Annotated in this window: 39 protein-coding genes, 1 tRNA gene and 2 pseudogenes (1 of these 42 only partly in view); 21 read left to right on the top strand and 21 right to left on the bottom strand. The window is 64.3% G+C overall.

All coding sequences use genetic code 11. The features are described 5' to 3' along the window. Positions 1 to 17: 17 nt before the first annotated feature. Together EH240_RS20290 and EH240_RS20280 are read right to left on the bottom strand one after the other, a co-directional pair. A tRNA-Ile gene (locus tag EH240_RS20290) sits at positions 18 to 83 on the bottom strand. Positions 84 to 374: 291 nt separating this feature from the next. Further along, positions 375 to 923, bottom strand: coding sequence for a histidine phosphatase family protein (locus tag EH240_RS20280; RefSeq protein ID WP_125001872.1), 549 nt, complete (start codon positions 921 to 923; stop codon positions 375 to 377). Positions 924 to 1,097: 174 nt separating this feature from the next. On the opposite strand from EH240_RS20280, the gene EH240_RS20275 reads away from it, so the two are divergent. From EH240_RS20275 to EH240_RS20265, 3 genes are all read left to right on the top strand, one after another. After that, positions 1,098 to 2,048, top strand: a complete 951-nt coding sequence (locus tag EH240_RS20275) for an AEC family transporter (protein WP_125001869.1) — start codon at positions 1,098 to 1,100, stop codon at positions 2,046 to 2,048. Between the two features lie 181 nt (positions 2,049 to 2,229). After that, positions 2,230 to 3,687 (top strand): NAD-dependent succinate-semialdehyde dehydrogenase, encoded by a 1,458-nt coding sequence (locus tag EH240_RS20270; RefSeq protein WP_125001866.1) that lies wholly within the window; start codon positions 2,230 to 2,232, stop codon positions 3,685 to 3,687. 98 nt (positions 3,688 to 3,785) lie between these two features. Further along, entirely contained in the window at positions 3,786 to 4,805 is a 1,020-nt protein-coding gene (locus EH240_RS20265; protein WP_125001863.1) for an aldose epimerase family protein, read from the top strand. A 1-nt stretch (position 4,806) separates the two neighbouring features. Here the strand turns inward: EH240_RS20265 and EH240_RS20260 are convergent, their stop codons facing one another. Beyond that, a complete protein-coding gene (locus tag EH240_RS20260) occupies positions 4,807 to 5,727 on the bottom strand; it encodes a sugar kinase (protein WP_125001860.1) in 921 nt (306 codons plus the stop codon). Positions 5,728 to 5,882: 155 nt separating this feature from the next. Between EH240_RS20260 and EH240_RS20255 the strand changes: the two genes are divergently transcribed. Both EH240_RS20255 and EH240_RS20250 read left to right on the top strand, forming a co-directional pair. After that, entirely contained in the window at positions 5,883 to 6,326 is a 444-nt protein-coding gene (locus tag EH240_RS20255) for a FixH family protein (protein WP_125001857.1), read from the top strand. 7 nt (positions 6,327 to 6,333) lie between these two features. Next, entirely contained in the window at positions 6,334 to 7,542 is a 1,209-nt protein-coding gene (locus tag EH240_RS20250) for a cytochrome-c peroxidase (RefSeq protein ID WP_125001854.1), read from the top strand. Here EH240_RS20250 and EH240_RS20245 read toward each other — a convergent pair whose 3' ends face one another. Continuing rightward, entirely contained in the window at positions 7,543 to 7,995 is a 453-nt protein-coding gene (locus EH240_RS20245; protein ID WP_125001851.1) for an Lrp/AsnC family transcriptional regulator, read from the bottom strand. A gap of 164 nt (positions 7,996 to 8,159) precedes the next feature. Between EH240_RS20245 and putA the strand changes: the two genes are divergently transcribed. After that, entirely contained in the window at positions 8,160 to 11,768 is a 3,609-nt protein-coding gene (gene putA, locus EH240_RS20240) for a bifunctional proline dehydrogenase/L-glutamate gamma-semialdehyde dehydrogenase PutA (protein ID WP_125001849.1), read from the top strand. A gap of 176 nt (positions 11,769 to 11,944) precedes the next feature. On the opposite strand, the gene hmuQ is transcribed toward putA, so the two are convergent. The 4 genes and pseudogenes from hmuQ to EH240_RS20220 all read right to left on the bottom strand — a co-directional run bounded on the left by hmuQ (position 11,945) and on the right by EH240_RS20220 (position 16,077). Next, positions 11,945 to 12,259, bottom strand: a complete 315-nt coding sequence (gene hmuQ / locus EH240_RS20235) for a heme-degrading protein HmuQ (RefSeq protein WP_125001846.1) — start codon at positions 12,257 to 12,259, stop codon at positions 11,945 to 11,947. A 67-nt stretch (positions 12,260 to 12,326) separates the two neighbouring features. Continuing rightward, positions 12,327 to 13,430 (bottom strand): energy transducer TonB family protein, encoded by a 1,104-nt coding sequence (locus tag EH240_RS20230; RefSeq protein ID WP_245436208.1) that lies wholly within the window; start codon positions 13,428 to 13,430, stop codon positions 12,327 to 12,329. Positions 13,431 to 13,436: 6 nt separating this feature from the next. Further along, a pseudogene (locus EH240_RS20225) lies at positions 13,437 to 13,861 on the bottom strand (hypothetical protein). A gap of 5 nt (positions 13,862 to 13,866) precedes the next feature. Next, a complete protein-coding gene (locus EH240_RS20220) occupies positions 13,867 to 16,077 on the bottom strand; it encodes a TonB-dependent hemoglobin/transferrin/lactoferrin family receptor (protein WP_125001844.1) in 2,211 nt (736 codons plus the stop codon). A 199-nt stretch (positions 16,078 to 16,276) separates the two neighbouring features. On the opposite strand from EH240_RS20220, the gene hemP reads away from it, so the two are divergent. The 5 genes from hemP to EH240_RS20195 are packed head-to-tail and all read left to right on the top strand — an operon-like array spanning position 16,277 to position 20,378. Then, a complete protein-coding gene (gene hemP / locus EH240_RS20215) occupies positions 16,277 to 16,483 on the top strand; it encodes a hemin uptake protein HemP (RefSeq protein WP_125001841.1) in 207 nt (68 codons plus the stop codon). Between the two features lie 25 nt (positions 16,484 to 16,508). Beyond that, the gene (locus EH240_RS20210; protein WP_125001838.1) at positions 16,509 to 17,570 is read left to right on the top strand and encodes a hemin-degrading factor; all 1,062 of its coding nucleotides are present in this window, start codon (positions 16,509 to 16,511) and stop codon (positions 17,568 to 17,570) included. Between the two features lie 50 nt (positions 17,571 to 17,620). Next, on the top strand, positions 17,621 to 18,472 hold the full coding sequence (locus EH240_RS20205) for a heme/hemin ABC transporter substrate-binding protein (protein ID WP_425374813.1): 852 nt from the start codon (positions 17,621 to 17,623) through the stop codon (positions 18,470 to 18,472). 6 nt (positions 18,473 to 18,478) lie between these two features. Further along, positions 18,479 to 19,582: a FecCD family ABC transporter permease gene (locus EH240_RS20200; RefSeq protein ID WP_125001833.1), complete on the top strand. Its 1,104-nt coding sequence runs from the start codon at positions 18,479 to 18,481 to the stop codon at positions 19,580 to 19,582. A 7-nt stretch (positions 19,583 to 19,589) separates the two neighbouring features. Next, on the top strand, positions 19,590 to 20,378 hold the full coding sequence (locus EH240_RS20195) for a heme ABC transporter ATP-binding protein (RefSeq protein WP_125001830.1): 789 nt from the start codon (positions 19,590 to 19,592) through the stop codon (positions 20,376 to 20,378). Position 20,379: 1 nt separating this feature from the next. Here EH240_RS20195 and rirA read toward each other — a convergent pair whose 3' ends face one another. Then, positions 20,380 to 20,841 carry an iron-responsive transcriptional regulator RirA gene (gene rirA, locus EH240_RS20190; protein ID WP_125001828.1) on the bottom strand — a complete coding sequence of 154 codons (462 nt, stop codon included), beginning with the start codon at positions 20,839 to 20,841 and terminating at the stop codon, positions 20,380 to 20,382. 210 nt (positions 20,842 to 21,051) lie between these two features. Here rirA and EH240_RS20185 point away from each other — a divergent pair, with 210 nt between their 5' ends. The 3 genes from EH240_RS20185 (at position 21,052) to EH240_RS20175 (ending at position 23,522) form a co-directional block, all read left to right on the top strand. Further along, positions 21,052 to 22,347, top strand: a complete 1,296-nt coding sequence (locus tag EH240_RS20185) for a DUF445 domain-containing protein (RefSeq protein WP_125001825.1) — start codon at positions 21,052 to 21,054, stop codon at positions 22,345 to 22,347. A gap of 67 nt (positions 22,348 to 22,414) precedes the next feature. Then, positions 22,415 to 22,843: a phasin family protein gene (locus EH240_RS20180; RefSeq protein ID WP_125001821.1), complete on the top strand. Its 429-nt coding sequence runs from the start codon at positions 22,415 to 22,417 to the stop codon at positions 22,841 to 22,843. Between the two features lie 181 nt (positions 22,844 to 23,024). After that, positions 23,025 to 23,522, top strand: a complete 498-nt coding sequence (locus EH240_RS20175; protein ID WP_125001818.1) for a MaoC family dehydratase — start codon at positions 23,025 to 23,027, stop codon at positions 23,520 to 23,522. A 259-nt stretch (positions 23,523 to 23,781) separates the two neighbouring features. Here the strand turns inward: EH240_RS20175 and EH240_RS20170 are convergent, their stop codons facing one another. After that, complete coding sequence (locus EH240_RS20170) at positions 23,782 to 25,200, bottom strand: aminotransferase-like domain-containing protein (protein ID WP_125001815.1); 1,419 nt, start codon at positions 25,198 to 25,200, stop codon at positions 23,782 to 23,784. A gap of 102 nt (positions 25,201 to 25,302) precedes the next feature. On the opposite strand from EH240_RS20170, the gene EH240_RS20165 reads away from it, so the two are divergent. Beyond that, the gene (locus EH240_RS20165) at positions 25,303 to 26,166 is read left to right on the top strand and encodes a DMT family transporter (protein WP_125001887.1); all 864 of its coding nucleotides are present in this window, start codon (positions 25,303 to 25,305) and stop codon (positions 26,164 to 26,166) included. 6 nt (positions 26,167 to 26,172) lie between these two features. Here the strand turns inward: EH240_RS20165 and EH240_RS20160 are convergent. From EH240_RS20160 to EH240_RS20145, 4 genes and pseudogenes are all read right to left on the bottom strand, one after another. Beyond that, positions 26,173 to 27,215, bottom strand: a pseudogene (locus EH240_RS20160) (zinc-dependent alcohol dehydrogenase family protein). A 56-nt stretch (positions 27,216 to 27,271) separates the two neighbouring features. Beyond that, on the bottom strand, positions 27,272 to 27,751 hold the full coding sequence (locus EH240_RS20155; RefSeq protein ID WP_125001812.1) for a DUF4262 domain-containing protein: 480 nt from the start codon (positions 27,749 to 27,751) through the stop codon (positions 27,272 to 27,274). Beyond that, positions 27,741 to 28,391, bottom strand: coding sequence for a maleylacetoacetate isomerase (gene maiA / locus EH240_RS20150; RefSeq protein WP_125001809.1), 651 nt, complete (start codon positions 28,389 to 28,391; stop codon positions 27,741 to 27,743). Before maiA ends, EH240_RS20155 begins: the two co-directional genes overlap by 11 nt. Continuing rightward, positions 28,388 to 29,086 (bottom strand): fumarylacetoacetate hydrolase family protein, encoded by a 699-nt coding sequence (locus EH240_RS20145; RefSeq protein ID WP_125001806.1) that lies wholly within the window; start codon positions 29,084 to 29,086, stop codon positions 28,388 to 28,390. The genes maiA and EH240_RS20145 overlap by 4 nt, the downstream gene beginning before the upstream one ends. A gap of 204 nt (positions 29,087 to 29,290) precedes the next feature. On the opposite strand from EH240_RS20145, the gene EH240_RS20140 reads away from it, so the two are divergent. Beyond that, complete coding sequence (locus EH240_RS20140; RefSeq protein WP_125001803.1) at positions 29,291 to 29,974, top strand: response regulator; 684 nt, start codon at positions 29,291 to 29,293, stop codon at positions 29,972 to 29,974. A gap of 9 nt (positions 29,975 to 29,983) precedes the next feature. On the opposite strand, the gene EH240_RS20135 is transcribed toward EH240_RS20140, so the two are convergent. Together EH240_RS20135 and EH240_RS20130 are read right to left on the bottom strand one after the other, a co-directional pair. Then, on the bottom strand, positions 29,984 to 31,324 hold the full coding sequence (locus EH240_RS20135; protein WP_125001800.1) for a hybrid sensor histidine kinase/response regulator: 1,341 nt from the start codon (positions 31,322 to 31,324) through the stop codon (positions 29,984 to 29,986). A gap of 8 nt (positions 31,325 to 31,332) precedes the next feature. After that, positions 31,333 to 32,328, bottom strand: coding sequence for an FIST N-terminal domain-containing protein (locus tag EH240_RS20130; RefSeq protein ID WP_342634096.1), 996 nt, complete (start codon positions 32,326 to 32,328; stop codon positions 31,333 to 31,335). Between EH240_RS20130 and EH240_RS39905 the strand changes: the two genes are divergently transcribed. The 5 genes from EH240_RS39905 (at position 32,245) to EH240_RS20110 (ending at position 37,870) form a co-directional block, all read left to right on the top strand. After that, on the top strand, positions 32,245 to 32,649 hold the full coding sequence (locus EH240_RS39905; RefSeq protein WP_342634095.1) for a hypothetical protein: 405 nt from the start codon (positions 32,245 to 32,247) through the stop codon (positions 32,647 to 32,649). The two genes, EH240_RS20130 and EH240_RS39905, sit on opposite strands and share 84 nt — an antisense overlap. A 128-nt stretch (positions 32,650 to 32,777) precedes the next feature. Beyond that, positions 32,778 to 33,278 (top strand): (2Fe-2S)-binding protein, encoded by a 501-nt coding sequence (locus EH240_RS20125; RefSeq protein ID WP_125001794.1) that lies wholly within the window; start codon positions 32,778 to 32,780, stop codon positions 33,276 to 33,278. Positions 33,279 to 33,382: 104 nt separating this feature from the next. Then, positions 33,383 to 35,731 carry a xanthine dehydrogenase family protein molybdopterin-binding subunit gene (locus EH240_RS20120; RefSeq protein WP_125001791.1) on the top strand — a complete coding sequence of 783 codons (2,349 nt, stop codon included), beginning with the start codon at positions 33,383 to 33,385 and terminating at the stop codon, positions 35,729 to 35,731. 116 nt (positions 35,732 to 35,847) lie between these two features. Continuing rightward, positions 35,848 to 36,645: an FAD binding domain-containing protein gene (locus EH240_RS20115; RefSeq protein WP_125001788.1), complete on the top strand. Its 798-nt coding sequence runs from the start codon at positions 35,848 to 35,850 to the stop codon at positions 36,643 to 36,645. Positions 36,646 to 36,847: 202 nt separating this feature from the next. Next, positions 36,848 to 37,870: an acyltransferase family protein gene (locus EH240_RS20110; protein WP_125001786.1), complete on the top strand. Its 1,023-nt coding sequence runs from the start codon at positions 36,848 to 36,850 to the stop codon at positions 37,868 to 37,870. A gap of 396 nt (positions 37,871 to 38,266) precedes the next feature. On the opposite strand, the gene EH240_RS38055 is transcribed toward EH240_RS20110, so the two are convergent. The 5 genes in view from EH240_RS38055 to EH240_RS20080 are tightly spaced (at most 54 nt apart) and all read right to left on the bottom strand, a layout consistent with a single transcriptional unit that may run on beyond the window. Further along, complete coding sequence (locus EH240_RS38055) at positions 38,267 to 38,434, bottom strand: hypothetical protein (RefSeq protein ID WP_167484084.1); 168 nt, start codon at positions 38,432 to 38,434, stop codon at positions 38,267 to 38,269. 11 nt (positions 38,435 to 38,445) lie between these two features. Next, positions 38,446 to 39,471, bottom strand: coding sequence for an acyltransferase family protein (locus tag EH240_RS20095; protein WP_125001783.1), 1,026 nt, complete (start codon positions 39,469 to 39,471; stop codon positions 38,446 to 38,448). A gap of 54 nt (positions 39,472 to 39,525) precedes the next feature. Continuing rightward, complete coding sequence (locus EH240_RS20090) at positions 39,526 to 40,215, bottom strand: LamG-like jellyroll fold domain-containing protein (protein ID WP_125001780.1); 690 nt, start codon at positions 40,213 to 40,215, stop codon at positions 39,526 to 39,528. 2 nt (positions 40,216 to 40,217) lie between these two features. Beyond that, complete coding sequence (locus EH240_RS20085) at positions 40,218 to 41,285, bottom strand: hypothetical protein (protein WP_125001777.1); 1,068 nt, start codon at positions 41,283 to 41,285, stop codon at positions 40,218 to 40,220. Then, positions 41,285 to 41,623, bottom strand: partial view of a hypothetical protein gene (locus EH240_RS20080; protein ID WP_125001773.1) — the 3' end only. The gene runs 2,784 nt beyond the window's last position; the window shows 339 of its 3,123 coding nt (coding positions 2,785-3,123); its start codon lies beyond the right edge, outside the window — the gene reads right to left on this strand; the stop codon is at positions 41,285 to 41,287. The genes EH240_RS20085 and EH240_RS20080 overlap by 1 nt, the downstream gene beginning before the upstream one ends.

Raw genomic sequence — 41,623 nt, 5'->3', positions numbered from 1 at the left:
TGGCTTATCAGGCCAAATGGAGAAGGATTCGAACCTTCGGCCGTCAGATTATGAGTCTGATGCTCTACCCAACTGAGCTATCCGTGTCGTGGGTGTGGGAATTGAACCCTGCCTCCGGACCCAAGTCCGGCGCTCTCCATGAGCTACACCCGCAAGTCCCAACACTCCGAAACGGCGCCGTACACAGCGCGGCAAAGCCGCCTGCGCGGGCGGAGACGAAAGCTCCAACCGTTGTGCTCGCTTCGGTTTTTGACCGGGAGCGCGCCTATAGACCCTGCGACGGGTTGTCGCAAGCGGCATTGTCGCGGCGGATTCGCGGCTTCTTTCGGCTGTGGCATTTCGGCCACAGCACCGAGCCGTGCGGGCCGACGGCGTCAGAAGGTGACGCGGCCGAGCACCTTGAGGCCGTCGCCCTCCGGTGCCACCACCACGGCTTCGCCCTCGCGCGGCGTGACGCCGGTAAGGGCCTCGATGTTTTCCAGATGCGTGACCAGCACCAGATTGTCGGAACCAGAATAGCCCCGGATCTCCTTCATCACCGCCTCCATCTGGGCGGCCTTCTCAGCGGGATCGGTCTTGAGCAGGTCGAGCGGCTCGAAGGGCTCCGGTTCGGCCTCGAAGGCGATGCGGGCGGTGTCGAGGCAGCGGCAGTAGCGGCTGGAGAGCACGCGCTCGATAGGGGCGGCGCGCGCCGCGAAGAGGGCGCCGATGCGGCTTGACTGCTGCTTGCCGCGCTCCGACAGGTTGAGCTGGCTGGCGCAATTGCCGATGTCGAAATTCGCCGGATCGGTCGTTCCGGTGACGAAGGCGTGGCGAAGCAGCACGACGTGACCGCCGTCGCGCAAGAGCGCCCAGCCGGCGTCGGTTGCGTGGGCGAGGGTCGGGACGGCAAACAGGAAAAGCGCCAGGGCAAGTCGCAGCATCAGAAGTCCTTATAGCGGTCCGCGAGGCCGGAGCCATGACCGGCATATAGGGACCGCAAAGCGGGCTGAAAGACAAGCTGAGGGCGAGCGATGCATGGGAGCACGGCTTCCCGCCGGTCGATTGCGCCACGATCGGGGCTCGCCTATCACGGGAAAAATGTCTCTGCCCCGAAAATGACTCCGCTCACCGAAACCGTCCTCTTCGTTTTCAGTCTCGTCGCGCTCGGCTATCTCGCCGGGCTCACCGGCTATCTGAAGCCGGTAAGCGGGGAAGGCATATCCGAATTCGCCGTCAACGTGGCGATGCCGCTGCTTTTGTTCCAAACGATGGTGAAGTCGGATTTCCACGGCGTGGCGCCTTGGTCGCTGTGGGGCGCCTATTTCGCGGCGGTCGCCGTCACCTGGGCCGCCGGCCATCTGGTCACGACGCGCATCTTCGGCCGTGACGCCCGCGCCGGCATCGTCGGCGGCGTTTCCTCGGCCTATTCCAATGTCGTGCTGCTCGGCGCGCCCTTCATACTCGGCATATTCGGCCCGAACGGCTTCGAGGTCTTGTCGCTGCTGGTCTCCATCCATCTACCGGTCATGATGATGGCCTCGATCGTGCTGTTCGAGATGTTCGGCCGCAGCGGCGGCGAGCAAGTGCATCCGCTGCGTGTCCTCAGGAATTTTCTCAGGCGGCTGTTCGTCAATCCGCTGATTATCGGCATTCTGGCGGGGCTCGCCTGGCGCTTCACCGACGCGCCGCTGCCGGCGCTGATCGGGCGGCTGGTCGACGCGCTGGCCGATACGGCCGGGCCGGTGGCGCTGTTTGCGATGGGACTCAGCCTGCGCCGTTTCGGCATTTCCGGCAACGTCCGGCCGGCGCTCGCGCTGTCGGCTCTCAAGCTCTTCCTGATGCCGGCTCTGGTGCTTCTCCTGGTCTGGCTGCTCGGCCTGCCGCCGCTGACGGCAAAGGTGGCCGTGGTGGTGGCGGCGTTGCCATCCGGCGTCAACTCCTATCTCATCGCCGTTCAGTTCAACACCGGCCAGGCGCTGGCGTCGAACCAGATGACGATCGCCACGGCAAGCGCGGTGCTCACCACGTCGTTCTGGCTGACGGTGGTTGTACATATCTTTGGATAGCAGAGCGGGGGATAGCGGGAGCGGGCTCGCGCTCGCCTTTGCTGGCCCAACCCCTATATGCCATCTTGTGATTGCTTGCCGGGCTTTCCCTAGGTAAGAGCAATGCGCCAGCGTGCGGCCTTGCACGCTTATCGAATATCCAGAAAAACGGCCGATCAGCGCGCCGAACGGAGGCCAGACCATGCTTCAGAAAACCAGCCATTTCATGCGCCAGGCCAATCTCATCAACGGCGAATGGGTGCAGGCCGACAGCGGCCAGACCATCGACGTCAACAATCCCGCCACGGGCCTCAAAATCGGCACCGTGCCGAAGGCCGGCAAGACCGAAACCCGCCGGGCCATCGAGGCCGCCGAGGAAGCCTTCAAGACCTGGCGCAAGACCACCGCGCTCGAGCGCTCGAAGCTTCTGCGCAAGCTGCACGACGCGATGATGGACAATCAGGACGTTCTGGCCGAGCTGCTCACCATCGAGCAGGGCAAGTCGCTCTTCGAATCCAAGGGCGAGATCGGCTCGGCCGCGAGCTACATCCTGTGGTTCGCCGAGGAGGGCCGCCGCACCTATGGCGACATCGTGCCGTCGCCCTGGGGCGACCGCCGCATCCTGGTGACCAAGGAGCCGGTCGGCGTCATCGCCGCCATCACGCCGTGGAATTTCCCGTCCTCGATGCTCGCCCGCAAGCTCGGCCCGGCGCTGGCCGCCGGCTGCACGGCCGTCGTCAAACCGGCCTCGCAGACGCCTTATTCGGGCCTCGCCTGGGGCGCGCTCGCCGAGGAGGTCGGCTTCCCCAAGGGCGTCATCAACATCCTGACCGGCTCGGCCGGCGAGATCGGCGACGAGATCTGCGCCAATCCGCTGGTCAAGAAGATCACCTTCACCGGCTCCACCGAGGTCGGCAAGATCCTGATCCAGAAGTCGTCGGTGACAGTCAAGAAAGTGTCGATGGAACTCGGCGGCAACGCGCCGTTCCTGGTCTTCGACGATGCCGACATCGACCGCGCGGTTGCCGGCGCCATCACCGCCAAATACCGCAATTCCGGCCAGACCTGCGTCTGCACCAACCGCTTCCTCGTGCAGGCCGGCGTCTACGACAAGTTCGTCGAGAAGCTGGCCGCGGCCAGCAACAACCTCAAGGTCGGTTCCGGCCTGGAGGAGGGCGTGCAGCAGGGGCCGCTGATCGACGAGAAAGCGGTCGAGAAGGTCGAGGAACTGATCGCCGACGCGACGTCGAAGGGCGGCAATGTGGTTGCCGGCGGCAAGCGCCACGCGCTCGGCGGCTCGTTCTTCCAGCCGACGGTCATCGCCAATGCGACGCCGAAGATGCGCTTCATGAAGGAGGAGATCTTTGGGCCGGTCGCCCCGGTGTTCAAGTTCGAGACCGAGGAAGAGGCGATCGCGCTCGCCAACGACACCGAATTCGGCCTCGCAGCCTACTTCTACACCGGCGATCTCGGCCGCGCCTTCCGCGTGATGGAAGGACTGAAGTACGGCATGGTCGGCGTCAATGAGGGCTTGATCACCACGCCGGAGGCGCCGTTCGGCGGCGTCAAGGAATCGGGCCTCGGCAAGGAAGGCGGACACCAGGGCATCGAGGATTATCTCGACACCAAATATGTGTGCATCGGCGGGCTCGGCCTCTGACAGCCATCCACTGGTGGGGCAGGCGCCTGGCCTGCCCCTGCCGGAGACAGCCGGCGTAGTCCACCGATCAATGAACTGTACGTTTTTTGGGCACAGCGATGAAGGACGGCGAGATCTTCGGCACGACGCAGGCGGGCGAGCCGGTTCGCCGCTTCACCATCCGAGGCGGCGGGCTGACCGCCAACATCATCGGCCTCGGTGCGATCGTCCAGGATCTGCGGCTCACCGGTCATGACGCGCCGCTGGTGCTGGGTTACGACAGTTTCGAGCCCTATGAGAGCGACCGCGCCTATTTCGGCGCCGTAGTCGGCCGCTTCGCCAATCGTATTCGCGACGGCCACTTCATCATCGCCGGCAAGCGCTACCAGACGGACCGCAATTTTCTGGGAAAGCACACGCTGCATGGCGGGTCGGAAGGCTATTTCCACCGTCCGTGGACGGTTTCGCTACACGGACGCGATTTCGTCACGCTGACGCTACACGATCCGGACGGCACGATGGGCTTTCCAGGCGCGCTCGACGTCACCTGCACCTACCGGCTGAAGATCCCCGGCACGCTCAGCATGGAACTGACCGCGACCTGCGAGGAGCCGACGCTCTGCAACCTGGCGCAGCACTCCTACTTCAACCTCGACGATGGCGGCGCCGGCGACATCCTCGACCACCGGCTGATGCTCAATGCCGGCGCCTACACGCCCGTCGACGGCGAGATGATCCCGACCGGGGCGGTGAAGCCGGTCGACGGCACGCCTTATGATTTCCGCCAGGCGCGACCGCTCCGCATGGAAACGGAAGGCGAGCAGCTTTCCTACGACGTGAATTTCTGCCTCGCCTCGAGCCGTGGACCGCTCCACCAGGCGGCCTGGGTGCAAGGCGCCAACTCGGGCATCGAGATGGAAGTCTGGACCACCGAGCCCGGCCTGCAGCTCTATATCGGCCAGTATGTGGCGCCGTCCTCGCCCGGATTGGACGGGCGCCGCTACAAGGCCTTTTCAGGCTTCTGCCTCGAAGCGCAGGCCTGGCCGGATGCGCCGAACCGGCCCTATTTCCCGCAAGCCACGCTGTGGCCAGGCCAGATCTACCGTCAGGTTACGGAATACAGGTTCCGGCTCCCCTAACTTAGCCGTCGAAAGCTGCTCTAAGCGTCTCGAACGGCGCCAGGGCGCCGCGAACCTGGACCACGGCGGCGGCGACGCGATGCGCGCGCCGAACCGCGTCGGCGGGCGCATCGCCAGCGAGCCGGGCGGCGAGATAGCCGCCATTGAAGGAATCGCCGGCGCCGGTGGTGTCGACGGGTGTGGCGACATGCACCGCGTCGACTGTTTCCGATCTGCCTCCCACGCCAATCAATGCCGGTTGCTCGCCATTCTTGACGACGACCTCAGCGACCAAGGGACCGAGACGTTCCGCTGTCGCCTGCGAAGTCTCGTCTCCGAACAGCATCTGCTCGTCCGGAAAAGTCGGCAGGGCGATGTCGGCGATGGCAAGCGCTTCCAGGATCGCGGCCTGTGCCGTTTCACGGCCAGGCCAGAGCCTGGGGCGATAGTTGGGGTCGAAGGCAACGAGCGAGCCGGCCGCACGGGCCGTCGCGACCGCCGCGAGCAAGGCTTTGCGCGCCGCCTCGTCCAGAATTGCCAGGGTGATTCCGGAAAAGTAGACAAGCGCCTGGTTTTCAAGGCTTTTCGCCAGCGCCGCCGGATCGGAGGCAAGCTGGCGCGCCGCCGCGTCGCTTCGCCAATAGGTGAAGGCGCGCTCGGCTCCGGTGAGCGTGATGGCGTAAAGGCCGGGCCTGGCGCCGGCAATGACCGGGCTGTTGCCGATACCGATGCCGTTCCGGGCGAAGAAATCGATCTGATCGCGCGAAAACGGATCATCGCCGAAGGCCGAGACAAAGGTCGCCGGGCGGCCCGGGCTCAGTGCATGAAGCGCCCAAAGCGTGTTGAAAGTGTCGCCGGCAAAGCCCATGCGCCAGTTCGGCCCTGCCTGGCCCGACAGCTCGATCATGCATTCGCCGATCGACGCGATACCATTGGCTTCCATTCGGCTTATCCTCCTAAGGCTTTGTTGCTGTAGCTTTTTGCAACCGCTAGCGCCATGCTTGGCGTGGGCCGATTTTTGCGCCAGAAGCGATTTCCCACAGGCGGGGCGGGATGCGGCACGCAGCCCGCGACGTTATCAGCCGAAGAGGAACGGGTTTGGCATCGATATGGCGTTATGTTCTTGCGGGTCTCGGTCTGGCCGCCCTGCTGGTCGGCATCCTCGCCGTTGTCTATCTGACGGCGCCGCACTCGGCGTCAGGTCCCGACACCTCGCGCTCGAAGAAGACGGCGAGCGGCCTGTTTATGGCGAGCTTCGAGCCGGAGCGCGGCGTGATCCGGCAAGGCGAGCTGCAGTCCTGGCTGCTGACGCTGAAGACCGCCGCCGGCGCGCCGGTGGAGGGTGCTGCGATCACCGTTTCCGGCGGCATGCCGCAGCACAATCACGGCCTGCCGACCAGCCCGCAGGCGACCGACTATCTTGGCGGAGGCCGCTACCGCATCGACGGCGTCAAGTTCACCATGAGCGGCTGGTGGCAGCTGCGCTTCGCCATCTCGGCGGCGGCGGGCTCCGATTCCGTCGTCTTCAACATCGTCTTGTGAGCAGCCGATGAGGCGCCTGGTCAGTGTCGCAAGCCTGCTCGCCCTGGCCGCGCTCGCTTTGCTTGGCGGTTGCGGCAGGCCTCAGTTCAGCGACGCCGAGAAGAAGACCATCGCCTCGCTGGCGCTGAACACGCTGCCGGCGCTTAAAGCGGACACCACGAACCAGTATGCCGACGTGCCGGCCGCGGCGGCGCTCGGATCGACGCTGTTCTTCGATGTCGGCATGAGCCGCGACGGCACGGTGTCCTGCTCGACCTGCCACAAGATCGACCGCCAGTTCCAGGACGACCTGCCTCAGGCCGTCGGCGTCGGCCGCACCAATCGGCGCACCATGCCTTTGGCCGGCGTGGCGCGCGATCCATGGTTCTTCTGGGACGGAAGGCGCGACAGTTTATGGGCGCAGGCGCTGACGCCGCTCGAAAACCCGTTGGAACAGGCCGGCAACCGCGCCGCCTTCGCGCATTACATCAAGAACCGCTTCGGCGAGCGCTATGAGCGCATCTTCGGGCCGCTGCCCGATCTCTCCGCGGTGCCGGCCAATGCCAGTCCGCTTGGCACCGATGCCGAGAAAGCGGCGTGGAACGCCATGCCGGCCAGCCAGGCCGACGCCGTCAACCGCGTCTTTGCCAATATCGGCAAGGCGATCGCGGCCTTCGAGCGGTCGATCGAGCCTCCGCAGACACGCTTCGACCGCTTCGCCATCGATCTCGCGACCGGCACCAAGCCGCAAGGCGACGCTGCCTTCTCGCCGGAAGAGATCCTCGGGCTGAAGCTATTCATCGGCAAGGCCAATTGCGTGAGCTGCCACAACGGACCGCGCTTCACCGACAACTCCTTCCACAGCACCGGCGTGCCGCCGGTCAAGGACCTGCCGCCGGATCGGGGCCGGATCGACGCGGTGGCTCAAGTTCAGGCCGATCCGTTCAACTGCTTTGGCAAGTTCCGCGACGGCGACGCGAGCGCCTGCCGCGAGCTGCGCTTCATGGTGAAGGACGGGCAGGACTTGGTGCGCGCATACAAGACGCCGTCGCTGCGGGGCGCGGCCTCGCGTCCGCCCTATATGCATGCCGGACAGTTTTCCTCGCTCGACGAGGTGGTCGCGCATTATTCGAAGGCACCCGCTGCCGTCGAGGGCGTTTCGGAGGTCCATCCGCTTGATCTGTCCGATCGCGAGCGGGCTGCGCTGGTGGCCTTCCTCAAGACTTTGTCCGAGTAGCTACCGGTCCTTGACCGTCTCCATCGCCACGAAGGTCGAGGTCTGCGCGACGTGCGGCAAGGCCGAGATGCGCTCGCCGAGCACGCGGCGATAGGCGGCGATATCGGTGGTGCGGACTTTCAGGAGATAATCGAAGCTCGATGCCATCATGTGGCATTGCTCAATCTCCGGCACTGACTGCACCGCGCGGTTGAAGGCGTCGAGCGCGGCCGAGCGCGTGTCGGAAAGCTTCACCTGGACGAAGGCGACATGGCCTTCACCCATGCGCTCGCGGTCAACGATTGCGCGATAGCCTCTTATGTAGCCATCCTTCTCCAGCCGCTTCACCCGCGCCTGCACCGGCGTCTTCGACAGGCCGACCTTCAAAGCCAGTTCAGACATGGAAAGCCTGCCGTCGCGCCCGAGCGCGGACAGGATGTTACGGTCTATGCGGTCCAATTGGTCTTCGAGCATCGATCTGGTGGTCAAAATGATGGGAATAGGTGCTATATGATAGTTCAAACTACCTATTCTGTCGATTTCTTTGGACCGATTGGATTCCGCGGTTGTGCTAGTTTGCGCCGATCGGTCCGGTGGCCGCCAGACCGCACCCTTAGGCTCGCTTTCATGGACCCGACATGCCGCTCGATGCCATCCGCCAGCAGATCCGCGCCAACTACCTGCCCGACGAAGACGAGGCGATGAAGCGCCTCTCCGCAGCGGTCGGACTTTCGGCGGAGGAGCGCAAGGCGATTTCGGCTCGCGCCGCCGATCTGGTGCGCGCGGTGCGCGGCTCGACCGATCCGAGGCTGATGGAGGTTTTTCTTTCGGCCTACGGCCTGTCGACCAAGGAGGGCGTGGCGCTGATGTGCTTGGCCGAGGCGCTGCTGCGCGTGCCCGACGCCGAGACGATGGACGATCTCATCGCCGACAAGATAGCGCCGCATGATTGGTCGGCGCATTCGGGCAGCTCGAGCTCCATCTTCGTCAACGCCTCGACCTGGGCGCTGATGCTGACCGGCCGCGTGCTCGACGAAGGCGAGGGCGGCATCGAGGGCACACTGCGCGCCATGGTGAGAAGGCTCGGCGAGCCGGTCATCCGCAAGGCGGTGGCGGCGGCGATGCGCGAAATGGGCGAGCAGTTCGTGCTCGGCCGCACCATCGCCGAGGCGGTCAAGCGCGGCCGCCCGATGACGCAGAAGGGCTATCTCTATTCCTTCGACATGCTGGGCGAGGCTGCCCGCACCGAGGTCGACGCGCTGCGCTACCACAAGGCCTATGCGGACGCGATTTCCTCGCTCGACTCCGGATCGAACGGTCCCGACATCCGCTACAACCACGGCATTTCCGTCAAGCTCTCCGCACTCCATCCGCGCTATGAGGTGGCGCAGAGGGAAAAGATGCTGCCGGTGATGGCCGAGCGGCTGTTGTCCCTGGCTCTGGCCGCCAGGCATTCGCGCATGGGCCTCAACATCGATGCCGAGGAAGCCGACCGGCTCGATCTGTCGCTCGACGTTATCGAACGCGTGCTCGCGGAACCGGAGCTCGCCGGCTGGAACGGCTTCGGCGTCGTCGTCCAGGCCTATGGCCCGCGTGCGGCCTTCGTCATCGACTGGCTCTACGCGCTTGCGAAAAAGCACGACCGCAACATCATGGTGCGGCTGGTGAAGGGCGCCTATTGGGACACCGAGATCAAGCGGGCGCAGACGCTCGGCCTTGCCGGCTATCCCGTCTTCACGCGCAAGGCCAACACCGACGTCTCCTATATCGCCTGCGCGAAAAAGCTGCTGTCGATGACCGACCGCATCTATCCGCAGTTCGCCACCCACAATGCACATACGGTGGCGGCGATCCTGTCGATGACGAAGGATCGCGATTCCTTCGAGTTCCAGCGTTTGCACGGCATGGGCGAGGCGCTGCACGAGACGGTACGCAAGGCCGAGGGCACGCGCTGCCGCATCTACGCGCCGGTCGGCGCGCATTCCGATCTGCTCGCCTATCTGGTGCGGCGGCTGCTGGAGAACGGCGCCAACTCCTCCTTCGTCCACCAGTTGACCGACGAAGAGGTCGAGCCGGAGGAGATCGCCCGCGATCCGCTGGAGGCGGTGGAAAGCCAAGGCCCCGCCGCCAACCCGGCGATCGCACGCCCGGCCGCGATCTTCGGCGCCGGCCGGCGCAATTCCAAGGGTTTCGACATCACCGATCCGGTCACGCTTGCGGCCATCAACAGGGCAAGGGCGGAATTTGCCGCAGCGGACCGCTGGCACGCCAAGCCGATCACTCGCGCCGCCGGCTACGGCAAGCAGCGGCAGATCGTCAATCCGGCCAAGCCGGACGAGGTCGTCGGCACCGTGCATGAGGCGGCGGCCAAGCAGGTGGCGACCGCCGTGCGCATTGCCGTCGACGCGCAACCAGCATGGGCAAAACGGCCGGTCAGCGAGCGCGCCGCGATCCTCAACCGCGCCGCTGACCTTTACGAGGCCAATGCGGCCGAGTTCTTCGCTTTAGCCACGCGCGAGGCCGGCAAGTCGCTGGCCGACGGCGTCGCCGAAGTGCGCGAGGCGGTCGACTTCCTGCGTTATTACGCGGCCGAGACGGCGAATGCCGAAGCCGGTACGGAAGCGCGCGGCGCGATCGTCTGCATCTCGCCGTGGAATTTTCCACTGGCCATCTTCACCGGGCAGATCGCCGCGGCGCTCGTCACCGGCAATTCGGTGATCGCCAAGCCCGCCGAGCAGACGCCGCTAATCGCCTTCCGCGCCGTCGAGATGCTGCGCCAGGCCGGCGTGCCGGAGGACGTCATCCAGTTGCTGCCAGGCGATGGCCCTTCAGTCGGCGGGCCGCTCACCGCCGATCCGCGCATCGCCGGCGTCTGCTTCACCGGCTCGACCGAGGTCGCCAAGCTGATCGAGAAGCAACTCGCCGAGACCGCCGCGCCCGACGCCATGCTGATCGCCGAGACCGGCGGGCTCAACGCCATGATCGTCGATTCCACCGCGCTGCCCGAACAGGCGGTGCGCGATATCCTCGCCTCCGCTTTCCAAAGCGCCGGCCAGCGCTGCTCTGCATTGCGCGTGCTCTATGTCCAGAAGGACGTCGAGAAGAAGATGCTTGAGATGCTGAAGGGCGCGATGGAAGCGCTGAATGTCGGCGATCCCTGGCTGATCTCGACCGATGTCGGCCCGGTCATCGACGACGAAGCGCAAGCCTCGATCAGCGACTACTGCAAGAAGAAGGGGCTGGAGGGCCGGCTTATCGCCAGGCTGGAAGCGCCGAAGGGCGGCCGCTTCGTCGCGCCGCATGTCTTCCGCGTCAAGGGCATCGAGGAGATGGAGCGCGAGGTGTTCGGCCCGGTGCTGCATGTCGCTACCTTCGACGCCGACGACATCGATGCGGTGATTGCCGCCATCAACCGCAAGGGCTACGGCCTGACCTTCGGCCTGCACACGCGCATCGAGGGCCGCGCCCAGCATTTCGTCGACGGCATCCATGCCGGCAACATCTATGTCAACCGCAACCAGATCGGTGCCGTGGTCGGCTCGCAGCCCTTCGGCGGCGAGGGGCTGTCGGGCACCGGGCCGAAGGCCGGCGGGCCGCATTATCTGCGCCGCTTCCGCAAGGGGCCGGAGGCGGGCACCGAGGTCGGCGAAGGCCATAAGGTGACCGCCACCGAGCTCGCCGACAATCTGCCGGATCCGACGCTTGGCGGATGGTCGACGCGGCCGGACCGCGTGGCGATCCTGAGAAAACATCTGCGCGGCAAGGGGGCGGCGGCCATTGCCGCAGCGGCGAGCCTCGATTTCGGCCAGGTCGACCTGCCCGGACCGACAGGCGAGGCCAACACGCTGTCGCTGGCGCCGCGCGGACGAGTGCTCTGCCTCGGGCCGGATGCCGATACGCTGCTTGCGCAGGCGATCCAGGCTTTAGCCGCCGGCAATGCGGTGCTGGCGGTGGCGCCCGGCGCGCCGGCGGCGCTGTCGGCATTGACCGGCAAGGGCCTGCCGCTTGCGGCGATCGACGGCCGGCCCGACCCGGTCGAGGCGCGATCGCTGCGCGTCGATGTGGTGGCCTTCTCCGGAACGCCGGAGGCGGCGCGCATCGTGCGCAAGGTGATCGCCGAACGCGCCGGGCCGATCGTGCCGCTGGTTACAGAGGTGCTCAATCCGGCGGCTTATGCGCATGAGCGCGCGGTCTGCGTCGATACGACCGCGGCCGGCGGTAATGCCAGCCTGCTGGCCGCTGCTTAGGGCGTATTGATATTCAGGTGAGGCCGGCGTGCAAACGGTGGCTTCCTGCGCTTCCGCTGCTCACGTACATTAAGTACGCTCCGCTCCGGTTCTCGGAAACCACCGTTTTCGACGCGGCCTGACCTGAATCTCAACACGCCCTTTCCCGTCAGCGGGGTTGGCCGTAGCGCGTCCGGCTAGGCGCCCTCGACCACCGAAAATCCCTCAAACTGGGGATGGCCGAGATAATGCACCTTCGAGGTGCCGGCGTTGCGATGCGCGGCGCGGAAGTTCTCTGACTTGGTCCAGGCAACGAAATCCTCCTGGCTTGCCCAGACCGTGTGCGAGGCAAACAGCGTGTAGCCCTCGGTCTCGTTGACCGGGCCGCGCAGCAGGTGGAATTCCCTGAAACCCTTCATTTCGGAGAGGCTGGAGTCGCGGTTCTTCCAGACGTCCTCGAAGGCTTCTTCCGAGCCGTTCTGGACCTTGAAGCGGTTCATGGCGATGTACATGGGTTTCCTTCCAGAATGAGTGCCTGTGGCGATTGATTGAGGGTATGAAACGGCGAGGCGGCGGTTCTTAAAACGGACCGATGCGGGCTTTGAACACCCAGCTCGACCTGCCGGTCTCCGGTGGAATGGGCGGGAACGGGGCTTGCTGGCGCACCAGTTTCAAGGCGAATTGGTCCAGCTCGGCAGACCCTGAGCTTTCGGCAAGCTGCAAGTCGCTGATGCTGCCGTCGGCCATGACGACGAAAACCACTCTGGCATTGTTGCTGGCCTTTTCCTGAACCGCTTTCGAAACGCGACGGTTGGCACGGGCAAGCTTCTTCTGGATTTCACCGCTGTAGCGGGATTCCAGCGCATTGCCGGCCGCGGCTTCTTTTTTGCCCTTGCTGGAAATCACCGGCTGGTCGTGTTTCTCGCCATCCGCCGCGCCGCGCGAATCATTGGTTTTGCTTGTTCCTCCAAGTCCGGCTGGTCCGCTTGGCCTTGCAGTTGGGACCGGTGGCGTCCCGGTATCGGCAGGAGGCGCCCCGGCGCTTTGCATCTGAACCGCAGACGGCGCCTGCGGCTCAGCTCTTGGAGCGATACCCTGTTCATCCTGGCGCGGAATGGCAGCCGTCAGTGCGTCCGGAGCGGCGGTCGCCTGTTTGACGGCTTCCGGCGGAGGCTCAGGTGCCGCCGGCCGCTCTACCGCTTGAGGCGCGTCGGTTGGCGGCGCGGGTGGAACTGCCTCAGGCTTGGCCGGCCGCGGATCGGGCACCAAGGTCACGTCCATCACGCCAGGTTCGCGGCCATCCAAAGCGCTGCCGACCACATCAGCGCCTGATTGATCGGAGCCTTCGGACTGGATTGCATCGCTGGAATCGATTGTTCCGGCAGGCGCGATCAGGAATGCCGCCGCGGCGGCGGCATGGAGCAGACAGGAGACCGCAATCGCTACCGTCCATTTGCGCTCCCCGGCCGACTGCCGCGCTTGCGCAAGTGGTTCGGCCGGCACGATCGCCAGTTCGCTGCCAGCGTCGGGGAGGGGGCTGATTTCCTGCATGTCTCGCGACGAGACCTGCCGCGAGCGACGTGGAATTGTCAAATCAAGATCGGTTGCCGAAAGCCGCCCGAAGCCGATGCCGGCCAGAGGCCAGGCAACGGTCTCGCGCGCAATTGCCGGCTCGATACCCACGGCTTGTCAGACTCCGAACGCGATGCCGGTCTTGGTTGAGGTCTTCAGGCTGCGCATGCAGGCCGCCGGCTCGACGCCGGTACCGGCGCATTCCCTCGCGCTGTTGATCAGCACGCGGCTGATCTTGCCGCAATCGGCGCCGGCAAGGTCGAAGCGCGTGACCTTGGTCTTGCCGGCGGGCAGGTCCTTGAAATCGAGCACGGTGAGGCGGTCGATGACGCCGGCCTCGTTGAACAGGGCGATCTCGAAGGCCGCCTTCGACAGGTCGGCGCCGAGCACATTGCTGACGACGAAGGTCAAGCGGCAGCCCTTGTCGGAAGGCTGCGCGGCGTTGAGCTCCAGGCTCAATGCCGCGGCTGGGGCCGGCGCGGGCCAAGCGACACTGCCAGCGCCGAGATCAGGAGACGGAGCGATGTCGTTGAGCGTGGCATTTCCGTCAGCCTCCAAAGCGCATGGTTGCCGCCAGCTTCAGCGTGATGCCGGGTTCGTAGAGAACGGCGGTCGTGCTTCCATTGAGCGGGTTGGTGTATTTGACGTCGAACAGATTGTCGGCGCGGAAATCGACCTTGAGATTGTCGGTCGCCTGGTAGCTGGCGAAGGCATTAACCAGCGTATAGTCCTTGGCTACCGGATTGCCCTTGGGCTTGCCGTTGTATTGCACTTCGCCGCCGACGGTCAGCTTGTCCTCGAGGAAGCGCAAGCCGAGCTGCGCCGTCACCTGCGAAGAGGGGATGCTGGCAAGGTCGGCGCGCTCGCCTTCATACGAGATGGTGTGGCCGTTGATGATGGAGGCCGAGAGGCCTCCATAGCCCCAGCCGGCGTCATAGACGCTTTCCAGCTCGAAGCCGTTGATCTTGGCCTTGGCGAAGTTCTGGTACTGGAAGCAGATCGGGATGCCGGGACCGAACGGGCAGCCGCTCGTCGGGTCGAAGGCCGAGAGCGTGACGCCGTCGATATAGTCTTCGACATTGTTGTTGAAGTAGGCGGCCTTGAGCCGCAGCGCGTCGCCGGCCTCGAGAATGTCGTTCTGCTTGTAGTTGACGCCGAACTCGACGGTCTTGCCGGTTTCAGGCTTGAGATCGGGGTTGGGCAGGAACGGGAAGGTGACGCCCGCCGGATGGTTGCCGCTGATCAGCATTTCCGTCAGCGAGGGGGACCGATAACCTTCCGCATAGGTGCCGTAGAATTGCAGGCCCGTGAGGGCAGCGCGTTCGAAGGGCGAGACGCCGACGGTGATGCGCGGCGACAGCCGATCACCCGATGTCTCGTGCCCGGAGTCCTTCAGGCTGTAATTGTCATAACGCAGGCCGGTGATGACCTCGAGCCATTCCCAGGTCAGCTTATCCTGGATGTAGCCGCCCGACACGTTGCGCTTGCCGGACGGCGTGTAGAAGCTGTCGCCGCCGGCCGTGCCGCCCGTCTCGACATCGTCGCCGACCCAGTCGCCGCCATATGTGAGCTCATGCGCGACACCGGCGGTCTCGAAGCGCGATGTGTTCCAGATGTCAATACCCGTGGTTCCGACATCGAGGATCGACAGCGAGCCGGCGGGCAGCACCACGGGCAAGCCTGTGCCGGGGTCGAACCGGTTCTGCGGAACAAGCGTCGTCAGATCGAGAACAGTCTTGTTGTAGGAGGCGTTGATGTGGAGGTCGAGCCAGCTCTTGGCGTCGTCGGTGATGTTGTAGCGGGCGGTGAAGGTGTTCGACTTCAGGTCGACATCGTTGGCCGGTACGCCGCTGCTCGTCTCCGTCCATCCGTCGCTTGAGCCGACCCAGCCGAGCTTCAGCTCACTGTTTTCGCTCGGACGGATGGTGGTCTTGAGCAGCCCGCTCAGCACGTCGAAGCCGGTGCCGGCGACAGTGTCGCCGCCGCCATTCTTATAGTCTCCGTAGTCGCGGTACACGATGTTGCCCAGCGCGTCCCAGTTCTCGTTGAAGCGGTAGGCGCCGCTGGCGCTGGTGGTCCAGCCCTTGCCGTTGCTCTCATAGCGTCCGGTGATGGATCCGGCCCATGTCTCCTCTGGCTTGAGGAAATCCTCGGCATCCTTGGTGTCGAAGAAGACGACGCCGCCGATGGCGCCGGAGCCGTAGGTGTTGGCCACCGGGCCGCGGATCACGTCTACGGACTTGATGAGCTCGGGATCGACATAGAAGGTCGACTGCGTGCCGTGGTCGGAACGCTGGAAATTCTGCCTGGCGCCGTCGACGATGACCGCGACTCGGCCGAAATCCTGCAAGCCGCGGATGTTGATGCTGGAGCTGACGCGCCGCGCGTCGGCCTGCACGGCGACTCCTGGCACCCCAAGCAGCATCTCGTTCGGCGTCGTCGCCATGCGGCGCTCGAGCTGTTCCCGGTCGACGTGGCTGGCCGACGCCAGCGACTGGATCGCCGTTTCGCCGGTGCGGCTGATGACCAGGATCTTGTCGAGCAGGGTTCCTTCAGCGGCGGCCTTTTCATCGGCCTTGTTTTTTTGATCGGCCTGCTGGCCGGTCGCCGGCTGCGCGGCCTGTTGTGCTTTCGCGGCCGGCACGCTGAGCGCGATTGCCGCTGCTCCGGCCATCAATATGGCAATGCTGCTTGCCATCGATCGGAAGCCCGGGCCCGCGTTCGCCCGGCCCGTCCGTCCCCAATTCACCAACCCCATGCCCCAACTCCAAATTCTCAGGCTCGATGCTGGCTGGCGTGGGGCTCGCTCGCATTTTTGATCACATCCGGCGTCTTAAATGTTGACTCATTTAGTCCGGTAATGCACGTAGTAAACATGATTATTCGAGTCAAGAATTGAATCGGCATTTTACGAGGCCGCCGGCCGGGTCTCCGGCAGAGGAAAAGGGACCGACCACATGAACACCTACAATCCCAACGACTTCCGATATCGCGTCCGCCGTTCCGACGACGCGCAGATGCGCTACGAGCGCGTGCCCATGGCGGTGCGCACGCTCTCCAGCAACACGCTGTTTCAGGGCGAGCACGAGATCGGCATCGAACATCATGGCGCGCTCTACCGCCTGAAGATCACCCGCCAGGGCAAGCTGATCCTCAACAAGTAAGCAGACGAAGAGACAGGTGGACGACATGGACCAGCGCGTGAAGCCGTCGCCGGACGAGATCCGTCGGGCGCGGGAAGACAATTCCAAGATGCGCGAACGCGATCTCGCGGCTCAACTCGGAATTTCGGAAGCGGAGCTGGTCGCAGCGCATTGCGGTCACGGCGCCGTGCGCATCGAGCCGCGCGTGAACGACGTGCTGACCGGCCTCGAAGCGGTCGGCGAGGTGATGGCGCTGACCCGCAACGAAAGCGCCGTGCACGAGCAGATCGGTGTCTACGACAAGGTGGTCACCGGCAACCACAATGCCATGGTGCTGGGCGAGAACATCGACCTGCGCATCTTCCCGAAAGTGTGGTCGCACGGCTTTGGCGTAGAGAGGCGCGACGGCGGCGAGATCCGCCGCAGCCTGCAGTTCTTCGATGCGTCCGGCGAGGCGGTGCACAAGGTGCATCTGCGGCCGGCCTCGAACCTCTCTGCTTACCAGAAGCTGGTGGCGAGCCTCGAATCGTCGAACCAGGAACCGGGCGTCGCGATCGCCTCAAGTGCTCCGGAAGGAGAGGGCGAAGCCCAAGGCTCGGTCGCCAGCATCGACGACCTGCGCGACCGCTGGAGCCGGCTGACGGATGTGCATCAGTTCTTCGGCATGCTGAAGACGTTGAAGCTCAGCCGCCGCGAGGCGGTACGCATGGTCGGCCAGGACTATGCCTGGCTGCTCGACAATGACGCCGTCGGCGCCATGTTCCACCACGCGGCGGAAGGCGAGATGCCGATCATGTGCTTCGTGGGAAATCGCGGCTGCATCCAGATCCATTCCGGCCCGATCAAGTCGGTCAAGCCGATGGGGCCATGGATCAACGTGCTCGACGAGACCTTCCACCTGCATCTGAGGACTGATCACATTCATGAAGTCTGGGCGGTGCGCAAGCCGACCAAGGACGGCCATGTCACGTCGCTCGAGGCCTATGACGCCAAGGGCGGCATGGTCATCCAGTTCTTCGGCAAGCGCCATGAAGGCGAAGGCGAGCGCGAGGACTGGCGCTTCCTGGCCGAGAACCTGCCCCGCATTCCCAGCCCGACCGCCGCATGAGGCAAAACCTAATGCGTGTTGTTTTCAGTTTCCGCTCGGCGCTCGCGCCGATGCTCGGCGTTCTGCTCGTTACCGCTCTGCCTGCGAAAGCCAATGAAAGTGCGGCCGTCTTCTCCGATACCTCGCGGATCGCCTCCATCGGCGGCTCGATCACCGAGATCGTCTACGCGCTCGGCGAGGAAGGCCATCTCGTCGCCCGCGATTCGACGAGCTACTTCCCGCACGCAGCGCTCAAGCTGCCCGATGTCGGCTACATGCGTGCGCTGTCGCCGGAGGGTGTGGTCTCGGTCAATCCGTCGGGGATTCTCGCGCTGCATGGCAGCGGCCCGAAGGAAGCGGTCGATGTGCTGAAGAAATCGAGCGTGCCTTTCATCGAAGTGCCCGAGCACTACAGCCATGAGGGCATCCTCGAAAAGATCCGCATCGTCGGCAAGGCGCTTGGCGCCGACGCCAAGGCCGAGAAACTGGCCGCCGAGATGGATGCGAAGCTGAAGGCGGCCGAGAAGCGGACGGCTTCGATCAAGGAGCGCAAGCGCATCCTGTTCGTGCTGTCGACTCAGGGCGGCAAGATCCTCGCCGCCGGAAGCGACACCGCGGGCGACGGTATCATCAAGCTCGCAGGCGCGGTCAACGCGGTCGAGGGGTTCTCCGGCTACAAGCAGATGTCGGACGAGGCGATCGTCACCGCCAGGCCGGATTTGATCCTGACGATGAAGAACGCCGGACCGCCGATCTCGGAAGACGAGCTGTTCGCCAATCCGTCGATCGCCTCGACGCCCGCCGGCGCCGCCCGCAAGGTGATCAGCATGGACGGCGGTTATCTGCTGGGTTTCGGGCCGCGCACGGCCGGAGCCATCCACGATCTCGCCGTCTCGCTCTACGGCAGCCAGGTCACGGACTGAGTGGCCATGGCCGAACAGTCGGTTGCCGGACAGGCGGGCATGATGGCGACGGCAGCCGATGGCGACCGCTCGGCACGGGCAAGGCTCGTCATCCTGCTTTTGTCGGTTGCGCTTGCGCTGTCCATGTTCCTGTCACTGGCGTCGGGCGCTTCCGACGCGTCCGCCGTCCGCGTCATTCGCGACTGGATCACCGGAGCCGCGCCTGCCGATGCGGCGCTCGCCGTGCGCGACCAGCTGATCGTCTATGACATCCGCATGCCGCGCGTGCTGCTCGGCGTGCTGATCGGCGCGGCGCTCGCCGTTTCCGGCGCGGTGATGCAGGGCCTGTTCCGCAATCCGCTCGCCGATCCCGGCCTGATCGGCGTCTCGGCCGGATCGAGCCTTGGCGCGGTGGCGATCATCGTGCTCGGCACAACCTGGCTTGCGCCAGTCACGCTGGCTCTCGGCACGCTCGCCCTGCCGCTGGCGGCGTTTTTCGGCGGCCTTTCGGTGACGTTGCTGCTTTACGCCATCGCCACACGCCAGGGGCGGACGTCGGTCGCCACGATGCTGCTTGCGGGCCTCGCGATCGCCGCCCTTGCCATGGCGCTCACCGGGATCCTGATCTTCATGGCCGACGACCGGCAATTGCGCGACCTCACCTTCTGGCAGCTCGGCTCGCTTGCCGGCGCGACATGGCCGAAGATCGGCACTGTCGGGTCTGTGATCGCGCTGGCGCTGGCGATGATGCCGTTGCTCGCGCACGGCCTCAACGCGCTGGCGCTTGGGGAAGCGACCGCCAGCCATCTCGGCATTCCGGTGCAGCGGCTGAAATACACGGCCATTGTCGGCGTGTCGGCGGCGGTCGGCGCGGCGGTCGCCGTCAGCGGCGGCATCGGCTTCATCGGCATCGTCGTGCCTCATCTCTTGCGCCTCGCGATCGGCCCGGACAACCGCTACCTGCTGCCGGCTTCGGCCCTGCTTGGCGCCTCGCTGCTTCTGCTCGCCGATGCGGTCGCCCGCACCATCGTCGCACCGGCCGAGCTGCCGATCGGCATCGTCACCGCGGTGGCCGGCGCGCCGTTCTTCCTGTGGATACTGCTGCGCAAGCGCGGCATCGTCGATTTGTGAGCTGCCGATGATCGAAGCACGCGACATCTCCGTGGCGATCGGCAACAAGCGCATCGTGTCGCATGTCGATTTCGCGGCGCGGCCGGGCGAGGTGACGGCAATCGTCGGTCCGAACGGGTCGGGCAAGACAACCCTGCTCAAGGCGCTGACGGGCGAGCTTTCCTATACCGGCACGGTCGCCCTCAACGGCCGCGATCTGTCCGCCATGAAACCGGTGGAGGCAGCGTCGCTTCGCGCGGTGCTGCCGCAATCGACCACGCTGTCCTTTCCCTTCACCGTGCGCGAGATCGTTCGTCTCGGCCTGATCGGCGGCCGTTCCGGGGTGCTGCCCGGCGAGGAGGCACGCTTGCCTGAGCGGGCGCTGGCGCGCGTCGATCTCGACGGCTTCGCCGCCCGCTTCTATCAGGAGCTTTCCGGGGGCGAGCAGCAGCGCGTGCAGCTTGCGCGAGTGCTCTGCCAGGTTTGGGCGCCGGTGCTGGAGGGCAGGCCGCGCTGTCTATTCCTCGACGAGCCGGTCTCCAGCCTCGACGTCAAGCACCAGCTCATCATCATGAACATCGCCCGCGACTTCGCCAGGCGCGGCGGCGGTGTCGTGGCGATCCTGCACGACCTCAACCTGACGGCCATGTATGCCGACCGCATTTTCGTGCTGCACGGCGGCCAGCTTGCGGCTGCCGGCTCGCCGGCGGAGGTGCTGAATGACGAACTGATCGAGCAGGTGTTCGACTGCCGCCTCAAGGTCGGCGCATTGCCGGCCGCAAACATGCCGTTCGTTCTGCCGCAATCGGCAGCTTAGGTCACGCCGCCGGAGCGCGTTGCTCCAGCAGATCGATGCCAAGCAGGTGGCGCACGTTCGGGCGCGCCGCGACGAGGTCGGCGATCGTGTAGCGGGAAAGCACCGCGAAGAAGGCGTTGAGCGCCTCCCGCAGCGCCGAATTCAACGCGCAGCTGTCGACCAGCGGGCATTCGGCGGCGTCGTTCTCGAAGCATTCGGCCATGGCGAAGCTTTCTTCGGTGACGCGCACGACATCGAACAGGCTGATCTGCTCGGCCGGTCGGCCGAGTCTCACGCCGCCGTTGCGGCCCCGCACGGTCTCGACCAGGCCGGCCTCGACCAGCGGCTGCAGGATCTTGAACAGGAACAGCTCCGAAACCGAATAGGCGGCGGCGATCTCCGGGATGCGGCTCAGCCTGTCGCTGTTTGCGGCGCAATACATCAGGATGCGCATCGCATAGTTTGTCTGGCGCGTGAGCCGCATGGTATCCTCGCGAAAACATTAGCTTGAGCCGAATATGGCCCATAGTTTGGAATAATTCCAGACTGGACTACCACATAGCTGAATAAGCTTGTCAACTTTTTGTGCATGCCGGTGAGCATGGCAGCCCGATATGCCTCTACGCGCTTTGAGCGAGCGTTTCGCTGGCGCAGGCCCTAGATAAGTCCGGGTGCAACAGGAAACGGCCCTTCCATGTCACAATCAGCTCAGGCGCTCGCGCCGGTCCGATTCGACGCCGATGCGCAGGCAAAGCTCTCGGCATTGCGGCGGACCAAGTTCATCGCCGTAGCGGCGCTCGCCCTGTGCATTCTTGTCTTCGCGCTCGCCAAGTCTTTCCAGGGCAACTATCCGTGGCTTGGTTCCGTCGCGGCGTTCGCCGAGGCGGCGACCATCGGCGGGCTCGCCGACTGGTATGCGGTCGTTGCGCTGTTCAGGCGGCCGCTCGGCCTGCCGATCCCGCACACCGCCATCATCCCGGAGAACCAGCACCGCATCGCCGACAATCTCGGCCGTTTCATCGAAGCCAATTTCCTCGCGCCGGAGCCGGTACGGGAAAAGCTCGCCGAGGTCGACTTTGCCGCTCTCGTCGCCGACTGGCTGGCCGACGCCGAACGCGCCGCCGCGCTGTCGCGGTTTGTCGCCCGGCTGGTGCCGCAGACGCTGACGGCGGTGGAGCAGTCCGGGCTGCGCGACTTCGTCACCAGCCGCATGCTGGAGCAGATCGAGAAGGTGCCGCTGGCGCCTTTAGCCGCGGAGCTGTTGTCGGCGCTCACCGACGACCGCCGCCATCAAAAACTGTTCGACGAGTTCACCAGGGTGGTCGGGCGTTTCCTGAACGACGAGAAGGCGCTGGCGACGATGCGCGAGAAGATCCGCGAGGAACTGCCCTCGCTCTTCAACCTGTTCCGTGCCGATGCCTACCTGTTGAAGAAGATCGTCGCGTCCGCCGCATCGCTGCTGGAGGAGGTGCGGGCCGATCCTGATCATCCGATGCGTGCCGAATTCGACCGCTTCGCGCTCGGGTTCATCGAGCGGCTCAGGATATCCAAGCAATACGCAAGACGCGCCGAGAAGTTGAAGCGCGATTTCCTTGGCCGTCCGGAAGTCAGGGCGCTGGCCGGCGACATGTGGGCAAGCCTGCGCCTGTTCATCGAGCAGGACGCCAACGCGCCGAATTCGATGATCCGCGAGCATCTTGCCAACATGTTCGTCGAGGCCGGCCGGCATCTGGCCGACGATGCGCAGATCAGGGCCGATATGAACCAGGGTTTTGTGGTGGCGCTCGCCTCCTTCGTCGAGAGTCAGAAGAGCGGCGTGTCCAAATTCATCGCCGACCAGGTCAAGCGCTGGGACCTAACCCAGTTGACGCGGCTGATCGAGGTGAACATCGGCAAGGACCTGCAATATATCCGCTTCAACGGCATGGTGATCGGCGGCCTGGCCGGTTTGGTGCTCTATATGGCCGAGCGGCTGGTTCTCCTCAATTGACGCGGGCCGGGCGCGCACTATTCTCCCTAGCGGGTGCCGCAAATGCGGCAGATCGGGAGGCGACGACATGGCAAGACAACCGGAATCCGACTCTTTCCTGGACATGTTCAGCAGGTTCGGCCGCGACCTGAAGCTGCCGAAGGTCGACGCCCAGGCGATTCTCGATCACCACCGCAAGAATCTCGAGGCTCTGGAAAAGTCGGCCAGAGCAAGTGCCGCCGGCGCGTCCTCCGTTCTGTCGAGGCAGCACGAAATGGTGCAGGAGGCGCTCAGCGAAATCACCCGGATGGCACAGAACTACCAGGCTTCGGGCAATCCGCAGGAGTTGATGACGAAGCAGGTGGATTTCGCCAGGAAATCCTTCGAGACGACGCTGAAGAATGCCGGCGAGGTCGCTGACTTGGTCCGCAAATCCGGCACCGAATCGATCGAAATCCTGCGCGACAGGATCAAGGACGCGATGGCGGAGATCCGGGCCGGTTACGACAAGAAGTGAGCAATCCGGATCCTGTGTTTCGGGATCGGGTTCAGGCGGCTGAACAACCGGCGCGCGCGGCTGCGCGTTCCCTGCCTGACGTAAAACCGTCAACTCTGAGATCGAAATCGGGGCGCCGCGAATTGACAGGAGCCGCCGGTTCGTGGTCGGGAGACGGGCACGAGCCACCAGGAAAGCAGGAATGACGGAAAACCGGCCGAGAACGCCGCCGACCTTCGAACAGTTGCGGACAATGGCCGGCCAGGAGATCGGCGTGTCGGACTGGATGACGGTCGACCAGCAGCGCATCGACCAGTTCGCCGAATGCACGGGCGACCATCAATGGATCCATGTCGATCCCGAGCGCGCAAAACGACAAAGCCCGTTCCGCACCACGATCGCGCATGGCTATCTGACGCTGTCGATGATCGGCGCGCTGGCGCTGGATATGGGCATCGTGCCGGAAAACACGCAGGCCGCCTTCAATTACGGCTTCGACAAGGTGCGCTTCCTGGCGCCGGTGAGGTCCGGCGCACGCATCAGGCTGCGCACGACGCTGCTTTCCATGGAGGACCGCGGTCCCGGCCAATATCTGATGAAGGCGGCGAACACAGTCGAGATCGAAGGCGAGCAGAAACCGGCGCTGACCGCCGAGACGCTGGTGATGCTGTACGAACGGCGCAAGCGGGCAGCAACCTGAGCGGCGGGCTGACATTCAGGTGAGGCCGGCCCGCAAACGGCGGTTTGCTGCGCTTCCGGCCTTCGCCAGCCGAAGCATCTCATGACATGAGAGGGGCGTGGCAGTTAAGGCTACAGCCGGCGTAGGCCGGTGCTCACGTACCTCAAAGTACGCCTCTCCGGTTCTCGGAAGCCACCACTTTCGGCTCGGCCTGACCTGAATCTCAACAGTCCCTAAAACGGCAGACCGTCGGGCCTGGTTCGGTAGTCTCCAATCATTCTTATGCAGCTATACGGCGGGAAGCCGCCATCGCTTTTTCGACCACCTTGAAGATGCGCTCATCCCCGCATTGGGCGACATTGAAGCGCATGAAGCGGCCGGCGGTGTGCGAGAGGCTGAAGGCATTGCCGGGCGCCAGCACGACATTCTCCGCCAGCGCATGGCGGGCGACATCGGCGGCGTCTATGCCGTCGGGCAGACGGCACCATAGGAACATGCCGACCGTCCGGTCGATCCAGGGCACGATGCCCATCGCTTTCAGCCTGCCGGCTGTTTCGGCCATGGCACGCGACAGGCGGGCGCGCAACTGCTCGACATGCTTGCGGTAGCTGCCGTCCTTGAGCAAGGTCAACACCAACTCCGAGGAGAGCCGTCCACCTCCGAACGTGGTGGCGATCTTGAGGTCGATCAGCCCCTCCATCCAGTCGTGAGGCGCGGCAATGAAGCCGCAACGCACCGAAGCCGAGAGTGTCTTGGAGAAGGAGCCGATCTGGACGACGCGGCCGAGACCGTCGAAGGCCGCCAGCCTTGGCGCCGGCGTGTGCTCGAAATCGGCGAAGATGTCGTCTTCGATGATGGCGAGGCCGGATTGGTCGGCAAGCTTGAGCAACCGGTGGGCAACGACCGGCGAAAGCACAGCTCCGGTGGGGTTGTGGAGCGCGGAATTGGTGATGTAGAGGCGCGGCCGGTGCTCGGCGAGCGCTTGCGCGAACAGATCGATATCGGGTCCCGACGGCGTCATGGGGACGCCGATCACCTTGGCCCGATGGGCGCGCAAAAGCGCGTGGAAGTTGAAGTAGCAGGGATCGTCGACCAGCACGGTGTCGCCCGGCTCGAGCAGGAAGCGACATAACAGGTCGATCGCCTGCGTGCCGGATTCGGTGAGCATGATCTGGTCCGGCGAAGCCTCGACGCCATGCGCCGAGAGGCGGCGGGCGAGCAGCTGCCGCAGTGACGGCAGGCCGAGCGGCGTGCCGTAGTCGGCAAGCGTCGCGTCGTCGGTTCTAGCTGCTCCGCGCAATGCCCGACGCAAGGCGGCTTGCGGCATCCAGGATGCCGGCAGCCAGCCGCAGCCGGGTTTTAGCATGTCGCCGCTTGCGTCCAGCGATTGCCGGGAGACCCAGAGCGGATCGACTTCGCGGTCGAGACGCGGCCCGATCTCGGCCAGCGACAGCGGCGCCAGCGGTCCGGCTGCGTAGAAGCCCGAACCCGGCCGGGAGCGGATCGTGCCTTCGGCCGCGAGCCGCTCATAGGCCTCGACCACGGTCGATTTCGACACCCGCATCGTGCCGGCGAAGGCACGGATCGAAGGCAGCCGCGCGCCCGGCGTCAGGACGCGCGCGGCGATCCGCTGCCGGATTGCCGACATGACCGTTTCGACAAGCGTTCCGCCACCGGCATTCGGGTCGGGCGTGTCCATCTGTACTTCCCCGCGGACCATTACAGTTCTGCAGAATTGTACCGCATTGTCTCTGGTTGCGCCACGGGCTTCGCGCGTACAGAAGCGCAAACGGAGCGGATGATGGACAAGAGTTTGAACGGGTGGCTCAACGGCTTCATCGGCGTACTGATCTTCAGCGGCTCGCTGCCGGCGACGCGCGTGGCGGTGGTGGATTTCGACCCGACCTTCCTGACCTCCGCCCGGGCGGCGATCGCAGGCCTGCTCGGCATTGCGATGCTGCTGCTGTTTCGCGAGAAGCGACCGGCGCGAGGCGATCTGGTTTCGCTGGCCATCGTTGCGCTGGGCGTCGTGGTCGGCTTTCCCCTGCTGACGGCGCTGGCGCTCAAGCATGTCACCGCGGCGCATTCCATCATCTTCGTAGGCCTGCTGCCGCTGGCAACCGCGGTCTTCGGCGTGCTGCGCGGCGGCGACCGTCCCCGCCCGGCGTTCTGGCTGTTCTCCTGCCTGGGAAGCGCGCTCGTCGCGGGCTTTGCCTTGACGCAGGGCGTGACCGCGTCACCGGTCGGCGATGGCTTGATGCTCGCCGCCATCATCGCCTGCGGGCTGGGCTATGCCGAGGGCGCCGCGCTGTCACGCAGGCTGGGCGGCTGGCAGGTGATCTGCTGGGCGCTGGCGCTGTCGCTGCCGGTCATGCTGGTGCTAACGTTTGCGACGCTGCCGCCGTCCTTCGCCCGCGTCGGTTCCGGCGCATGGATGGGCCTCGCCTATGTCTCGCTGTTCAGCATGCTGATCGGCTTCGTGTTCTGGTACCGTGGCCTCGCGCAAGGCGGCATCGCCGCCGTCGGGCAATTGCAGTTGCTGCAGCCCTTCTTCGGCCTGGCCCTGGCGGCGAGCCTGCTGCACGAGCACGTCAGCCCGCTGATGGTAGTGGTCACGCTCGGCGTGGTGGCGTGCGTGTTCGGCGCGAAGAAATTTGCGAGGTAGGGTTTCTTACTGAAACCTTGTCACCACGCCGATGCCGATACCCTCGAAACCGCCCATGGCCATCAGCGCGGCGGGCGCATCCTCGAGGCTGATCCTTTTGCCGACCAGAAGCTCGGGCTTCAGCTTGCCGGTGCGGATCATCTCCATCATGGCGGAATAGCGGTAGGCCTGCATGCCGTGGCTGCCGAGGATTTCGAGCTCGAAGGCGATCACCTTGTCCATCGGCACCTGCGGGCGGGCATGCTCGCCCAGCATCAGTCCGATCTGGACGTGGCGCCCGCGCCGGCGCAGGTTGGCGATCGAGTTGAAACAGTGGTTGGATGGCCGAGCGCGTCCATCGACATATGCGCGCCGCCATTGGTGATCTGCTTGACCGCCTTGACCACGTTCGGCGTGGTCGAGGCGTTGATGGTCGCCACCGCGCCGATCTTTTTCGCAAACTCCAGCTTCTCGTCGGTGAGGTCGATGGCGATGACGTTGGCGCCCATGGCGCTGGCGATCATGATTGCCGAGAGGCCGACGCCGCCGCAGCCATGCACCGCCACCCATTCGCCGGGCGTCACCCGGCCCTGGTCGACGATGGCGCGGAAGGAGGTGACGAAGCGGCAGCCGAGGCTGGCGGCGGTGGCGAACTCCATCTCGTCCGGCAGGCGCACGAGGTTGGTGTCGGCGTGCTCGATGCCGACATATTCGGCGAACGAGCCCCAGCCGGTGAAGCCAGGCTGGGACTGGTGCTCGCAGACCTGATGGTTGCCGGAGTTGCACTCGAAACAGCGGCCGCAGCCGACGGCGAAGGGCACGGTGACACGGTCGCCGGCCTTCCAGCGGCTGACCTGCTTGCCGGCGGCGACCACGACGCCCGCCAGCTCGTGGCCGGGCACATGCGGCAGGGTGATGCCTTCGTCATGGCCCATCCAGCCATGCCAGTCGCTGCGGCAAAGCCCGGTCGCCTCCACCTTGATGACGACGCCATCCGCCGCCGGCTTCGGATCGGGTACGGTCTGGATCGTCGGTGCCTCGCCGAATTTCTCGAAGACGACAGCTTTCATGGGAGTGCTTTCTTATCCAGTTCAAGTGCAGTGCGGTTTTGAGCAATAGTCCGAAGCTAAGTCGGCGGTGATGACTGGTCGAGAAGCGGTTGCTGCTTGCAAAACCACTGGTCGGCTTCGGCATCCCAGGGCCAAATGCCGGATGATGTCGGATATACGAGCTGCATATCCCGAAAATCCAGGCCGTCGTAGAACCAGATGTCCCAGCCGAAGTATTCGGGATAATGGTCCGGATGGACCGCGCCGAACTGGCAGTCGAAGCCGCCGCCCAGGAAACCCGACGCCCGCTGTCCGACGCCGAACCTTTCACCGTTTCGCGCCCGCCGGCAATACTCATTGATAATAGACTGAGAAAGCTCCGGTTTCAGCCCGACGATGACCAATTCGGGAACCTTGAAATTGTGCTCTATCCCCACGGAATAGGCGAAAGGCGGAAGCTCTTCCTCTTCCAGCACACAGAGAATGTGGCAGCCATAAGCTTCGATGTCGGCGAGCGCCTTTGCTTCGTCCGCGTCCTTGGGTTCTCTATTCGGCATCAATCTGGTTCTGCGGTGCTGCCTTCTGGAAGGCGGGAAGTGCCATGCAGGCGGCGTGGATGCGCGCGATCACCGGGTAGGGCGCCATGTCGACGCCGAAGCGGGCGTTGTTGGTGACTTGTGCCGCCAGGCAGATGTCGGCAAGCCCCGGTTCATCGCCATGGCAGAATGCGCCCGTCTCACGTGACGAGGCCAGAATCTTTTCAAGCGGCTGGAAGCCTTCATTCACCCAATGCCGGAACCAGTTGACGACGTCCTCGTCGCCGGCGCCGAAGAGAGTGCGCAGCGAGGTGAGCACGCGCAGATTGTTAACGGGGTGGATGTCGCAGGCGATCATCTGCGCCAGCATCCTGACGCGGGCGCGGCCCAGCGCATCCTTGGGCAGCAGCGGCGGCTCCGGCGCGATCTCGTCGAGATATTCGATGATCGCCAGCGACTGCGTCAGCAGCGTGCCGTCGTCCAGCACCAGCGCCGGCACCAGCCCTTGCGGGTTGACCGCGAGATAGGCGGGCTCGAGATGCTCGCCATGGCGCAGGTGATGCGGCACATAGGAGTAGCTCAGCCCCTTCATCTCCAGCGCGATCCGCACCCGGTAGGAGGTGGAGGAGCGATAGTAGTTGTGAAGGACGAGATCGCTCATCGCTGCGGCTGCCCGATGGTCACCTCGATCGCGCCGACGCCATCGACACCGCCGGTAATCCTGTCGCCTGGTTGGACCGCGCCCACGCCGGCCGGCGTGCCGGTGAAGATCAGGTCGCCGGGCTGAAGCTCGACCGCCTCGCTGCAGATCGAGACGACATCGGCGATTGGCCAGATCAGTTCGGCGAGGTCGCCGTCCTGTCTTACTTCACCGTTGATGGCGAGCCAGATGCGGCCTTTTTCGGGATGGCCCGACTTCGCAACCGGGATCAGCGGACCGCAGGGTGCGGAAAGGTCGAATGCTTTCGACCAGTCCCAGGGGCGGGCTGCCTTCTTCGCCTGGTCCTGCAGGTCGCGGCGGGTCAAGTCGACGCCCACGCCATAGCCCCAGACATGGGCGAGCGCCTCGGCGCGAGGAATGCGGAAGCCGGCCTCGCCGATCGCCACGACCAGCTCGATCTCGTGGTGGAGATTGGCGGTCAAAGGCGGGTAGGGGATCACGGCGCCGCTGTCGACCACCGCGTCGGCCGGCTTGGTGAAGAAGAAGGGCGGGTCGCGCTCGTCATTGCCGAGCTCGCGCGCGTGCGCCGCGTAGTTGCGGCCGACGCAGAAGATGCGGCGCACGGCAAACCGCTCCGCCCAGCCGGCGACGGCGACCGAGGCGATCGCAGGCGGAGCGAGGACGAAGTCTGGCATTGCAGCTCTCTGAGTTGGTATGAATCGTACGCACTTTCGGCCGATTTCGGCAGGCGGGCAAGGCATTAGGCCCGCGAAACCATTGGCCGTGTCGTTTCCCCGACAAGGCGGCTATTTGCCGATATACTATTTGGCAATAATCTGACCATGGTCTCAGGACTATCCTGTCCCCGACGAAACTGAACCGATGCCCGAAGCAATGCCATGACCGCCGTCAACGATCGCGCCCGCTTCCTGATCATCGACGATCACCCGCTGTTTCGCGAGGCGCTGCACAGCGCCGTGCAGATGGCCTATCCGGACGTCGACACGGTCGAGGCGCGATCAATCGCGGAAGCGATCGAGCTTCTCGCCGAAGCAAAGCCGTTCGACCTGGCGCTGCTCGACTTGAGCATGCCCGACGTGCACGGCTTCGAAGGGCTGCTGCAACTCAGGACCCGCTATCCGCGCCTGCCGGTGGTGATCGTGTCGGGCTATGAGGAGCCGAAGATCATCTCCGAGGCGCTGTCCTACGGCGCCGCCGGCTTCATTCCGAAATCGGCCCGCAAGAGCGATCTCGCCGCCGCCATCCGCTCGGTGATGGACGGCGCGGTCTACGTGCCGGAAAACTACGAGGGACAGCCGCCGGATCCCGACAGCACCGACCGCGCCGACATGGTGCAGCGCTTGGCCAGGCTGACGCCGCAGCAGCTCAGGGTTCTGCAGATGCTGCGCCAGGGCATGCTCAACAAGCAGATCGCCTACGAGCTGCAGGTGGGCGAGACCACGGTGAAAGCGCACGTCTCGGAGATTTTGCGCAAACTCAACGTCTACAGCCGCACGCAAGCGGTGATCGAGGTCTCGAAGCTCGATAATGCGGAGTTGTTCCGGGACCAGGCAGGATTCTAAGCGACAGATCTAAGCCAGCAAGTGCGCCAGCAGCGCGCGCAACTGTGCCGGCTTCAGCGGCTTGCGCATCAGTTCGATGCCGGCGGCGCGGGCGGCCCTGGCGACCGCCTCGGAGCCGTCGGCGGTAACTATCAGCGCCGGCACGGGGCGGCCGAGATAGTCGCGTACTTCGGCTATTGTTGTGGTGCCGAGGTCGCCGCCGTCGAGATGCTGGTCGGCGATGACGATGTCCGGCACCCAGGCGGTGTCGCCGAGCAGGTCGAGCGCATCGTCGGTCGAGGTCGCTGCGCGTACCAAGCATTGCCAGCGCTCGAGCAGCGAGGTCATGGCGCTCAGCACGTCGGCGTCGTTCTCGACTAGCAGCACCTTGGTGCCGAACAGGCCGTAACCGCGCGGTCGCTCGATGTCGCCGCCGCTTGCCGCCGGCTCAGCCGCGGTGCTCACGCCGACCGGAACGTCGATGTGGAAGATGGTGCCGCGTCCGACCTTCGAGGAAAAAGTGACGGGGTGGCCGAGGGCAGCCGCCATGCGGCGGACGATCGCGAGGCCAAGACCTAGCCCGCCCGCCAGCCCGACTTCCGCCAGGGTGGAAGTTCCACGGTGGAATTCCTCGAACACCGCCTCGCGCTGCTCGTCGGGGATGCCGCAGCCGGTGTCGGCGACGTCGATCCGGATGGTGTCTCCGCGGTGCCTGGTGCCGACCAGCACGCCGCCGGAACGGGTGTAGCGCAACGCGTTGGAGAGAATGTTTTGCAGGATGCGGCGCAACAGCGTGCGATCGGAGCGCACGACCAAGTTCACCGGACGGAACTTCAGCGACAGGCCTTTCTTCCCCGCCTCGGGAAGAAAGTCAGAGCGCAGCGATGAGAACAGCGTCTCCAGGCTGACGTCGCAGATTTCCGGCTGCACCACGCCGGCGTCGAGCTTGGAGATGTCGAGCAGGGTGCGCAGCAGGTCTTCCATCGTCTCCAGCGAGCGCTCGACCTGGCGGACGAGCTTCTTGCCTTCCTCGCTGGTCTGCACTTCGGCGAGTGCCGAGACCGACAGATGCGCGGCGTTCAGCGGCTGCAGCACGTCATGGCTGGCGGCGGCGAGAAACCTGGTCTTGGAGAGGTTCGCCAGCTCGGCATATTCCTTCGCCGCGCTGAGGTCGATGTTGGACTGCTCGAGCCGGCGCAGCGTCGCATGCAGCTCCTCGGTGCGCGTGCGCACCCGGTTCTCCAGCGAGATCGCGGTCTGGAACAGCGAGAAGGCATTGCCTTGCTGGTCCATCGAGCGCTCGACGCGGCTGACGAGCGCGGCGTTGATCTTCTTCAGCTTTTCGAGGTCATTGATGTCGCGGAGCGGCATGGCAGTCGTCACTCTGCCGCTTGGCGCTCGCCGAAGGCGATGCCGGTGAAAGTCTGGTTGAGATGCATCGAGCGGTACTGCTCGCCATAGGTGCCGAAACCGATGACGTTGTTAGCCCGGTAGAGCTCGGAAATGTCGCGGAAGACCTGGCGGTTGCGCGCGTCGAGCCGGCGCAGCACGCAGTCGAAGCCGAGGATCATGTCGATGCCGCCGAGCTTGCGCTCGACGTCCTGCAACGCGGCGCGCGTCGCTTCCACCATGTTCTTAGGCTGGGCGATGGATAGAACCACGCCGTCGTCGATGGCGCAGAAGAACGAAAGCGAGCCGTCGGCATGCATCCTCTGGATAGAGCGGCAATAATATTCTCCGCCCACCTTCAACACGACAGGATGCGAGGCGAAGCTCAGGGGCGTCAGCATCTGCGGCGCGGTACCGACCGAGGCGGCATATTCCTCCGCGGCGTTGGTGGCGTTGAATTCGCTCACGATACGATGGTCGGGATCAGAAGCCGTTACCACCAGCTTTTCGTCGGTGGGAAGGAAATTGTCGGTCTTGAAGACGTGGAAGGGGATCTCGGTGGCGATGAGCACGACGATGGCGCTGTCGGACGTAACCTTGCCGTTCGAGATCAGCCTGGTCGTCTCGAATTTCAGGTCGTCGCCGGCGGAGCCGCCGATCAGCGGAATGTCGTCCAGTCCCCAATGGATGGCCGATGTCACCGCTTCCTCGGCATAGGAGAGCCCATCGATGAAGCAGAGCGCGAACACACTCTTTGCACGGTCGTGACCAGCGCGGTCGCGCAGCAGGCGCCTTAGCGTCGCGACCTCGCCGGTGATCCTGTCCATGCCGGAGGAGGAGAGGTTCTCGACCATGGTGCTGACGGCCGAAAATGACCCCGACGGCAAAAGCAGCGCCAGCGCATGGCCTTCCTCCAGCCCTTGCGGCGTGATCTCGCCGGCGGTCGAGCAGCCGGCATAGGCGAGCGAAGGCGCACACAGCTTCAGCGCCTGCGTCAGTGCCGATGCGTCGACGAGGCTCTGGGAGAAGAAGAGCAGCGCGAAGCCGGCGTCGACGGCTGCGGCTTCGGCCGCGATTGCCCGGGCAAATGCATTTGGATCGGGCTCATCTGTGGTGAGCGCCGAGAGGCCGCATGCGTAACGCGTGCTCGAACTGGCCAGCTTGCCTTCTCCCGCAATTCCTCCAACGCTGTTTTTGTGCGTGTCTTTTTGTGCGTGTTCGGCACGCTCGCGTCGAGGGCATCTTTGCCTTCAATCCCGGTTTTGGCAATGGGCCGATTGGTGCGCCGCGCAGCGGTTTTGCCATGACCGAAAGTACAATGGGAGCGGCGCTGGCAGCACTGTTTTGCCCGTTGTACGGTGTGCAATAACGCACTGCCGAAGCATCAGCACGGCATCGGCAACGCGACGACCAAGGTGATACCCAGGGAGGAAGCATGTCGGACGTGTCGTTGACGGTGAATGGCAGACGGGTCAGCGGGAGCGCCGAGGACCGAACGCTGCTGGTGCATTTCCTGAGGGAACAGCTCGGTCTCACTGGTACCCATGTCGGTTGCGACACCTCGCAATGCGGCGCCTGCGTCGTGCATGTCGACGGCAGGGCGGTGAAATCCTGCACCATGCTGGCCGTGCAGGCGTCGGGGTCGACCATCGTCACCATCGAAGGGCTTGCGAACGGCGCCGACCTGCATCCGGTGCAAGCGGCGTTCAAGGAGCATCACGGCCTGCAATGCGGCTTCTGCACGCCGGGCATGATCATGACGGCGACCGACATGATCGCGCGCCATCCGGAAGGTCTCGACGAGACCACCGTGCGCGCCGAGCTCGACGGCAACATCTGCCGCTGCACCGGCTACCACAACATCGTCAAGGCGATCCTCGCCGCATCGCAAGCGATGGCGAAGGGGGCCAAGGGCAGGGCCAGGCAAGCGGCGTGAGGTTTGAGTGAGTAGCGAGTAGCGAGTAGTCGGTCTTCGTTCGGCCCGACCTCCACTCCAATCGTTCTCTACTCACTATTCGCTATTTTCGGGAGGAATTTCTAATGGGTATCGAAGGTGTCGGCGCTCGCGTGGCGCGCAAGGAAGACAAGAGGTTTATCACCGGCGGCGGCCGCTATGTCGACGACATGGTGGTTCCCGGCATGAAGCATGCCGTGTTCGTGCGCAGCCCGTACGCGCATGCGCAGATCAAGAAGATCGACGTGAAGAAGGCTCAGGCCATGCCCGGCGTCGTCGGCGTGCTGACCGGCAAGGAGCTCAAGGCCGATGGCATCGGCAACCTGATCTGCGGCTGGATGATCCATTCCAAGGACGGCACGCCCATGAAGATGGGCGCCTGGTCGCCGCTCGCCGTCGACAAGGTACGCTATGTCGGCGACGCCGTCGTCATCGTCATCGCCGACACCAAAAGCCAGGCGCGCGACGCGGCGGAAGCGGTCGAGATCACCTATAAGGAACTGAAGGCGGTGGTCGAGGCGACCAAGGCGCTCGAAAAGGGCGCGCCGCAGGTCCATGCCGAAGCCGAGAACAATCTGATCTTCGATTGGGAGCTCGGCGACGCCAAGGCAACCGATGCCGCGATCAAGTCGGCGGCTCATGTCACGCGCATGAAGATCGTCAATAACCGGCTGGTGCCGAACGCCATGGAGCCACGCGCGGCGCTCGGCCATTACGACAAGGCCGAGGACCACTATACCTGCTGGACGACCTCTCAGAATCCGCATGTCGCGCGGCTGGTGCTGAGCGCCTTCTACAATGTCGCGCCGGAAAACAAGCTGAGGGTAATCGCGCCCGACGTCGGCGGCGGCTTCGGATCGAAGATCTACATCTATCCGGAAGAGATCGTTTGTCTCTGGGCATCGAAAAAGACCGGTGTTCCGGTCAAATGGGTCGCCGACCGCACCGAGAGCTTCCTCGCCGACGCGCATGGCCGCGACCATGTCTCGACGGTGGAAATGGCCTTCGACAAGGACAATCGGATCACCGGCCTCAAGGTCGACACGATAGCCAATCTCGGCGCCTACATGTCGCTGTTCTCGTCCTGCGTGCCGACCTATCTCTACGCCACGCTGCTGTCGGGCCAGTACGACATACCGGCGATCCACGCCAATGTGCGCGCCGTGTACACCAACACGGCACCGGTCGATGCCTATCGCGGGGCAGGGCGGCCGGAAGCCACCTACGTCCTCGAGCGCGTGATGGAGACCGCCGCGCGCGAGCTTGGCGTGTCGCCGGCGGAGCTCAGGCGCAAGAATTTCATCACATCGTTCCCTCACCAGACGCCGGTGATCATGAACTATGACGCGGGCGACTATGACGCCTCGCTCGAGGCGGCGATGAAGGCCGCCGACTATGCCGGCTTCACCAAGCGGCGGGCGGACGCCGCCAAGCAGGGCAAGCTGCGCGGCATCGGCATGAGCTGCTACATCGAAGCTTGCGGCCTCGCGCCGTCGGCGGCGGTCGGTTCGCTCGGCGCCGGCGTCGGGCTGTGGGAATCGGCCGAGGTGCGCGTCAACGCCGTCGGCACGATCGAGGTGCTGACCGGCTCGCACAGCCATGGCCAGGGCCACGAGACGACCTTCGCGCAACTGGTCAACCAGCGCTTCGGCGTGCCGATCGACTCGGTCTCGATCGTCCATGGCGACACCGACAAGGTGCAGATGGGCATGGGCACCTATGGCTCGCGCTCGGGCGCCGTCGGCATGTCGGCCGTCGCCAAGGCGCTCGACAAAGTCGAGGCCAAGGCCAAGAAGATCGCCGCGCATCTGATGGAAGCCGACGAGGGCGACATCGTCATCGAGAACGGCGAGGTCAAGGTCGTGGGCACCGACAAGAGCCTGCCCTGGCTGCAGGTGGCGCTCGCCGCCTATACCGCCCACAATCTGCCGGCCGGCATGGAGCCCGGCCTGAAAGAGACGGCCTTCTACGACCCGTCCAACTTCACCTTCCCGGCAGGCTGCTACATCTGCGAGGTCGAGATCGATCCGGAAACCGGCCTGACGGAAATCGTCCAGTTCGTCGCTGCCGACGACTTCGGCAACATCATCAATCCGATGATCGTCGAAGGGCAGGTGCATGGCGGCATCGCGCAAGGGGTGGGCCAGGCGCTGCTGGAAGGCGCGCATTACGACTCGAGCGGCCAACTACTGACGGCAAGCTACATGGACTACACCATGCCGCGCGCCGACGACCTGCCGTCGTTCAAGGTCTCGACCTCGAACACGCCATGTCCCGGCAATCCGCTCGGGGTGAAAGGCTGCGGCGAGGCCGGCGCGATCGGCTCGCCGCCGGCGGTGATCAACGCCATCACCGATGCGCTCGGCGTCGTCGACATCGCCATGCCGGCATCGCCGTCGACGGTGTGGTCGGCGATCCGAGCAAAGAAGTACTGAAAAGCGAATAGCGAATAGGGAGTAGCGAATAGCGGAAAAGCGCGATGCGAAGGGATAGGCCCTATTCGCTATTCGCTACTCCCTATTCGCTCTTTTCCCCGAAGGGAGAAAGACAAATGTACTCAGTCAACTACCATCGCGCCGCCTCGATCTCCGACGCCGCCAAGCTGCTCAAGAGCGGAGATGCCAAGCTGCTCTCCGGCGGCATGACGCTGATCCCCGCGATGAAGACGCGGCTCGCGGCGCCTTCCGATCTGGTCGACGTGTCGCGGCTGAAGGAACTGCAAGGCATCAAGGTGTCCGGCAAGACGGTCACCATCGGTGCTGCGACGACGCATTACGACGTCTCCGCCGACGAGAAGCTGAAGAAGGCCTGCCCGGCGCTTGCGCATATGGCATCGCTGATCGGCGATCCGGCGGTGCGCTACAAGGGCACGATCGGCGGCTCGATCGCCAACAACGATCCGGCGGCCGACTATCCTGCGGCACTGCTGGCGTTGGGAGCGACGATCGTCACCAACAAGCGCGAGATCGCCGCCGACAAATTCTTCAAGGGGCTGTTCGAGACGGCGCTGAAGGAAGGCGAGATCATCACGGCGGTGACCTTCACCGCGCCCGCCAAGGCGGCCTACCAAAAATTCCGCAACCCGGCCTCGCGCTACGCGATCGTCGGGGTGTTCGTGACCAAGGGCAAGGATGGGGTGAGGGTAGCCGTGACCGGCGCCGGCGATGACGGCGTCTTCCGCTCCAAGGAAATCGAGGCGGCGCTGGCGAAGAATTTCGACGCCTCGGCGCTCGACGGCCTGAAAGTGTCCGCTAAGGGCCTGATGAGCGATATCCATGCCTCGGCCGACTACCGAGCCAACCTGATCGCGGTGATGGCCAAGCGCGCGGTGGCCGCGGCCAATGCTTGAACGCTCTCAGCCTGGGTGAAGGAGGGGGCCGTCGCGGCCCCTTTTCTTTTGCAGTCACTACGGCTTGACCGGCAAGAATCGGCAAAACACAGCTTCGCACTTGCACAAAGTTATCCCGCACTGCAAAATAAATGCGGCGGGAAACGAAGCGGTTCCAGGCACGGCTATCCGTGCCGGGGCCTCGAGTTGCGAAGGGACGGGCATGACCGACATCTCCGCGACGGCCGGCGTCCTGCCGCGAGCCGCAGCCGACAAAGCGGCACGGACAAGGCTGGCCTATCTCGACGGCTGGCGCGGACTGTCGATCGCACTCGTGCTGATCGGCCACTTCTTTCCGGTTCCCGGCATCAACCTCGGCGTGCTCGGCGTCGAGTTCTTCTTCGTGCTCAGCGGGCGGCTGATGGGCGAGATCCTGTTCATCGAGCGCTTTCCGCTGAAGAAATTCTTCAAGCGCCGTTTCTCGCGTATCTATCCGGCACTGCTGGTGTTCGTGGTTGCCGCCATGGTCGGGCTTTCCGGCACCTTCATCGCCTTCAAATGGAAGGCGGCGGTGACGGCGCTGACCTTCACCTACAACTACGCCGGCATTCTCGTGAACCGCGCCGGCGCGCTCGACCATATCTGGTCGCTCGCCATCGAGGAGCATTCTTATGTCATCCTGGCGCTGATCAGCGTGGTGGTTTCCGGGCGCACGAATGTCGTGCGGCTGCTTGTGGCGCTGTCGCTGCTGGCGATGGCCAACGGCGCCATCTCCTACTGGGTTCTCGGTATGGACTACGAGACCAGCTACTGGCGCACCGACGTGCATATCGCCTCGATCCTGCTGTCGGCCGCGATCTGCCTGCTCAAGGCGGACGGACGGCTGCCGGCATTCCTGAAGAACCGGCATGTGGCGCTGGCGGCCGCCGCGGGCGCGGTCTTGCTTTTCCTCGATCCGGTGCCGACGCCGGTGCACTATCTGCTGGGCGTGCCGCTGCTGGCGCTTGCCGTCAACGCGCTCGACTTCGCCGGCGGCTATCTGACCGGATTGCTGTCGTCGCGGCCGATGGTGATGCTGGGGCTGTGGTCCTATTCGCTCTATCTGTGGCAGCAGCCCTTCTACAAATTCGTCTATGATCACGACGTCGCGCCGATCCCGATGTTGGCCGCGGTCTTCGCCTGCGCGCTGGCGAGCTACTACCTCGTCGAAAAACCGGCGCGCGGCTGGCTCAATCGCAATTGGTGAGTTTCAGTCAGCCGCCTTGTCGTTCTTTTGCGCGGCGAGATAGCGCCGGAGCCCGGCTTCGCCGCGCGGCGTCGTCCAGCGGTGGTTCCAGGCAAAGGCCGGCCTTAGCAGCGGCGCCAGGAATTTGAGGATCGGTAAGCTTCACATGCGTTCCGGTTGCTGACGGCGACAGTTCGGCCCGCCACAGGCCGTCGAAATCGCCGAAGGTCTTGTAGCGCGCAAAATCGGTTGGCACCTTCGCGCAACTTCACTTGGCACCAGTTCGCGCGCTGAAACGGCCGGGATAATGGCGCGGGACGGCCGCTACGCCGGCACCGCGACACTGACGCTGCCCAAAGGGGTCCGCGAGCGGCTATGGGAGCGGGTTCAGGCTGCCAAGGCCAAGCGAGTTCGAAGTCACCGATCTCCCAGCATTTGGTTTTCACCCAGGCATCGGTCGGCGGAAAAGCCCTCGACCGCGTTGACTGCGCCGGCGAGCTTGATGATACCGTCGCCGGCGGTGAGAACGGCATCTATGGGCCAGCGCCAATCCACGAAGCCGAAGCGTTTTGAAGGGCGTTTCAACTGGTCTTCAATCAGGCCGTGGCGGCGACTGCTTTGGGGACCATCCGAAGTCGATATGCCTTCAGCGGCCGTTCTATCAGCCACCACGATGCCGCAGCGATCGCGATCGATATCACCGCCGTCGCTGCGAAAGACGTATAGGCATCGAAGCGCGTTCTAAAGATCACGGCGATCGGCACCGACCAGAGGTAGATCGAATACGAGATCAGCCCGAGAGCGGCCAGCGGCTTGCATCCAAGAACCGCCGCGACCCTTGATCGTTCCTGCACAGCAGCCAGCACGAGACCGGCCGCACAGAGATCGACCAGAGTCCCACCGTGGAGCAACGGCCATGGTGAGCGAAACCGAAGGACGAGGATCGCCGCCGCCAAGCCGCATGCACTAACGATCCCAATGGCATCGGCCTGCCTTCCGCTAGGGCGCCACGGCAGATAAGCGATGGCCGCCCCCAAGAGCAGTCCGCTCATCCGGGTGTCGAAGCGGAAAAAGGTACGTTGCCAGTCCTGCCAGATGACCAGATCGGTCATTCTCCAGAGCGATGCAGCCACGAAAAGTCCGAGAAAGATCAATGCGAGTTGTCGATCGCCACTGCACCGCCGGCTGACCAGCAGGATCACCACAGGCCACAGCATGTAGAAATGCTCCTCGACCGAAAGCGACCACGTGTGTGTGAGCGCGACAGGATCGCCCCAGAAGGCTTTCGCATAGTCGGACAGATACAGCCCAGCAAGGACGACCTGCCGCCAGAAGTCCACTGGCGGGAACACCAACGGCGCGACAACGAGGTAACCCGCCAATAGAAGCAGCAGCGGGGGCCAAAGCCGGAGAGCTCGGCGGATGTAGAACTGGGTGAACGATATCCTTCCCGTGAGGTCTGCCTCACGCTTGAGCAGCGAGGTGATCAGAAAACCGCTCAAAACAAAAAAGATATCGACGCCGATGAAGCCGCCCAAGGCGAAAGGCAATTTGGAATGAAACGCCATGACCACGAGCGCGGCCAGCGCCCTAATTCCATCTAAGGATGGATTGTGCTTCACCCCACTCGCCCCGTGCGAAACGCGCTTCCGAAGGTACCATCTAGAACTTAAACTTCAACCTAAAACCCTCGGGTGATCGGTCACCGTCGGAGAGTTCATTTCATTCCACGGCGTGCCGCGCAGATCGATCGTCGCTCGCACCAGTGGCAGGTAAGCAAAGAGACTCGCCGGACGGATGCGGGTCGGTCTAAATCCCTTGGCTAGCGCGTTGAATTCATCTGCGTTGAGGGCTGCGGTCCAGAAGGCCACTTCAGCGATCTGGCCATTCGAAAATTGACTTTGAATAGTGCCGTCCGAAAGGCTTTCCGCCAGAGCGGCCATCCAAACGGATTTGTTCTGCGAAGCCGCCGAGGCAGCCGTCGTTTCGTTGGTGCCGCCAAACCACACTTTGAGGTTGCTCCCGTCGAAGCTCTGACCGAAAGCATACCAAGTATCGATAGACGGGGACGACGTTAAAGCAGCTTTGTCGTAGCTCTGATCAGCGCGACGCTGGACCGCTGATTTAGGAAACCCGGCCCCCGTATGATCCCAATAGAGCGTGGTCTCAGGGTTCTGATTGTTGGGGCCCGTGAAGCCATCCCCCATGATATTCATGGCTGCGCGCACGCTACCCTGATTTGGCGCAACAGATGAACGCACCCAACAATGTATCGAATAAGCATTCAGAAATGGATTGACGTTGCTACCGACGGAAACAGTGTTTGTCGAGCGCAACCAGTGGGAGCTTGCCCCGGAGTGAGCCATGCTTACGTCTCCCGCACCACGACGCGAAGCAATTGAGCATCGCCGGTTGCGGTGTCGTTGGCGACATCGCGCCGGATGCGCAGGCGGAACGCCTCGCCGGCCGCAAGGCTGTCCATCTGCGCCCCGCTGGTGAATGCGACAGAGGATTTCAGGATTTGCCCGCTTGTGCCTGGGACAGCGGCGGCGGAGATCGTCTGCGCCGACGCAAAGCTGTCGGCATCGATGTCGAGCGACGATGTATCAATGCGCTCGATCGCCGCGTCCCAGCCGATCGTTCCCGAGGTCGCGGTATCGGCCGCAAAGTAGACCTCGACGGTCAGGCCACCGCCAGCATAAGCAACGGGGAGCACGCCGCTGAAAATGGCGGCCTCCTGGGTCGTGGTGTCGAATTCGAGGACAGGATGCCCGTTGCGCGTGTCGAGACTGGCGAAGTTGGAGCTCGGCGGCTCGTTGTCGATCGGCTTGAAGACGATGAAGGGCTTCGTCGTGCCGCCGCCGCCGCCACCGCTGGTGAACTGGCTGAATGCGATCGCCGTGGTGTCGAGGGTACCGCCGCTGTTGGAGGTGCAGAGCCAGAGCGTGTCGGCGTTCGTCGTGCCTTCCTCGACGATGATCAGCGAGCCCGGATGTTCGTCGTAGGTGTCATAGTCGGCGGCTCGGGCGGGCGTGGCGCCGACTGCGTAGATGCCGTTCTGCTCGGCCGACGATTGGTTCTTTACAAGCACCAGGTCGTCCGTGACGAGGGTAATGCCGTCCAACGTGTCGCCATTGTTGAGAGCGGTCGCGATTGTGACGTTGGCGGTGGTGGCCGCGCGCACCTTGAATTTTTGGCCGCTACCGCCGCCGCTTGCGGCGATGGTGATGGTGTCGGCACCATCGTTGACCGAGATGGTAACGTTCGAGCCGTTGACCAGGGCCGCCCCGATGACGTCGCGGATTTGCTCCGGGAGCGCCGCGACGGCGCCATAGAGTTCGGTGAAATTCTGGTTCGCCTTGTCGAAAGCGTCGCGGACGGGATCGCCGGTGCCGTCGTCAGGTGCCGCGCCGATATTGATCGTTTGCTGTGCCATCAGGTTTCATCCGCCGTGTGGAGGGTGGTGTCGGCCGTCACACCGGTACTGTCGGCCGTCAAATTGTTGACCTTCACGAGCAGCTCGTAGCCCTGCATGGACTCGTAACCGTCGCGTTTTGCCGTGAAGCGCACGATTGCTCTGGATTGCCCCCCGAAAGCCGCCTTGGGCAGGTTATAGCTGGTCCCGGTCAGGCCATCGGTCGTTGAAAGCACCGCCCGCGTGAGCTCATGAAGAACGGCTATTGTGGTCGTCGCGCCGTCCTCGGCCGACACTGTAGCGTCGAGCCATTCCAAGGGCGTCATCTCGGTCAGCCGATTTCGCTCCGACCAGGTGGT

Source organism: Mesorhizobium tamadayense (assembly GCF_003863365.1).
Taxonomy (GTDB): Bacteria; Pseudomonadota; Alphaproteobacteria; order Rhizobiales; family Rhizobiaceae; genus Mesorhizobium; species Mesorhizobium tamadayense.
The sequence above is the reverse complement of the archived record's forward strand: the minus strand, read 5'-3'. Positions and strand labels throughout refer to the sequence as shown.

What these genes read in the sequence shown, in the direction of transcription:
- EH240_RS20280 (WP_125001872.1), bottom strand. Translation starts at nt 923, where the DNA reads ATGCTGCGACTTGCCCTGGCGCTTTTCCTGTTTGCCGTCCCGACCCTC.
- EH240_RS20275 (WP_125001869.1), top strand. Translation starts at nt 1,098, where the DNA reads ATGACTCCGCTCACCGAAACCGTCCTCTTCGTTTTCAGTCTCGTCGCG.
- EH240_RS20270 (WP_125001866.1), top strand. Translation starts at nt 2,230, where the DNA reads ATGCTTCAGAAAACCAGCCATTTCATGCGCCAGGCCAATCTCATCAAC.
- EH240_RS20265 (WP_125001863.1), top strand. Translation starts at nt 3,786, where the DNA reads ATGAAGGACGGCGAGATCTTCGGCACGACGCAGGCGGGCGAGCCGGTT.
- EH240_RS20260 (WP_125001860.1), bottom strand. Translation starts at nt 5,727, where the DNA reads ATGGAAGCCAATGGTATCGCGTCGATCGGCGAATGCATGATCGAGCTG.
- EH240_RS20250 (WP_125001854.1), top strand. Translation starts at nt 6,334, where the DNA reads ATGAGGCGCCTGGTCAGTGTCGCAAGCCTGCTCGCCCTGGCCGCGCTC.
- EH240_RS20245 (WP_125001851.1), bottom strand. Translation starts at nt 7,995, where the DNA reads ATGCTCGAAGACCAATTGGACCGCATAGACCGTAACATCCTGTCCGCG.
- putA (WP_125001849.1), top strand. Translation starts at nt 8,160, where the DNA reads ATGCCGCTCGATGCCATCCGCCAGCAGATCCGCGCCAACTACCTGCCC.
- hmuQ (WP_125001846.1), bottom strand. Translation starts at nt 12,259, where the DNA reads ATGTACATCGCCATGAACCGCTTCAAGGTCCAGAACGGCTCGGAAGAA.
- EH240_RS20220 (WP_125001844.1), bottom strand. Translation starts at nt 16,077, where the DNA reads ATGGGGTTGGTGAATTGGGGACGGACGGGCCGGGCGAACGCGGGCCCG.
- hemP (WP_125001841.1), top strand. Translation starts at nt 16,277, where the DNA reads ATGAACACCTACAATCCCAACGACTTCCGATATCGCGTCCGCCGTTCC.
- EH240_RS20210 (WP_125001838.1), top strand. Translation starts at nt 16,509, where the DNA reads ATGGACCAGCGCGTGAAGCCGTCGCCGGACGAGATCCGTCGGGCGCGG.
- EH240_RS20205 (WP_425374813.1), top strand. Translation starts at nt 17,621, where the DNA reads ATGCTCGGCGTTCTGCTCGTTACCGCTCTGCCTGCGAAAGCCAATGAA.
- EH240_RS20200 (WP_125001833.1), top strand. Translation starts at nt 18,479, where the DNA reads ATGGCCGAACAGTCGGTTGCCGGACAGGCGGGCATGATGGCGACGGCA.
- EH240_RS20195 (WP_125001830.1), top strand. Translation starts at nt 19,590, where the DNA reads ATGATCGAAGCACGCGACATCTCCGTGGCGATCGGCAACAAGCGCATC.
- rirA (WP_125001828.1), bottom strand. Translation starts at nt 20,841, where the DNA reads ATGCGGCTCACGCGCCAGACAAACTATGCGATGCGCATCCTGATGTAT.
- EH240_RS20185 (WP_125001825.1), top strand. Translation starts at nt 21,052, where the DNA reads ATGTCACAATCAGCTCAGGCGCTCGCGCCGGTCCGATTCGACGCCGAT.
- EH240_RS20180 (WP_125001821.1), top strand. Translation starts at nt 22,415, where the DNA reads ATGGCAAGACAACCGGAATCCGACTCTTTCCTGGACATGTTCAGCAGG.
- EH240_RS20175 (WP_125001818.1), top strand. Translation starts at nt 23,025, where the DNA reads ATGACGGAAAACCGGCCGAGAACGCCGCCGACCTTCGAACAGTTGCGG.
- EH240_RS20170 (WP_125001815.1), bottom strand. Translation starts at nt 25,200, where the DNA reads ATGGACACGCCCGACCCGAATGCCGGTGGCGGAACGCTTGTCGAAACG.
- EH240_RS20165 (WP_125001887.1), top strand. Translation starts at nt 25,303, where the DNA reads ATGGACAAGAGTTTGAACGGGTGGCTCAACGGCTTCATCGGCGTACTG.
- EH240_RS20155 (WP_125001812.1), bottom strand. Translation starts at nt 27,751, where the DNA reads ATGCCGAATAGAGAACCCAAGGACGCGGACGAAGCAAAGGCGCTCGCC.
- maiA (WP_125001809.1), bottom strand. Translation starts at nt 28,391, where the DNA reads ATGAGCGATCTCGTCCTTCACAACTACTATCGCTCCTCCACCTCCTAC.
- EH240_RS20145 (WP_125001806.1), bottom strand. Translation starts at nt 29,086, where the DNA reads ATGCCAGACTTCGTCCTCGCTCCGCCTGCGATCGCCTCGGTCGCCGTC.
- EH240_RS20140 (WP_125001803.1), top strand. Translation starts at nt 29,291, where the DNA reads ATGACCGCCGTCAACGATCGCGCCCGCTTCCTGATCATCGACGATCAC.
- EH240_RS20135 (WP_125001800.1), bottom strand. Translation starts at nt 31,324, where the DNA reads ATGCCGCTCCGCGACATCAATGACCTCGAAAAGCTGAAGAAGATCAAC.
- EH240_RS39905 (WP_342634095.1), top strand. Translation starts at nt 32,245, where the DNA reads ATGGCCTTCCTCCAGCCCTTGCGGCGTGATCTCGCCGGCGGTCGAGCA.
- EH240_RS20125 (WP_125001794.1), top strand. Translation starts at nt 32,778, where the DNA reads ATGTCGGACGTGTCGTTGACGGTGAATGGCAGACGGGTCAGCGGGAGC.
- EH240_RS20120 (WP_125001791.1), top strand. Translation starts at nt 33,383, where the DNA reads ATGGGTATCGAAGGTGTCGGCGCTCGCGTGGCGCGCAAGGAAGACAAG.
- EH240_RS20115 (WP_125001788.1), top strand. Translation starts at nt 35,848, where the DNA reads ATGTACTCAGTCAACTACCATCGCGCCGCCTCGATCTCCGACGCCGCC.
- EH240_RS20110 (WP_125001786.1), top strand. Translation starts at nt 36,848, where the DNA reads ATGACCGACATCTCCGCGACGGCCGGCGTCCTGCCGCGAGCCGCAGCC.
- EH240_RS20090 (WP_125001780.1), bottom strand. Translation starts at nt 40,215, where the DNA reads ATGGCTCACTCCGGGGCAAGCTCCCACTGGTTGCGCTCGACAAACACT.
- EH240_RS20085 (WP_125001777.1), bottom strand. Translation starts at nt 41,285, where the DNA reads ATGGCACAGCAAACGATCAATATCGGCGCGGCACCTGACGACGGCACC.